General features: G+C 74.7%; 48 protein-coding genes (1 of these 48 cut by a window edge). 26 read left to right on the top strand and 22 right to left on the bottom strand.

Annotated features, from left to right (window positions below; all coding sequences use genetic code 11):
- Positions 1–1,260, top strand: partial view of an acyl-CoA dehydrogenase family protein gene (locus BJP25_RS22560; RefSeq protein ID WP_075977003.1) — the 3' portion only. The gene continues 36 nt to the left of window position 1, outside the view; the window shows 1,260 of its 1,296 coding nt (coding positions 37–1,296); its start codon lies off the left edge, out of view; it ends in the stop codon at positions 1,258–1,260.
- 35 nt (positions 1,261–1,295) lie between these two features.
- Positions 1,296–2,507, top strand: coding sequence for an acyl-CoA dehydrogenase family protein (locus BJP25_RS22555; RefSeq protein ID WP_075977002.1), 1,212 nt, complete (start codon positions 1,296–1,298; stop codon positions 2,505–2,507).
- Positions 2,508–3,065: 558 nt separating this feature from the next.
- Here BJP25_RS22555 and BJP25_RS22550 read toward each other — a convergent pair.
- The 3 genes from BJP25_RS22550 to BJP25_RS33615 form a co-directional block, all read right to left on the bottom strand.
- Positions 3,066–3,881 carry an FAS1-like dehydratase domain-containing protein gene (locus tag BJP25_RS22550; RefSeq protein WP_075977029.1) on the bottom strand — a complete coding sequence of 272 codons (816 nt, stop codon included), beginning with the start codon at positions 3,879–3,881 and terminating at the stop codon, positions 3,066–3,068.
- A gap of 93 nt (positions 3,882–3,974) precedes the next feature.
- Positions 3,975–4,631 (bottom strand): histidine phosphatase family protein, encoded by a 657-nt coding sequence (locus tag BJP25_RS22545; RefSeq protein WP_075977001.1) that lies wholly within the window; start codon positions 4,629–4,631, stop codon positions 3,975–3,977.
- A 114-nt stretch (positions 4,632–4,745) separates the two neighbouring features.
- Entirely contained in the window at positions 4,746–6,419 is a 1,674-nt protein-coding gene (locus BJP25_RS33615) for an alpha/beta hydrolase family protein (protein ID WP_198943583.1), read from the bottom strand.
- A gap of 140 nt (positions 6,420–6,559) precedes the next feature.
- Here BJP25_RS33615 and BJP25_RS22535 point away from each other — a divergent pair, with 140 nt between their 5' ends.
- Positions 6,560–7,510, top strand: coding sequence for a LysR family transcriptional regulator (locus BJP25_RS22535; protein WP_075976999.1), 951 nt, complete (start codon positions 6,560–6,562; stop codon positions 7,508–7,510).
- 897 nt (positions 7,511–8,407) lie between these two features.
- Here the strand turns inward: BJP25_RS22535 and BJP25_RS22530 are convergent.
- The 4 genes from BJP25_RS22530 to BJP25_RS22515 all read right to left on the bottom strand — a co-directional run bounded on the left by BJP25_RS22530 (position 8,408) and on the right by BJP25_RS22515 (position 12,514).
- Positions 8,408–9,871 (bottom strand): cryptochrome/photolyase family protein, encoded by a 1,464-nt coding sequence (locus BJP25_RS22530; protein ID WP_075976998.1) that lies wholly within the window; start codon positions 9,869–9,871, stop codon positions 8,408–8,410.
- Positions 9,872–9,918: 47 nt separating this feature from the next.
- Positions 9,919–10,905 (bottom strand): hypothetical protein, encoded by a 987-nt coding sequence (locus tag BJP25_RS22525; RefSeq protein ID WP_075976997.1) that lies wholly within the window; start codon positions 10,903–10,905, stop codon positions 9,919–9,921.
- A 201-nt stretch (positions 10,906–11,106) separates the two neighbouring features.
- Positions 11,107–11,883: an SMP-30/gluconolactonase/LRE family protein gene (locus tag BJP25_RS22520; protein WP_075976996.1), complete on the bottom strand. Its 777-nt coding sequence runs from the start codon at positions 11,881–11,883 to the stop codon at positions 11,107–11,109.
- Between the two features lie 211 nt (positions 11,884–12,094).
- Positions 12,095–12,514, bottom strand: coding sequence for an HIT family protein (locus BJP25_RS22515; RefSeq protein ID WP_075976995.1), 420 nt, complete (start codon positions 12,512–12,514; stop codon positions 12,095–12,097).
- 52 nt (positions 12,515–12,566) lie between these two features.
- Here BJP25_RS22515 and BJP25_RS22510 point away from each other — a divergent pair, with 52 nt between their 5' ends.
- A complete protein-coding gene (locus tag BJP25_RS22510) occupies positions 12,567–13,190 on the top strand; it encodes a TetR/AcrR family transcriptional regulator (protein WP_075976994.1) in 624 nt (207 codons plus the stop codon).
- Between the two features lie 443 nt (positions 13,191–13,633).
- Entirely contained in the window at positions 13,634–14,098 is a 465-nt protein-coding gene (locus tag BJP25_RS22505) for an Lrp/AsnC family transcriptional regulator (RefSeq protein WP_075976993.1), read from the top strand.
- Between the two features lie 158 nt (positions 14,099–14,256).
- Here BJP25_RS22505 and BJP25_RS34310 read toward each other — a convergent pair whose 3' ends face one another.
- Positions 14,257–14,901 carry an LPXTG cell wall anchor domain-containing protein gene (locus BJP25_RS34310; protein WP_075976992.1) on the bottom strand — a complete coding sequence of 215 codons (645 nt, stop codon included), beginning with the start codon at positions 14,899–14,901 and terminating at the stop codon, positions 14,257–14,259.
- Between the two features lie 578 nt (positions 14,902–15,479).
- Here BJP25_RS34310 and BJP25_RS22495 point away from each other — a divergent pair.
- Entirely contained in the window at positions 15,480–16,580 is a 1,101-nt protein-coding gene (locus BJP25_RS22495) for an MBL fold metallo-hydrolase (RefSeq protein WP_075976991.1), read from the top strand.
- 19 nt (positions 16,581–16,599) lie between these two features.
- Here BJP25_RS22495 and BJP25_RS36310 read toward each other — a convergent pair whose 3' ends face one another.
- Positions 16,600–17,583, bottom strand: coding sequence for a hypothetical protein (locus BJP25_RS36310; protein ID WP_143219259.1), 984 nt, complete (start codon positions 17,581–17,583; stop codon positions 16,600–16,602).
- A 40-nt stretch (positions 17,584–17,623) separates the two neighbouring features.
- Between BJP25_RS36310 and BJP25_RS22485 the strand changes: the two genes are divergently transcribed.
- Complete coding sequence (locus BJP25_RS22485; RefSeq protein ID WP_233158212.1) at positions 17,624–18,151, top strand: GNAT family N-acetyltransferase; 528 nt, start codon at positions 17,624–17,626, stop codon at positions 18,149–18,151.
- A 307-nt stretch (positions 18,152–18,458) separates the two neighbouring features.
- Complete coding sequence (locus BJP25_RS22480; RefSeq protein ID WP_143219258.1) at positions 18,459–19,856, top strand: hypothetical protein; 1,398 nt, start codon at positions 18,459–18,461, stop codon at positions 19,854–19,856.
- Here BJP25_RS22480 and BJP25_RS22475 read toward each other — a convergent pair.
- Positions 19,846–21,006, bottom strand: coding sequence for an FAD-dependent monooxygenase (locus tag BJP25_RS22475; protein WP_075976988.1), 1,161 nt, complete (start codon positions 21,004–21,006; stop codon positions 19,846–19,848). The two genes, BJP25_RS22480 and BJP25_RS22475, sit on opposite strands and share 11 nt — an antisense overlap.
- Positions 21,007–21,081: 75 nt before the next feature.
- On the opposite strand from BJP25_RS22475, the gene BJP25_RS22470 reads away from it, so the two are divergent.
- Complete coding sequence (locus BJP25_RS22470) at positions 21,082–21,765, top strand: TetR/AcrR family transcriptional regulator (RefSeq protein ID WP_084794364.1); 684 nt, start codon at positions 21,082–21,084, stop codon at positions 21,763–21,765.
- Between the two features lie 127 nt (positions 21,766–21,892).
- Here BJP25_RS22470 and BJP25_RS22465 read toward each other — a convergent pair whose 3' ends face one another.
- Both BJP25_RS22465 and BJP25_RS22460 read right to left on the bottom strand, forming a co-directional pair.
- Positions 21,893–24,271 carry a helix-turn-helix domain-containing protein gene (locus BJP25_RS22465; protein ID WP_075976987.1) on the bottom strand — a complete coding sequence of 793 codons (2,379 nt, stop codon included), beginning with the start codon at positions 24,269–24,271 and terminating at the stop codon, positions 21,893–21,895.
- 418 nt (positions 24,272–24,689) lie between these two features.
- Complete coding sequence (locus BJP25_RS22460; protein ID WP_075976986.1) at positions 24,690–26,198, bottom strand: Hsp70 family protein; 1,509 nt, start codon at positions 26,196–26,198, stop codon at positions 24,690–24,692.
- Between the two features lie 296 nt (positions 26,199–26,494).
- On the opposite strand from BJP25_RS22460, the gene BJP25_RS34305 reads away from it, so the two are divergent.
- The 3 genes from BJP25_RS34305 (at position 26,495) to BJP25_RS22445 (ending at position 31,427) form a co-directional block, all read left to right on the top strand.
- A complete protein-coding gene (locus tag BJP25_RS34305) occupies positions 26,495–28,297 on the top strand; it encodes an IniB N-terminal domain-containing protein (RefSeq protein ID WP_075976985.1) in 1,803 nt (600 codons plus the stop codon).
- Positions 28,298–28,455: 158 nt separating this feature from the next.
- Positions 28,456–30,261, top strand: a complete 1,806-nt coding sequence (locus BJP25_RS22450) for a dynamin family protein (RefSeq protein WP_143219257.1) — start codon at positions 28,456–28,458, stop codon at positions 30,259–30,261.
- A complete protein-coding gene (locus BJP25_RS22445; protein ID WP_075976983.1) occupies positions 30,258–31,427 on the top strand; it encodes a hypothetical protein in 1,170 nt (389 codons plus the stop codon). Before BJP25_RS22450 ends, BJP25_RS22445 begins: the two co-directional genes overlap by 4 nt.
- 18 nt (positions 31,428–31,445) lie before the next feature.
- On the opposite strand, the gene BJP25_RS22440 is transcribed toward BJP25_RS22445, so the two are convergent.
- Both BJP25_RS22440 and BJP25_RS22435 read right to left on the bottom strand, forming a co-directional pair.
- Positions 31,446–32,849, bottom strand: coding sequence for a DUF2867 domain-containing protein (locus BJP25_RS22440; RefSeq protein ID WP_075976982.1), 1,404 nt, complete (start codon positions 32,847–32,849; stop codon positions 31,446–31,448).
- Entirely contained in the window at positions 32,846–33,232 is a 387-nt protein-coding gene (locus BJP25_RS22435) for a hypothetical protein (RefSeq protein ID WP_143219256.1), read from the bottom strand. Before BJP25_RS22435 ends, BJP25_RS22440 begins: the two co-directional genes overlap by 4 nt.
- Positions 33,233–33,366: 134 nt before the next feature.
- Here BJP25_RS22435 and cutA point away from each other — a divergent pair, with 134 nt between their 5' ends.
- Positions 33,367–33,678: a divalent-cation tolerance protein CutA gene (cutA, locus tag BJP25_RS22430; protein ID WP_075976980.1), complete on the top strand. Its 312-nt coding sequence runs from the start codon at positions 33,367–33,369 to the stop codon at positions 33,676–33,678.
- Positions 33,679–33,682: 4 nt separating this feature from the next.
- On the opposite strand, the gene BJP25_RS22425 is transcribed toward cutA, so the two are convergent.
- From BJP25_RS22425 to BJP25_RS22415, 3 genes are read right to left on the bottom strand one after another with little or no spacing between them, the layout of a single operon-like run.
- A complete protein-coding gene (locus BJP25_RS22425) occupies positions 33,683–34,540 on the bottom strand; it encodes a sucrase ferredoxin (protein WP_075976979.1) in 858 nt (285 codons plus the stop codon).
- Positions 34,537–35,766, bottom strand: a complete 1,230-nt coding sequence (locus BJP25_RS22420; protein WP_075976978.1) for a cupin domain-containing protein — start codon at positions 35,764–35,766, stop codon at positions 34,537–34,539. The genes BJP25_RS22425 and BJP25_RS22420 overlap by 4 nt, the downstream gene beginning before the upstream one ends.
- Positions 35,763–36,308, bottom strand: a complete 546-nt coding sequence (locus BJP25_RS22415; RefSeq protein WP_075976977.1) for a hypothetical protein — start codon at positions 36,306–36,308, stop codon at positions 35,763–35,765. Before BJP25_RS22415 ends, BJP25_RS22420 begins: the two co-directional genes overlap by 4 nt.
- Positions 36,309–36,483: 175 nt before the next feature.
- Here BJP25_RS22415 and BJP25_RS22410 point away from each other — a divergent pair, with 175 nt between their 5' ends.
- The 5 genes from BJP25_RS22410 (at position 36,484) to BJP25_RS22390 (ending at position 44,958) form a co-directional block, all read left to right on the top strand.
- On the top strand, positions 36,484–37,422 hold the full coding sequence (locus BJP25_RS22410; protein WP_075976976.1) for a serine/threonine-protein kinase: 939 nt from the start codon (positions 36,484–36,486) through the stop codon (positions 37,420–37,422).
- A gap of 175 nt (positions 37,423–37,597) precedes the next feature.
- Positions 37,598–39,718 carry a glycogen debranching protein GlgX gene (gene glgX, locus BJP25_RS22405; RefSeq protein WP_075976975.1) on the top strand — a complete coding sequence of 707 codons (2,121 nt, stop codon included), beginning with the start codon at positions 37,598–37,600 and terminating at the stop codon, positions 39,716–39,718.
- Positions 39,718–41,973 (top strand): malto-oligosyltrehalose synthase, encoded by a 2,256-nt coding sequence (gene treY / locus BJP25_RS22400; RefSeq protein WP_075976974.1) that lies wholly within the window; start codon positions 39,718–39,720, stop codon positions 41,971–41,973. The genes glgX and treY overlap by 1 nt, the downstream gene beginning before the upstream one ends.
- Positions 41,970–43,697: a malto-oligosyltrehalose trehalohydrolase gene (gene treZ, locus BJP25_RS22395; RefSeq protein ID WP_075976973.1), complete on the top strand. Its 1,728-nt coding sequence runs from the start codon at positions 41,970–41,972 to the stop codon at positions 43,695–43,697. Before treY ends, treZ begins: the two co-directional genes overlap by 4 nt.
- A 10-nt stretch (positions 43,698–43,707) precedes the next feature.
- Entirely contained in the window at positions 43,708–44,958 is a 1,251-nt protein-coding gene (locus tag BJP25_RS22390; protein WP_075976972.1) for an erythromycin esterase family protein, read from the top strand.
- Between the two features lie 145 nt (positions 44,959–45,103).
- Here the strand turns inward: BJP25_RS22390 and BJP25_RS22385 are convergent, their stop codons facing one another.
- Positions 45,104–45,580 carry a hypothetical protein gene (locus tag BJP25_RS22385; protein ID WP_143219255.1) on the bottom strand — a complete coding sequence of 159 codons (477 nt, stop codon included), beginning with the start codon at positions 45,578–45,580 and terminating at the stop codon, positions 45,104–45,106.
- A gap of 127 nt (positions 45,581–45,707) precedes the next feature.
- On the opposite strand from BJP25_RS22385, the gene BJP25_RS22380 reads away from it, so the two are divergent.
- From BJP25_RS22380 to BJP25_RS22370, 3 genes are all read left to right on the top strand, one after another.
- A complete protein-coding gene (locus tag BJP25_RS22380; protein WP_075976970.1) occupies positions 45,708–46,538 on the top strand; it encodes a helix-turn-helix domain-containing protein in 831 nt (276 codons plus the stop codon).
- Between the two features lie 2 nt (positions 46,539–46,540).
- A complete protein-coding gene (locus tag BJP25_RS22375) occupies positions 46,541–46,708 on the top strand; it encodes a DUF397 domain-containing protein (RefSeq protein WP_075977026.1) in 168 nt (55 codons plus the stop codon).
- 128 nt (positions 46,709–46,836) lie between these two features.
- Entirely contained in the window at positions 46,837–47,049 is a 213-nt protein-coding gene (locus tag BJP25_RS22370) for a DUF397 domain-containing protein (protein WP_075976969.1), read from the top strand.
- Here the strand turns inward: BJP25_RS22370 and BJP25_RS22365 are convergent.
- Together BJP25_RS22365 and BJP25_RS35095 are read right to left on the bottom strand one after the other, a co-directional pair.
- Positions 47,046–47,489, bottom strand: a complete 444-nt coding sequence (locus BJP25_RS22365; protein ID WP_075976968.1) for an SRPBCC family protein — start codon at positions 47,487–47,489, stop codon at positions 47,046–47,048. The two genes, BJP25_RS22370 and BJP25_RS22365, sit on opposite strands and share 4 nt — an antisense overlap.
- 53 nt (positions 47,490–47,542) lie before the next feature.
- Positions 47,543–47,965, bottom strand: a complete 423-nt coding sequence (locus BJP25_RS35095) for a DUF1707 SHOCT-like domain-containing protein (RefSeq protein WP_075976967.1) — start codon at positions 47,963–47,965, stop codon at positions 47,543–47,545.
- A 70-nt stretch (positions 47,966–48,035) separates the two neighbouring features.
- Between BJP25_RS35095 and BJP25_RS22355 the strand changes: the two genes are divergently transcribed.
- Positions 48,036–49,238: a cysteine desulfurase-like protein gene (locus BJP25_RS22355; protein WP_408607188.1), complete on the top strand. Its 1,203-nt coding sequence runs from the start codon at positions 48,036–48,038 to the stop codon at positions 49,236–49,238.
- Positions 49,239–49,291: 53 nt separating this feature from the next.
- Here the strand turns inward: BJP25_RS22355 and BJP25_RS22350 are convergent, their stop codons facing one another.
- On the bottom strand, positions 49,292–50,392 hold the full coding sequence (locus BJP25_RS22350; protein ID WP_075976966.1) for a S1 family peptidase: 1,101 nt from the start codon (positions 50,390–50,392) through the stop codon (positions 49,292–49,294).
- Between the two features lie 343 nt (positions 50,393–50,735).
- On the opposite strand from BJP25_RS22350, the gene BJP25_RS22345 reads away from it, so the two are divergent.
- The 3 genes from BJP25_RS22345 to BJP25_RS22335 all read left to right on the top strand — a co-directional run bounded on the left by BJP25_RS22345 (position 50,736) and on the right by BJP25_RS22335 (position 54,920).
- Complete coding sequence (locus BJP25_RS22345; RefSeq protein WP_075976965.1) at positions 50,736–51,641, top strand: alpha/beta hydrolase; 906 nt, start codon at positions 50,736–50,738, stop codon at positions 51,639–51,641.
- Positions 51,638–53,278: an ABC-F family ATP-binding cassette domain-containing protein gene (locus BJP25_RS22340; RefSeq protein ID WP_075976964.1), complete on the top strand. Its 1,641-nt coding sequence runs from the start codon at positions 51,638–51,640 to the stop codon at positions 53,276–53,278. The genes BJP25_RS22345 and BJP25_RS22340 overlap by 4 nt, the downstream gene beginning before the upstream one ends.
- Before the next feature lie 178 nt (positions 53,279–53,456).
- On the top strand, positions 53,457–54,920 hold the full coding sequence (locus tag BJP25_RS22335; protein ID WP_075976963.1) for an AlkA N-terminal domain-containing protein: 1,464 nt from the start codon (positions 53,457–53,459) through the stop codon (positions 54,918–54,920).
- Positions 54,921–55,013: 93 nt separating this feature from the next.
- Here BJP25_RS22335 and BJP25_RS22330 read toward each other — a convergent pair whose 3' ends face one another.
- Positions 55,014–56,186: a nucleotide sugar dehydrogenase gene (locus BJP25_RS22330; protein ID WP_075976962.1), complete on the bottom strand. Its 1,173-nt coding sequence runs from the start codon at positions 56,184–56,186 to the stop codon at positions 55,014–55,016.
- A gap of 355 nt (positions 56,187–56,541) precedes the next feature.
- Between BJP25_RS22330 and BJP25_RS22325 the strand changes: the two genes are divergently transcribed.
- Positions 56,542–57,078 (top strand): EF-hand domain-containing protein, encoded by a 537-nt coding sequence (locus tag BJP25_RS22325; protein WP_075976961.1) that lies wholly within the window; start codon positions 56,542–56,544, stop codon positions 57,076–57,078.
- The last annotated feature ends 202 nt before the right edge of the window (positions 57,079–57,280 follow it).

Genomic DNA, 57,280 nt, shown 5'->3' with positions numbered 1-57,280 from the left:
AGCGCCGAGGTGCTGGACCGCTTCGGGCTGCGCAAGCCGGTCGAGCGCGGGCTCTACGAGACCACCCGGGCGGGCTTCGTGGCCGCGGGCGCCGCGAGCCGCACGTTCGCCTCGGCCACCAAGCAGTCCAAGCCCCAGCGGCTGCCCGCCGCCCCCGAGCGCGGCCTGTTCGACATCACCCCCGACGACGAGCAGCAGATGATCCGCGAGACCGTCGCGGAGTTCGCCGCCGAGCAGATCCGCCCGGTGGCCGCCGACGCCGACGCCAAGTGCGAGGCGCCGCAGGGCCTGCTGTCGCAGATCCAGGAGCTCGGGGTCACCCAGGTGGGCATCCCCGAGGAGCTGGGCGGCCTGGGCACCGAGCGCGCCGCGGTCACCAACGTGCTGGTCGCCGAGGCCCTCGCGCACGGCGACATGGGCCTGGCCGTGGCTTGCCTGGCGCCCGCCGCGGTGTCCAACGCCCTCGCGCTGTGGGGCGACGAGACCCAGCAGTCGACCTACCTGCCCGCGTTCGTCGGCGAGAACGTGCCCGCCGCCGCGCTGGCCGTGCAGGAGCCGACCCCGCTGTTCGACCCGTTCACGCTCAAGACCAAGGCCTACCGCACCGCCGGTGGCTTCGTGATCGAGGGCGTCAAGTCGCTGGTGCCGCGCGCCAACGCCGCGGAGCTGTTCGTCGTGGCCGCCGAGCTCGACGGCCGCGGCCCGGCGCTGTTCCTGGTCGAGTCCGGCTCCCAGGGCGTGTCGATCGAGTCCGACCCGGCCATGGGCCTGCGCGCCGCGGGCATGGGCCGCCTGCGCCTGGACAAGGTGAAGCTGCCCGCGCACGCCCTGCTGGGCGGCGGCAAGGCCGACACCTACACCGAGGCGATCCGGCTGTCGCGCATCGGCTGGTGCGCGCTGGCGGTGGGCACCGGCCAGGCCGTGCTCGACTACGTCATCCCCTACGTCAACGAGCGCGTCGCGTTCGGCGAGCCGATCTCCAACCGGCAGGCCGTGGCGTTCATGGTCGCCAACATCGGCATCGAGCTGGAGGGCATGCGGCTGCTGACCTACAAGGCCGCCGCGCGCGCCGAGCAGGGCAAGCCGTTCGCCCGCGAGGCCGCCCTGGCCCGCAGGCTGTGCGCGGAGAAGGGCATGCAGATCGGCAACGACGGCGTGCAGCTGCTCGGCGGGCACGGGTTCGTCAAGGAGCACCCGGTGGAGCGCTGGTACCGCGACCTGCGCGCGATCGGTCTGACCGAAGGCATCGTCCTCGTCTGAGGGCCCGGTACGAGGCGAAGAGGGAAAGCACTGAGATGACCATCAACCTTGAGGTCCCGAAGAAGTTCGAGCAGCTGGTGGAGCAGGCCCACGCCGCCGCCGCCGAGTTCTTCCGGCCCAACTCCCGCAAGTACGACCAGGCCGAGCACACCTACCCCAAGGAGCTCGACATGCTGGCCGCCCTGCTGGACGGCCTGTCGGCCTCCGGCGGCGGCACCGGCGCGGGCGGGGTGCGCCGCGGCGGCAAGAAGGAGGAGAAGCCGGGCAACCGCAACGGCTCGAACCTCCAGCTGCTGCTGGGCACCATGGAGATGTGCTGGGGCGACGTGGGCCTGCTGCTGTCGATGCCGCGGCAGGGCCTGGGCAACGCGGCCATCGCGTCGGTGGCCAACGACGAGCAGCTGGAGCGCTACAAGGGCAAGTGGGCCGCGATGGCCATCACCGAGCCCGACACCGGCTCGGACTCCGGCGCCATCCGCACCACCGCGGTCAAGGACGGCGACTACTACGTCCTCAACGGCGAGAAGATCTACGTCACCTCCGGCGAGCGCGCCGACTGCGTCGTGGTCTGGGCGACCCTGGACCGCACCCTGGGCAAGGCCGCGATCAAGTCCTTCGTGGTCGACCGCGGCACCCCCGGCTTCGAGCTGATCCGCCTGGAGCACAAGCTCGGCATCCGCGCCTCGGACACCGCCCACTTCCGCCTGGAGAACGTCCGGGTCCACAAGGACAACCTGCTGGGCTCCCCGGACATCAACACCGAGCAGGGCTTCGCGGGCGTCATGCAGACGTTCGACAACACCCGCCCCCTGGTCGCCGCCATGGCCATCGGCGTCGCCCGCGCCTCCCTGGAGGAGACCCGCCGCATCCTGGAGGAGGCGGGCGTGGTCATCGACTACGACCGCCCCGCCCAGACCCAGTCCGCGGCCGCCGCCACCTTCCTGCAGCTCGAAGCCGACTGGGAGGCCGCCTACCTCCTCGCCCTCGAAGCCGCGTGGATGGCCGACAACCGCAAGCCCAACTCCCTGCAGGCCTCCATGGCCAAGGCCAAGGCGGGCCGCTCCGGCTCCGACATCACCCTCCGCTGCGTCGAGCTGACCGGCTCCCTGGGCTACAGCGAGAACTCCCTCCTGGAGAAGTGGGCCCGCGACTCGAAGATCCTCGACATCTTCGAGGGCACCCAGCAGATCCAGCAGCTCATCGTCGCCCGCCGCCTCCTCGGCAAGTCGTCGTCCGAGCTGAAGTGACGCACTGACACCAGATCTGGCACAGCAGCGCCCGAGCCCCCCGCGGACTCGGGCGCTGCTGTGTCCGCGCTCGGACCTGCCCCTCCCTCCACACCCCCGCCAGTTGTCCACAGCCCTCCCGCTGGGGTCGAGTTCTGTCGGTCCCCGCCGGTAGCGTTGAAAACAGGGGTCCCCTTGCCCGGGCTACCCCCGCGCCAGCCTGGGTCAAAGTGGCACGAGAAGGCGCCAAGGGGCCCCACCCCCACAAGCCGAGCCCGGACAGCAGGTCCTGCCCGGTTGGGTGGATTCGCTTGGTCGGGGGTGACGATCATGTGCTACCCAACGGGACGGGCGGGCGTCTTTTCAGCCCGCCTTTCCCCGCCCGCAGCACATGATCGTCATAGGGGCCCCGACCAAGCGGATCCACCCAACCGGGCCCACCACCCAAGCCCCCCGCTTGTCCAGAGCCCCGCGCAGCGGAGAACCGGCGCAGCCGGCCAAGAGCCCCGCGCAGCGGCAGGCCCGCGCAGCGGAGGGCCGAGCGCAGCGGGAAGGCGAGAGCAGCGGGGGGACAAGAAGTCAGTCGAAACGGGCCTCGGCCTCGGCGTGGATGCCTGCCCCGACGACGGACAGGGCGCCGTCGGGGCCGCCGGCGACGAGGACCTCATCGTTGAGGAAGACGGGCTTCTTGAGGCGGTAGCGCAGGGACGACAGGGTCTCCCCGGCGCGCCTGGGCAGCTCGGCCATGAGCAGGGCCAGCAGCGGTCCGTGCACCACCAGGCCCGGGTAGCGCTCGACCCTGCGGGCGTAGCGCTCGTCGTAGTGGATGCGGTGGGAGTTGGCGGTGAGGGCGCTGACGCGGAAGAGCAGGGCCGGGTCGGCTCGGAAGCGCAGTTGCCAGGGGGAGTTGGAGTGGACGGGGCGTTCCGGGCGTTCGAAGTCGCGGGGTTTGTCGCCGCTGCGGTAGACGGTGTCCTGCTCCTCGACGAGGCAGAGGTTGTCGTCCTGGGAGATCTCGTGGCGGACGGTGACGAAGACCATGTCGCCGGTGCGGCCGGTCTTGACCTCGACGCCCTGGAGGGTGCTGGTGCGGGTGGCGGTGCGGCCGACGCGCAGGGGGGAGCGCCAGCTGACGCGGCCGCCCGCGATCATGCGGCGGCGGTCGGGCAGGGGTGGCAGGAAGTGGCCGGTGAGGGGGTGGCCGTCGGGGCCGAGGGCGCGGGTGGGGGGCCAGTCGAGGAAGTGGAACCAGTGCCACAGCGGCGGGATGGTGCCGGTGGGCGGCGCGGGTTGGTCCAGGGCAGCGGAGAAGGCGAGGCCGGGGGCGGCGGTGAGCCGGTCCTCGGCGCGGACCGGTGCGGGGGACCACCCGTCGACGTGCTGCGCGAGACCCATGGTCAAACCCAACCACCCCGGGCCGGGCCCCTCAACCGGCGGCGTGGACCTCGTCGCCGGGCGGCGCCGCGGCGGGCGGAAGTCGACGCTGCCTCAGCCGGTGAGGTGGGCGGTGTCGTTGAAGGCCCGCAGCTTCCAGGAATTCCCGTGCACGACCAGCCGCGAGATCGAGGCGTTGTCGACGGGCAGGAACGCGAAGGGCTCGGAGCCGGTGGCCAGGTGCAGCAGGTGCGCGATCACGCCACCGTGGGTGAACACGGCCACGCGGCCGCCCGGGTGGGCCAGCGCGACCCGGCGCACGGCCGCGCGGAGCCTGCTGGTCAGGGAGTCCGCGGACTCGGCGCCTGGGATGACGTCCCACCGCTGCTCGGCGAACATCCGCTGCGCCACCGGGTCGCCCTCGGCCACCTTCGCCCGGAACGCGCCGCCCTCCCACTCGCCCAGGTGCACCTCGCGGAAGTCCCGTTCCACGACCGGGGCCGCCCCGGCCAGCAGCGGTGCGGCCGTCTGCGCGGTGCGGCGCAGGGTCGTCACGTAGACCGCGGCGAGGTCGGTGCCCCGCAGCCGCGCGCCCACGCGCTCGGCCTGGGCGCGCCCCTCGGGGGCGAGGTCCGGGTCGCCCTGGCCCTCCACCAGGTCGAACACCTCGCCCGCCACCGCCGGGGCCGACTCGCCGTGGCGGACGAGGACCAGTTCGGTGGCGCCAGTGGGCGCTGCGTAGCGGGCTTGGCGGTGCACGGTGCTCGACACGGGTCACAGCAGACCCGCCCGGGGTTCGTTCGTCAACAGGTCCACTTGCGACCGTCCCGCCCCACAGCCGGTGGGGTGGCGGTGGGACGGGACGGGGCAGGCCGGTGCTGGCGGTCAGTAGACGAGCAGCCACCGGGCGGGGGTCGCCGCGGAGCGGTTGCCCGCCGCGTCCACGGCGGTGGCGCTCACCGACACCAGCCCGCGCACCCCGGGCGCCGTCCAGCTCGCGCAGCCGGGGGCGCAGGTCGCGGTGACGGTGGTCTTCTTGCCGAGCAGTTCGGTGACGGTCAGCTGCACCGACGCCACGCCCGAGGTCGCGTCGCCCGCTGAACCGGTGACCGACCGGACGAACCCGTTCGAGGCCAGTGCCGCGGTGGGGGCGGTGCCGTCGTACCGGAAGGCGAACGGCGCCTTGGCGGTGCGGCCGCCGCCCGGGTTCGGGCAGTCGCCTTCGAGGGAGCCGGTCGCGGTGTCGGGGCCGCCGTAGGTGGTGGCGGTGCACTGCGGGTCGGCCGCGTCGACGTACCAGGTCGCGGTGAAGGGCTTGGTGTACCAGCCGTTCGCGTCGGGCTGCCGGTCCGCGCGCACCTTCGCCGTGACCACCTGCGGGGGCGTGGTGGTCGGCGGCGTCGTCGTGGGCGGGGTCGTGGGCGGGGTCGTGGTGGGCGGGGCGGCGGCGAACAGGCCGTCGGCGAAGGCCAGCGCGTCGGTCAGGGCCGCGCCGGGGGTGCCACCGTGGTCGCTCGGGTAGGTCTTGTAGGTCAGCGGCTGGCCGTTGGCCTTCAGCGCGTCCACGAGCTGCTGGGTCAGCGAGGCGGGCACGGTGCCGTCGTTGGTGCCCTGGGCGATGAACAGCGGCTTGTCGTACCCGGTGACCGGCACGTCGAACACCGAACCCCACGCCTGCTGGAACTCGGTGCCGAGGTTCTTGGTGAACAGGGTGGCGAGGTCGGTCTGCGCCATCAGCGCGCCCAGTTCGCCGCCGCAGAGCACGGCCGCCTTGCTGACGACGTCCTTGCCCTGCTGGGTGAGGTAGTCGTCGAGGGGGAAGCTCGGGACGGCCGCGCGCAGGCCCGCCAGGATGTAGGCGACCAGGGTCTTGGTGCCGGTGCCGACGAGGTTCGGCGGGAAGGTTGGGCCGATGAGCGAGACGAAGTAGCTCAGGTTCGACGGCACGCCGTGCCCGATGGTGCCGAGGAAGTCCAGTTCCGGGGCGTACCCGGCGGCCTCGTGCCCGGTGAAGACCGCGGCGTGCCCGCCCTGGGACTGCCCGGCGACGACCCAGCGCGACGACAGCTCGCCCGGCCGCAGCTCCCGGCCCGCGCGCACGGCGTCGATGACCCCGTGGGCGGCGACCTTCCCGTCGAGGTACGGGTGGTCCCCGGGGGTGCCCAGGCCCGCGTAGTCGGTGGCGACCACGGCGTACCCGGCCTTGAGCCACCCGGCGAGGTAGCCGTCGGGGCCCAGCCGCGAGGGCGCGCAGGCGTCGCCGAGGCCGGTGGTGCCGTGCGCCCAGGACAGCACCCGCCACCCGCCGGGCGGTGGTGTGCCGGTGGGCAGGTAGACGACCCCGCTGACCTCGGTGGGCGCGCCGCCCACGCCGGTGGAGGTGTAGTGGATCGAGTACCCGCTGCCCGCGCCCTGCGGCAGCGCCGACAGCGGTGCGGAGTCCACGAGGGACCCCGGGCCGCCCGCGGCGGTCGCCTGCGGCAGCAGGGCGGCGGTGCCCGCGCCGAGCACGGCCGCCACCGCGGCCAGGACCCCGAGCGCGCGTCGTCGAACACCCACGGTGTGGACCCCATTTCGCCAGGAAGAGACCTCGACGCTATTGACGCCCGTTCGCGCCGGTCAAGGCGCGAGCCCAGCTGCGCCAGAACTTGTCACCCGCGGCCGGGGGACGCGCACGGGGTGACAAATAGCATGGCCCCATGGAGTTGGAGTTCCGCCACCTGCGGATCGTCATCGCGGTGGCCGACGAGGGCAGCATCACCCGCGCCGCCGCCGCCCTCAAGCTCTCCCAGCCGTCGCTGACCTCCCAGTTGCAGCGCATCGAGCGCGAACTGGGCGCCCCCCTGTTCGACCGCCTGCGCACCGGCGTCGCCCCCACCGCCTTCGGGCGCTCCGTGCTGGCCAAGGCCCGCGCGGTCCTGCACGGCATGGCCGCCCTGCGCGGCGAGGCCCTGCCCGCCGCCGACCGCCCCATCCGCCTGCGCCTGGGCGGGTTCCCCGGCTCACTGCTCTCCGTCGTCGTCCCCCGCCTGGTGGGCCTGCCCGGCACCACGGCCGTCCACACCGACCCCTCCACCGCTGCCCTCCTGGCCGCCGTCCGCGGTGGCCGCCTCGACGCCGCGGTCGTCGCCGACGTCCACGGCTTCGAGGTCCCCCCGCTCCCCGGCGTCCACCGCGCGGTCGTCGTCCCCCGCGAACCCCGCTTCGTCGCCCTCCCCGCCCGCCACCCCCTCGCCCACCGACCCGTCATCGCCCTGGCCGACCTCGCGGGCGAGCACTGGATCGTCGACCCCCACGAGGACCACGGCGGCACCGCCCCCCTCCGCGCTGCCTGCCGCGCCGCGGGCTTCGACCCCGTCGTCGCCCACGAGATCTCCGACACCAGCTCCACCCGCGACTTCGTCCGAACCGGACAGGGCGTGTGCCTGGCCCAACCCACCGCCACCGAAGGCCCCGGCCTCGTCGTCCGCCCCCTCGTCGGCGACCCCGTCCTCCGCCGCATCGACCTGGTCTGGACGCAGCCCTGCCCCATCAGCCCCGCCCGCCTCCACAGGGCCGTCGCCGACGCCTACGTCGAGCTCACCGGCCGCAACAGCGGCTACGCCCGCTGGTGGGCAGAACACGGCGCGGTGGCGGGCACCCCCGCCTGAGCGGGGTGAGCGCCTGAAGAAGGCGACCGGTCTCGATGAGGTCGCACCCGGACAGCGCAACCCGGCCCTGTCGGCGGCCCAGCGGGAAGACGTCCACTCTTGCGGTCCCGGACGGCATCGAGCACTGCTGAGCCGAGTTGTCCACAGCTCTCTCGCTGGGGTCGGGTTTTGTCGTCCTCCGCCGGTAGCGTTGAAAACAGGGGTCCCCTTGCCCGGGCTACCCCCGCGCCAGCATGGGGCAAGGTCGTGCGAGGGCCGACCACCCCGGATCCGGCACCATCAACACCCCCGCTCAGTTGTCCACAGCCTTCTTGCTGGGGTCGAGTTTCGTCGCTCCCCGCCGGTAGCGTTGAAAACAGGGGTCCCCTTGCCCGGGTGACCCCCGCGCCAGCGTGGGTTTGTAGGGCGAGGTTCGTGGACGTCCGAGTGGCGGAGGAGTAGCGAAGGCGCCCGCCCACTCAACCGGGCCCATCACCCAGGCCCCGCTTGTGCAGAGCCCTGCGCAGCCCCCCAGCAGCCGAGCGGAGGGGGCCGAAAGGCCCCACGCGCTACCCCATTCCGGTGACTTTCTGGCGATTTTCCGCCGTCCCCTCGGCCCCGCCACCAGCCCCCACCACCCCCGCGACCTCCTCAAAACCCCCCAACCCCGCCCGTACCTGCACGGATCCGGCGCCGGGGCGCTCGCGCCGGAAGGGGGACCGGGTTTGCCGCCCCACCCCCCGGGCGTGGACGATGGACACCGGCAGGCGCCCCGACGTCGTGCAGGGTCGACTCCCGGGGCCGCCGCCACTGCCCTCATCGCCTGCGACGACCGGCCGGGACACCGCGAGTCGCGCCCTCGTGCGATGAGGGCCGCAGGGCCCCGGGGTCTCCCCGGGGCCCTGCGCTTTCCCCGCGTCAGAACTGCTCGCGGGCGGTCTCCTGCTCCCAGACGGCGTCGAGGTCGGACAGCCTGCGGGCGGAGGCCAGCGGCCGGGACATGCGGTGGTTGCCCGCGAGGGCGTCGGCGTTCTGCTTGAGGAAGGCCCAGTACCCGGCGGTGTAGGGGCAGGCGTCGTCGCCGAGGCGCTTGCGGGGGTCGAAGGCGCAGCCGGCGCAGTGGTCGCTCATGCGGTCGATGTAGGCGCCGCCGGAGGCGTAGGGCTTGGTGGCGATGAGGCCGCCGTCGGCGTGCTGGCTCATGCCGATGACGTTGACCGGCATGACCCAGGGGAAGCCGTCGACGAAGGCGGTGGCGAACCAGTCGGTCAGCTCGGCGGGGTGGTAGCCGCGTTGCAGGGCGTGGTTGCCGAGGATCATCAGCCGCTGGATGTGGTGCACCCAGCCGCGTTCGCGCACGCCCCGCAGCGCCGTGCTCAGGCAGGCGGCGGTGACGGGTTCGTGCTCCAGTTCCGCCCACCAGTCCGGCAGGTGGGTGTGGGCGCGCAGGTGGTTCTTCCTGAGGTAGGCGCGGCCGTGGTGCCAGTAGAGGTGCCAGGTGTACTCGCGCCAGCCGATGACCTGCCGGATGAACCCCTCGACGCTGTTGAGCGGGGCGTCGCCCGACCGGTAGCGCTCCTCGGCGGCCTGGACGAGTTCGAGCGGGTGCAGCAGGCCCAGGTTGAGCGGGACGGACAGCAGCGAGTGGGACATGGCCCAGTCGCCTTCGAGGATGGCGTCCTCGTACGGGCCGAAGCGGGTGAGCCGGGTGTCGAGGAAGCGCTGGAGGGCGCGCAGGGCCTCCTGCCGGGTGACGGGGAACAGCCGCGGCCCGTCCTCGCCCACGGTATCGAGGTCGTAGTTGTCGAGGTCGGCGCGCACCCGCTCGTCGACGGCGTCCTCCCGCGGCCGGTAGGGCCGCGGGACGCCCAGGTCGCCGTTCTTGGGCGGGGGTTCGCGGTTGTCGGCGTCGAGGTTCCACGTGCCGCCTGCGGGGGCGTCGCCGTCCATGAGGATGCCGAACCGCGTGCGCTGGTCGCGGTAGAAGTCCTCCATCCGGAACCGCCCGCGGTCGCCCGCCCACGCCTGGAAGTCCTCTTTGGACAGGGCGAAGGACTTCGTCGGCAGCACCTCGGCCACCAGCCCCTCGCGCTGGAACCGGCGCACCATGGCCTCGGCGGCGTGCGAGCCGGGCTCGTGCACGTCGACTGGTTCGCCGTGCTGCTCCAGCGCCTCGCGGTAGGTGTCGGTGCGCAGGTAGGTGGCGCGCTCGCCCAGGTCGTCGGCGAGGTGGCGCATGGCCGAGAGCACCAGGTGCAGCTTCTGCCGGTGGTAGCGCTTGCGCCGCAGCGCCGCGCGCGACTCCACCAGCAGCACCGGCCGCCGCGTGTCCCGCGCGAACCCGACCTGGTCCCCGAACAACCACAGCGCCCGCTCAGCCATGACCCCGAGTCTGCGGCCCGGGGCGGGATCCGGCGCGCCGAGGCCGGTCAGCGGGCCGAGGAGGTGTCCTGGCCGGGGGTGGGGCCCTCGTCGCGGCCGGGCGGCCAGGCGGGGGCGTCCTCGGGGCGGCGGGGGCGGCGCTCGTCGTCGACGTGGGCGGTGATGCGCGGCCAGCCCGGGTTGGCGACCGCGCTCAGCGTGGGCCGCTCGGCGCCGGGGGCGGCGACGCCGTCGAGGCGCTCGGCGGCGTAGCGGGGTTCGACGTCCTCGCGGCGCACGGCGGCGGTGAGCTGGGCGAAGGTCGGCAGCAGCTCGGCGGCCTCGCGCACCTGCTCGGGGTGGCGCGACAGCCACCACACCACGGCGGTGCCGGGGTCGGTGAGCACCTCGTCGGCGAGGTACTGGCGGGCGTGCTGCTCCAGCTCGCGCTCCTGGTTGCGGACCTGCTTCTCCTTGCGCAGCTCCACCAGCCGCGCCAGCCTGCGCGCGTCGTCGTCGGGCACCACCAGGCCCACCTGCTCGGCCCAGGAGACGACCTGCCCGGAGCGGTCGGGCAGCATCGCGCCCAGCTCGGCGGCCAGCCGGGCCTGCACGGCCTCGACGTCGGTGGGGGCGCCGGTGACCGTCACCGCCCTGGCGCGCTCCAGGATGGCGTGCACCGCCAGCCCGCGCAGGTTGCCGTGCTGCTGGGCGCCCGGGTCCTGCGGCACCCAGCACACGGTGCAGGACAGGGTGAACCGGTAGTACGGCTCGGCGCTGTCGACCGGGATCGAGGGCACGTGGTGCTCGGAGTGCGGCGGGGTGGGCGGCTTGGTGGCCGCGGCCCGGCGGCGGGCGGCCTCCTCGCGCAGTTCCCGCTGCTCGCGGTGGAACAGGATCTGCTTCACCACCAGCCCCGCCAGCGCCAGCGCGAGCACCAGGGTGAGCATGATCAGCCAGCGGCCCCAGCCCAGGGCCAGGCCGAGGCCCCACGGCAGGGCGAGGGCCGCGACCACGACGAGTGCGGGCGCGCGCCAGCGCGAGGTGAAGTCCACACCCAGTTGGGTACCTGCTGGGCCCCCGCAGGAGTAGGGGCCGTCACCGACATTCGCTCGAACATACGAATGCCCCCGGTGGTGCCGCCGGGACCGCTGGTCCGCTCGGGGGAGCGGCGGGCGACCGGTTCGCCGCGCCCGCCCCGGGTGATCACCCACAGGCGCCACACCCCCTTGTCGCGCGGTGACAAGGGGGTGTGCTCACATCCGCTCAACCGGGCGCGGCGCGCTGGCCCGGGGGACCGGGCGGCCCGCGTCGCGCACCCGGTGCCGGTGCAGGACCCCGTCGGCGGCGGTGATGAGCAGGTCGTGGTCGAGCAGGCAGCAGCCGGTGGCCGGGGCGGTGAGCGGGTGCACGACCGCGCGGACGCCCGCGTGCGGGTCCACGTGCAGCACGCCCGCGGCGGTCACCGCCCAGACCCGGCCCGCGTCGTCGGCGGCCAGCGCGGTGGCGCCCTGGTCGAGCACCGGGCGGGCCGGGCCGGGCAGCCCGTTCACCAGGTCGAAGTCGTGGGCGACGACGGCGTCGTCGAGGGCGCGCAGCAGCACGGCGGCGTCGGCGGTCCAGGCGAGCGCCTGGGTGCGGCCCGCCAGCACCCGGTGCACGCCGCCGCCGAGGTCGACCCGGTGCAGCGCGCCCGAGGTGTCCAGCCACAGCCTGCCCGCGGGGTCGCACCACAGGCCGTCGGCGGCGGGCAGGGCGAGCGCGGTGGCCAGGCCGTCGCGGCCGAGGTGGGTCGTCTCCGCGCCCACCACCCAGCCGGTCGCGGTGGGCGCGGCGGCGGTGAGCCTGCCGGTGGCGCTGAGCGAGGCCAGGTGGCGCAGCCGGTCGCCCTCCCAGCGGCCCCAGCGGATCTGGCCGTCGCCGGTGTCCACCCAGGACAGCCGGTCGCCGTCCCAGCAGGTGCCGCGCACCCGCCGCCCCGCCAGCCTGCCCACGGGTTCGGCGGCGAACGCGCTCGGCGTCGTCGAAGCCATCTCGCCCCTCCTCGGGTCAACACCTTGACCGGTTCAGTCGTGTGCCGCGTGGACCGGGTGGCGGAAAGGGGGTTGTTCCCGGGTGGGGCTGTCCGCGGGCGGGGCGTCGTGGCCCCGCCTACCGGTCCCGAGGTGTGTCGGTCGGCACACCCCCCACGTTACCGCGCTCGGGGCTTTCCCGTTCTGCATTTTGCAGGAATGTGGAACCGCGCTATTCGCGCAATGCCGCCCGGATCTTCTCCGCGAACTCGGCCGCGGGGTTCTCCGCATCGTAGGGGTGGCGCGGTCCGAGCCAGAAGCGCAGTCCGTCCTTGCGCCTGCGGGGGATGACGTGCAGGTGCAGGTGCGGCACGGATTGGCTCACCACGTTGTTGATCAGCACCAGCGACCCGTCGGCGCCGAGGCCGTCCTCCACCGCGCGCTCCAACCGCTGTGCCAGCAGGAAGAACGGCCCGACGTCGGCGGCGGGCAGGTCGCTCAGGACGGTCACGTGCGCGCGCGGGACGAGCAGCACGTGCCCCCGGAAGAGGGGGCGGTGGTCCAGGAAGGCCAGTGCCCGGTCGTCGGCGTGCACCACCTCGGCGGGGAGTTCACCAGCGACGATGCGGCAGAACGCGCATGTTTGCGACATCAGTTCCTCCAGCCCGCCCTTCGGCCCCTCGCCGTCTGGGCACAATGGTGGCGTGACCGTTCCAGACACGCCGTACCAGGTGCGCAGGACCCCCACGCAATACCGGGCCAGCAGGCAGATCGAGCGCATCCTGGACGCCGCGTCGCGGGTGGTCACCGAGAAGGGGTTCGCGGGCACCACGACGGCCGACATCGCCAAGGCGGCCAAGGTCTCCATCGGTTCGGTCTACCGCTACTTCCCCGACAAGACGGCCGTGATGAAGGCGGTGGTGGAGCGCAACTCCGCGCGGTACCTGCGCCAGGTGGACACCGAGACCGCCGACGAGCCCGCGCACCGCTGGCGCGCGGCCATCGAGCAGGCCTACGACATCTACGTGCAGATGTGCCGCGGCGACGACGGGTTCCGCGCGCTGAGCGGCACCGGCATCGCCTCGGGGGAGCTGGAGACGGCCGCCACCGCTGACGACGCGCTCTCGCCCGCGTTCACCGAACTGCTGGTGACCCGGTTCGGCTTCCCGCGCGCGCCGGAGCTGCGCACCTCGGTGCTGCAAGCGGTGACGATCGGCGACGTGCTGACCCGGCTGGCCTTCCGGCTGGTGCCCGGCGGGCACGCCGACACCCTCGCCCAGACCAAGCGCATCATCATCGACCTCCTCGCCCCCCACGCGCCCCGCTGACCCGTTCCACACCCGCCACCACGGCTGCCTGTCCCGCCCGGGGCGACCGGGCCCGACGGCGAACGAGCCGACACCGCGGTCGAGACCCGGTGCGGGCGGCGGGGGCTGGGACTGGCCCCCGCCGCGCCGCGGTCCGGGTCCCCGGGGCTGGTCCCGGGATGTGCGCCGGTCATTTGTTCTGGCCGGCAACAAAGTGGGTCCAGCGTGGCCCGGCGCGCCGCCGCCGCACACCGCCGATCGGGCGAATGTGGTCTGGGACACGTCCGACCGGGCCCCTCGGTGAACCCGGTTCGACCCAGCGGCGCCCCGACCAAACCGGGCGCGCGTCGACTCCGAACCCCTGGTGGGCGACGACGCGGGAACGCCGCGGGAGCCGTCGCCCACCGCCGGCGGTCCCACCCGGCGGCACCAGCGCCGGAAGGGGTGCGACGCCGATGGCAGGCATGACCGATCTCGACCCGGTCGACGTGGCGATCCTGCGGGAGTTGCAGCGCGACGCCCGGCTCCAGAACAAGGAGCTCGCCGCGATCGTCGGGGTGGCCCCGTCCACCGCGCTGGAGCGGGTGCGCTCGCTGCGCAGGCGCGGCGTGCTGACCGGCTTCCACGCCTCGGTGGACCTCTCCGCGCTGGGCAGGCCGATCAGCGCCCTGCTCTCGATCCGGGTGCGCCCGCACCGGCCGCAGGTGGCCGAGGCGTTCCAGGAGTTCGTGCTCGCCCAGCCGGAGACGCTGTCGCTGCTGCACGTCGCGGGCCCGGACGACTACCTGGTCCGGGTCGCGGTCCCCGACACCGAGCACCTGCGCCGCTTCCTGGCCGAGCGCCTGGAGGCCCGGCCCGAGGTGGTGTCGGTGAGCACCGTGCTCGTCTTCGAGTCCGTCGACCGCTCCGTGCAGGCCCCCCTGCTCTGAGCCCCTGACCGCGAACACCCCCGGGACTTCCCGGGGGTGTTTTCGTGCGCCCAGAGGTCCCGCCACCGCGCGGTGCGCCACCGCGACGCCGGACCCCGGAGACGGGTGTGGCCCCGGTCCGACGGGACCGGGGCCACACCTGGGCAGTTCGGGGCTGGTCAGCCCTTGGCGGAGCGGCGGCGGACGGCGACCAGCGCGCCCGCGCCACCCAGCACCAGGACGCCGCCGAGGGCCAGCGGCAGCGCGATGCTGGCGCCGGTGTCGGCCAGGTCGTCCTCACCGGGGGCGGGGGCGGCCGGGGTGGTGCTCGGCGCCGGGGCCTCGGTGGTGGTCGTGGTCTCCGCGGGCGGGGTGGTGGTCTCCGACGGCGGGACGGTCACCGTGGTGGTGATGGTGGTAGTGGTGGTGGTCGTCGTCGGCGGGGCGGTCTTGCACGCCTCGGCGGACGCCTTCTTGGTGAAGCTCCAGTCGGGGTTCTTCGGGCCGTCGCCCGCCACGACCTTGAGCTCGTAGGAGTGCGCGGTGGTGGCGTCGCGGTCGGTCCAGCTCTTCTGGGCGCCCTCGGCGAAGGTGCCGCGGGCGACCTCCGAGCCGTTGTCGGTCAGCACCCAGGTGTTCTCGGCGCGGCCGTTGTAGGAGGTCAGCTGGAAGCTGACGCTGGAGACCTGGGACTCGCCGTCGCAGCTCGCGCGCAGCACGCCGGTGTGGGCGGAGGCGACACCGGTCATGCCGATGGTGGCGGCGGTGGCGACGAGGGCCACGGCGCCCGCGCGGGCCAGGAAGCGGGAACGGGACGTGCTCACGGAAACTCTCCTCGGGTCGAGCTGAAGAAGTCGCCCGCAGCCCCGACTCCCCAAAGCCGCGCGACGTTATGCCCCGGGAGAGTAGTCACCTACACGAGTGACTCCACCGGGGGGTGGGTACTGAGGGTGTATTCGTTACCGAGTGGTGTCCCGACGCCTATCGCCTTAGCGGGTTACTTGAACTAGCGGCCGGAGAATAGTGACACTCCGGGTAGCAATCGGGTGATGATCGGGACGCGCTGTGACCACCAGCCGTGGTCAGGACCGCGCACGACGTGGCGCGGGTGCGCCGAACGGGTGGCGCGGCTGCGCCGGTCCGGTGAAGCGGACGGGGGTCCGCCGGGGCGCGAATGTGAAAGCGCGATTGGTCGTAGAGGCTTCAACCTTCTATCCGTGACGAAATTGCTCACCCCTGGTGAACAACGCGGATAGCGCTCCCCGCATTCGCCCGCGCTGGCTGCGGTTTTGCGGGTGGACGCACGAGGGGCGCCGAGGTTGCCCCGCATTTCGAGCGAGGTCCCCGGCCCGCCGCGCGTCGCTGAGACCGGCCTCAGCGGCACCGGTGGCACCATCGGGGGATGAGACGCTCCCTCGTCGCCCTCGGCCTGCTCGGCGCGGCCGCGTGGGCCGTGCGCGACATCCCCCGGGCCGTCGGCGGACGGGCCCGGGGCGACCGCATCACCGGCTCCCCCCAGCACCGCGACGGCCGCTTCCACAACCTGCCCAACCCCGGCACCAGCACCGCGCTGCGCGACGTCGGCGGCACCCTGCGCGAGCTGCTGACCGGCGGCCAGCAGCGCACCCCGCTCGCCCCCGTGCCGCTGGTGCGGCCCACCTTCCCCGCCCAGCGCGCCGAGGGCCTGCACGCCACCTGGTTCGGCCACGCCTCGGTGCTGCTGGAGGTCGACGGCGCCCGGGTGCTGCTCGACCCGGTGTGGAGCGACCGGGCCTCGCCGTCGCGGCTGGCGGGCCCGCGCAGGCTGCACGAGCCGCCGGTGCCGCTGGCCGCGCTGCCCGAGGTCGACGCCGTGCTCATCTCCCACGACCACTACGACCACCTCGACGAGGCCGCCGTCGAGACCCTCGTGCGCACCCAGGGCGCGCCGTTCGTGGTGCCGCTGGGCATCGGGGCGCACCTGCGCCGGTGGGGCGTGCCCGCCGGGCGGGTCGTCGAGCTGGACTGGTCGGAGTCGGTCGAGGTCGCGGGCCTGCGGCTGACCTCCACCCCCGCCCAGCACTTCTCCGGGCGGCTGTTCGCCCGCGACCGCACGCTGTGGACGTCGTGGGTCGTCGCGGGCCCGCGCAGCCGCGTCTTCTACACCGGCGACTCCGGCTTCTTCCCCGGCTACGAGCGCATCGGCGCCGAGCATGGTCCGTTCGACCTCACCCTGGTGCAGATCGGCGCGTACAACGCCAGCTGGCCGGACGTGCACATGACCCCGGAGGAGGGCGTGGCCACCCACCTCGCCGTCCGCGGCGGGCTGCTCATGCCCGTGCACTGGGCCACCTTCAACCTCGCCATGCACGCCTGGAACGAGCCGCCGAACCGGCTGTGGGCCGAGGCCAAGGCCCACGACGTCCAGTTGGCCGTCCCCCGCCCCGGCGAGCGCGTGTCCGTGGCCACCCCGCCCCCGGTGGAGCCGTGGTGGGACGCGCTGGTCGAGCAGCCCGGGCGGTGACGGGGCCCCAGGGCGGGTCCTAGGACAGGCCGACCCGCACCAGGGCACGGGCGTAGGCGTGGTCGCCGCCGTAGTCCCAGGGCACCGCCGACGGCCGGTTGCCCACCTCGACGAGGTGGCGCCGGGCGCGGCGGTGCTCGCCCGCTTCGAGCAGGGCCCAGCCGAAGAGGTTGTGGGCCACCTTGTCGTAGGGGCGGCGCCGGGGGCGCGCGGACCACTTGTCGTCGGCGGCCACCAGTTCGGCGCGCAGGTGGTGGCGGAAGTAGCCGGTGTGGAAGCGGATGTAGGCCAGGGTGCCGCCGCGTTCGAGGAACCGGTCGCCCTCGCGCAGCAGGAACTCCGCGTGCGCCAAGGGCAGCAGCGACGTCAGCGGGCTGCCCAGGGGCGCGGTGCGCACCGCCTCCCGGGCGAAGGTGAACATCTCCGCGTGCGACCCGCCCCACTCCTCGGTGAGGTCCTGCAAGCGCGCCCAGTGCGCGGGGTAGGAGGTGGGGCAGCGCTTGGTGGCCTCCAGCCACGCCCGGTCGCGCTGGACGGCGTCGAGGCGCGTGGACCGGGCGTAGCGCTGCAACTCCACCCACGGGGTCGCGTCGGCGGGGGCCAGCTTCGCGGCGGCGATCAGGGGGTCGCGCGCCTCCCGCAGCGTCGCCGCCGACCGCGCGGGGTCCTCGCCCTGCGACCGCGCCGCCTCGGCCATCAGCGCCGCGCCCAACCACAGCAGCGCGTCCGCCGCGTCGGGCTGCGGCAACCCGCGCGCGATCATCCCCCGCAGCTCCGCGGTCTGCCCCACCGCCGCGGCCCCCAGCGCCCGCACCCGCTGCGTGCGCGTCTCGTGGTAGTCCCGGCACTCCCGCAGCACCGCCAGCCCCGCCTTGCGGTACCCCTCCTGCACCGCGTCCACCGCCGCGTCGAGCACCTGGTCGTCCCAGCACCGGTCGGGCACGAGCGTCCCGGCGACGGCCGCCACCGCCTCCCGCCCCTTCCTGCGGCCGAACAGTCCCATGGCCACCAAGGGTATCCACCGCCGCGGGTTAAGCTCCGGTGTGCTCACGTTCCGCCCCGCCACCCCCGCCGACGTCCCGTTCCTGGTCCCCCTCGTCGAATCCGCCTACCGCGGCACCGGGGCCGACGCGGGCTGGACCACCGAGTCCCACCTCATCGGCGGCCAGCGCACCGACGAGGCCGCCGTCCTGGAGGCCATCACCACCAGCACGGTCCTCATCGGCCTGCGCGACGCCGAACCCGTCGCGTGCTGCCAGGTCGCGGTCGAGGACGGGGCGGGCTACTTCGGGCTGTTCGCCGTGTCCCCCAAGCTCCAGGGCGAGGGCCTCGGGTCGGTCGTCCTGGCCGAGGCGGAGCGCTACGCCGCGCAGGAGCTGGGGATGCCCGAAATGCGCATGAAGGTCGTCTCCGCCCGGGAAGACCTCATCGCCTGGTACGTCCGGCGCGGTTACGCGCGCACCGGCCGCACCAGCCCGTTCCCGTACGGGGATGAGCGCTTCGGCATCCCCCGCGTCCCCGACCTGGTCTTCGAGACCTTGGTCAAGCCCTTGCCTTCCGGCGCTTCCTGACGGTCTGTTCCGCCGCTGCGCGGCTCTGGACAAGCGGATCCACCCAACCGGCCAGGGCCTGCTGTCCGGGCTCGGCTTGTGCGGGTGGGCGCGTTCTCGTGCGACCACGGCTCATGCTGGCGCGGGGGTAGCCCGGGCAAGGGGACCCCTGTTTTCAACGCTACCGGCGAAGGGCGACGAAACTCGACCCCAGCGAGAGAGCTGTGGACAACTCGGCTGAGCAGTGGTCGATGCGGCCCGGGTTCGGTCCTGGGTGGGGTGTGGGGCTGGTGCGGCTGCGCGGGTATGCGCACGCGACAATGGGGTGGTGCCCGGTCCCACGATCCACGACCACATCCGCGACCACCTGGACCCGAGTGGTCACGGGCTGCTGCCCGGGGGTGCGCAGCTCCCCGACACCCCCGCCACCGGTATCCGGTGGGCGTCCGGCGAGCGGGAGTCGCGTCCGGTGCTGGGGAGTTTCGGGGCGGGGCCGGACGCCGAGCAGTTGACGGGGTTGGTGGCGGGGGCGTTGGTGGACGATGCCGGGTATGCGGCGCTCTACGACGCCTTGACTGAGGGGTCGGCTGATCCCGGTTTGGTGGGGGACCTGCCCCGGGAGCCGGTGCACGAGCTCGGGCGCCGGTTGGTGACCGGGGCTCGGCACCGGGGGCCGGTGCGGTTCGGGCTGGGGTTGTTGGACCGGAGCGACACCGACCTGCTGTTGATGATCGGCAGGCACGAGGAGTTCACGGCCGCCGCGGCGGGGACGATCGCCGCCACGCACGACGACGCCGAGGCTGCGCTGGTGCGGTTGGCGGACGCGGTGGACGGGTGGGGGCGGATCGCGGTCGTGGAGCGGTTCGAGCGGGGTGCGGGGCCCGCGGTGCGCGAGTGGTTGTTGCGCGGGGGGTACCGGAATTCCGTGGTCGACAGCTACCTGGCGCACCGGGCCGCCGTGGTGGGGGACCTCGCGGCGGTGCTGTCCGGCCGGGTGGACCCGGCGATGCTCGCGGCCGCGTGCGAGATCGTGCGGGCGATGGTGGACGCGGCCCCGGCGGCGGGGTTGGACGAGTACGACGACGCGCCCCGGGCGCTGTCGAGGTTGCTCGACCGGTTGGAGGACGTGCCGGGGACGTTGGAGCACCTGGCGACCCTCGCGCGGCTCGACGAGTACCTGTCGGACGGCGGGTGGCGGGCCAGGTACGCCGAGCAGTGGACGATCGCGCTGCACGAGGCCGTGGTGCGGCGGGTGCGCGACCTGCTGGCCCGGCCCGACTGGCGGGACTTGGTGCGCGCGGGCCTGGCCGATCCCGCGACCTTCCACCAGGCCTACCAGTCGGCCCGCGCGGTGGACGTCGACACGTTCCCCGCGCTGCTCGCCCACGTCCGCGCGGGGGGCGACGACTGGCCGCTGCTGATGGCGGCGGCCACCCCCGAGCGGTTGCCGCGCATCCTGGCCCTCGCCCAGGCCGTCGACCTCCCCGAGCGCGACCTGGACACCGTGGTCACGGCGCTGCGCGGGTTCCCGGGGCAGGGCACACCGCTCGTGCTGTCCTCTTTGGACTCCCCGGTGGCGAGGAACCGGACCATGGCCGTGCGCACCCTCACCGGCTGGGGCCCGGCGGCGTGGGCGGCGGAGATCCAGGCCGCGCTGCGCCGCGCGATCGCCGTCGAGCCCGACGCCGGGCTGCGGGAGGTCATGGAGCAGTTGCTCACCCCCTGACCGGCTCCCACGCGTAGTCGGGGAGGGCGGGGGTCTGGGCGAGCTTCTGCGTGCTGGACACCATCCACCGCTGCACGACCGCGCTGGACATGAGCGCGTCGCGGGCCCGCAGGCCCCAAGCCGTGCGCGGGGCGAGGAACCTGCCGGGGTTCGCGCCGCGCTGCCAGACGGCCGCGTACCGGCGAATGCGGTCTTCGTAGGCCTTCAGCGCTTGCGGCCAGTCGCCGGTGGCGAGTTCGCCCGCGAGGACGTGCGCGCCGACCAGGGCCGTGCCGGTGCCCATGCCGCCGAGGGTGACGCCCCAGGCCGCGTCGCCCAGGAGCACCACGCGGCCGTGCGACCACCTCGGCACCCGCACGCGGGTGAGCGAGTCGGCGAACAGGTCGTCGGCGGTGGGGAGCCCGGCGAGCAGGGCCGGGGTGTGCCACCCCATGCCGGACAGTCGGTCAACGATCAGCTCGCGGGGGTCGCGCGTGGTCGGGGGACTTATGAACAGCGCCATCGCCGTCGCCCGGTCCGGGGTGCGGGGGTCGACGCTGATCGCGGCGGTGCGGCCGGGGGAGCAGTGGTAGCGGGAGGCGGGGCAGGGGCCGAAGGTGTTGGGCAGCGACCAGGTGGCGATGTGGTGGCCCAGGTGCCGCACGAAGCCGCGTTCGGGCCCGAACGCGAGCCGCCGCACCCCCGAGTGCACGCCGTCGGCGCCGATCACCAGGTCGAAGCGCTCCGGGCCCGCCCCGAGGTCGGCCACCACCCCGTCGGCGCCCTGGCGCAGCGACCGGACCGAGGTGCCGAACCGGTAGTCGGCGGGCGCCCGCTCCACCAGCAACCCCGCCAGGTCGCCCCGGCGCACCTCGACGTCCCCGCCCGCGAACTCGGCGGGCAGCCGGAACACCTCCCGGTCGTCGGCGTCGACGAAGCTCATCGCGCCCCCGTGCGTGGCCAGGTCCTGCACGGCGCCGAGCACCCCCATCCGCTCCAGCACGGCGAGGTGGGTGGGCCCGCGGAAGTCCACCGCCGCACCCCCGGCCCGCACCGCGCAGGCGGCCTCGACGACCGTCACCTCCGCCCCCGCCCGCCCCAGCCAGTGCGCCACCGCGGGCCCCGCGATCCCCGCCCCGGACACCAGCACGCGCTTGCCGCCCACAGCCATGACCGCCTCCTTCTGCGTCTTACGGATACCGTTTACGATAGACACAGATAATTGCGATGTGCAAGGCTGGTCCCCATGGACGTGGTGTCGCTGCTCTGGGAGGGCCAGCCCACCCCCCGCCGGGGCCCCCGCCCCGCGTTCACCCTCGACGACATCGCCAGGGCCGCCGTCCGGGTGGCCGACGCCGAGGGCCTGGCCGCGGTCACCATGCACCAGGTCGCCTCCGACCTCGGCGTCACCAAGATGGCCCTCTACCGCTACGTCCCCGGCAAGGCCGAACTCGTCGCCCTGATGACCGAGTCCGCCCTCGGCCCCCCGCCCAAGCTCCCCCGCGGCCCCTGGCGCGCCCGCCTCGACACCTGGGCCAGGGCCATGTTCGACCGCTTCACCCGCCACCCCTGGTCCCTCGCCGCCACCGTCGGCACCCGCGTCCCGGGCCCGCACGAACTGCTCTGGCTCGAACGGGCCGTCGCCGCGCTGTCGACGACGCCCCTGGAGGGCCACGAGATCCTCGACACCGCCGTCACCCTCATCGGCCACGTCCGGGCCATCGCCGAGCAGTACGCCGCCTCCGCCCACGAGGCCCCGGAGCAGGCCCTGACCGCGACCATGGCGACCCTGCTGCGCGGCCGCGAGGACCAGTTCCCCGCCCTGTCCAAGGCCCTCGCCGCACCGTCACCCCACCACGACGAGGCCCTGGCGTTCGGCCTCGACCGCATCCTGGACGGGGTGGAGCACCTGATCGCCTCCCGCTCCTGAGCGCGGGACCGGGCCGGGCCGGGACGCCGTCGCCTCGCTCACCCGACCGGCGGGCGACCTCGTCGACGGCGCAGCCCCGCTCGTCGAGGACCTGCGGCGGTGTCGAGCACGGCGTGGCCCCGGCGCCTCAGCCGCGGTCGAGGGCGACCCGCAGTTGGGCCAGCAGGTCCGACCGGCTCGTCGCGCCCAGTCGCGCCCGCATACGGGCCATGTGGTGCTCGACGGTCTTCGCGGAGATGAACAGCCGGTCCCCGATCTGCTTGTAGGTCAGCCCGTCCACCACCAGCGTGGCCACCTGGAGTTCGCGCTCGCTCAGCCGGGCGCCCACGCGCTCGCTGCTCTCCTCCTGCTGCGGGGTGACCGAGCCCTGGCCCTGCAACACCCTGGCGCAGTCCAAGAGGGACACCATGGCCTTGCGGTCGGAGGTGCGGATGGCCGCTTGGCCCGCCAACCTGGCGCCGTCCCAGCACAGGCCGACGGCGTGCAGGCCCCGGGCGGCGGCGTCCACGCGCTCGGCGTCGACCTCGCCGCGCAGCACCCTGCGCCAGCACTGGGCGGCCTCGGCCAGCGCCGAGGCGAACGGGCCCGGTGCCGCGGCCAGCGCGCCGACGTGCTCGTCCGCGGCGTCCGGGCGCTCGGCGATGATCTCGGCGTGCAGGCACGACCAGTGCAGCGCGGTCGACCACACCGGCGGGTCGCCCAGGTCGCGCAGCAGGTCCCAGGCCTGGGCCAGGTGCGGGGCGAAGCGCTCCCGGTCGCCGACCCGCGCCGCCGCGACGGCGAACTCGCCCAGGGGCAGCAGGCTGAACAGGTCGACCGGGTGGCGCACCACCGCGTCGTGGGCCTGCTCCCAGGTCCGCCGCAGGGTGGACAGGTCGGTGCCGCGCCGGGCGGCGCCGACCGCCAGGCCGACGGCGAAGAGCCAGTCGCGGGGGGCCAGGTCGCCGGGCGGCAGCACCGGTTCCTCCCCGCGCAGCAGCGACGACCACGAGCGCAGCAGCCGGTGGCGGGGTTCGAGCAGCGCGCCGCCGACCCGCGCCGCCAGCGCCCGCTCCAGCAGCGAGTCCGCGATCCCGGCCGCGCCGGTGTGCAGGGCCAGCAGCGCGCCCAGGGCGGCGGGGCTGTCCGGCAGCAGGGCGTCGTGGCCGACCGGCTCCAGCATCTCGGCCGCGCGCACGACGGTGGCCAGGGCGGCCGGGTCGGCGGTGCGGACCGAGGCCAGCACGCCCCGGGCGGCGGAGTGCACCGCGCCCGCGAGCAGGGTCGGGGGCGCGGTGGTGTCGTTGGCGCTCAACGCCTTCTCGGCGTCGTCGGCGCGGCCCACGGCCAGCAGGCCCACGGCGGCGAGCGCGCCGGAGCCCGCCCACTGGTACAGCTCCGCGCTGCGCGCCAGCTGCCCGCGGTGCGCGAGCGCGGCGGCGGCGACGTTGGCCGCGGCGGCCCGGCGCTCGCCGGTGGCGGTGGCCATCACGGCGTCGGCGCGGCGCAGCGCGGGGTCGAGCGCGCCGGAGAGGGCCTCGGCCTCGGCGCGGCGGACCTCGTCGACCGGGTGGCCCGCCTCGGCGGCGGCCTCGTGCAGGCGGACGGCCAGGGCGGGGTCGGCCTGCTCGGCGGCGGCGGCGTACACCGCGCCCGCCCGGTCGCCGGAGGTGCCCGCGGCCAGCAGCGCCCCCGCCAGGTCGACCATCGCCCCGCCGCGCTGGAGGCGCTGGTCGGCCAGGGCGCCGAGCACGGCGGCGCGCTGCTCGGCGGGGACGAGCTCGCGCAGGGCGGCGGCGGCCAGCGGCGGCAGCGACCCGTCGGCGGTGAGGAAGCCGCTGGCCCTGGCCTCCGCGACGGCCTCGCCCGCCGGGCCGGTGAGCAGGCCCGCGAGCAGGTCGGCGGGGACGCCCGCGGCCAGCGCCACCAGGACCCGGGTGGCGTCGGGGGTGAGGCGGTCGACGTCGAAGCGGAACTCCTCCAGCGCGCCGGGGGGCACGGTGGTGGTGTCGGGGCGCAGGTGCGGGGCCAGCCGGTGCACCAGGCCGGGGATGCCCGCCGTGGTCGCCAGGGCGAAGTCGACGACCTCGTCCGGGAAGGCGCGCCCGGCGGCGGCGGTCAGGCACTCGCGCAGGCGGGCGCGGTCGAACGGGCGCAGCACCACCTGCCCGCGCAGCCTGCCCAGCACCGCGGCCAGCCCGGCGGGCCGGGGCCGCGGGCGGGCGGCGACCACCAGGCCCACCCGGTCGTCGAGGGCCAGGTCGGCCACCTCGGCCAGCGCGGCGTCGCCGAGCAGGTGCGCGTCGTCGACCAGCAGCAGTCCCCCGTCGGGGCGGATGCCGCGCCGGAACCGGGCGGCCTCCGGGCCCGCGGCCAGCAGGTCGAGCAGGGCGCTCTTGCCGTACCCGCCGGGGGCGACCACCGCCAGCCGCACGGGGGCGGCCTCCCCGCTCGCCACCGCCGCGCACAGCCGCCGGGTGGGCTCGTCGAGCACCAGCTCGTCGGGCTGCGGGTGTCCAGGGATCAACGCCAGTCCTCACCGGTCGGCGCCGCGGCCGCGGCGGGGCACTGCTCGGAGATCATCCCGGGTCCCGGTCCGCGGCCTGCCACCGGTCGCCGTCCTCGGCCAGCGAGCGCGGCGGCGTGGACCGGGCGGGCGGGGCCGGTCCCCTCGGCGGCCGCGGTGGTGGCGGGTGCGCGGTGGGTGGCCGGGCGTCGTCCAGGGGCTCGGCGCGCGGGTGTCGCAGGGCGGATCGGCGGGTGGGCACGATCGGTCCCGCTGGTGAGTCCGGTGTGGACGATGTGGCGGTTCGCCGGTCGTCCTGGGTCCCGGCCCGCGTGTGCGGCGGGGTGGTCCTGCGGACTCGTGAGGGTGGTTCCGCCCGTTGTCGCGGTGTCGGGTCCGGTGTGGACGGTGCGGCGGGCTGGGGCGGGGGCGCCGCGGGTCATCGGTCGTCGTCCTCGGCCTTGGACCGCGAGCGCGGCAGGGCGAACCGGCGGGCGGGTGGGACGAGCGGGGTCAGCTCGACCGGCGGCCGTGGTGGCGGCGGGTCGGAGTCGAGCGTGCTGTCGATCACCGGGTCCGGTGTGGACGGTGGCGGCGGGGGCAGCGGGGGGCGTGCGGCGGCCCGGGGCACCGACACCGGGCGCGGGGCCAGCAGGGGGTCGGCGGCCAGGTGCGCGGCGACGCTGCGGGCGGGCAGCACGAGGCCGTCGGTGCGCGGGGGTGGTGCGACGGGGGACATCCTGGGCTGGCTGAGCGGGTCGACCGGGGCGAAGCCCGGGTTGCTGGGGGTGGCCGGGCGGGTGGGGGCGAAGCCGGGGCTGCTGGCCGCCGGGTGCAGCCGCGGGTGGCTGGCCGCGGGGTTGAGCCGCGGGTGGCTGTCGGCGCGGGCGTGGCGGGGGCGCACGGCGAGCGCGGCGCCGCGGGCGGGGCTGGTGGCCGGGTCGTCCTCGGCCGGGCAGCCCGCGAGGTCGGCCAGCAGCGGGACGGCGGCGGTGCCGCCCGCCAGCACCGCCCCGGCCAGCTGCTCCGGCGGGACGGTGGCCAGCAGTGCCTTGACCTGGTCGGCCACAGCCGCCAGCACCGGGTGGGCCAGGGTGTGGAACTGCGCCCTGGTGACCACCACCTGCCCGCCGCCGGGCAGCGGGACGCGCACCTGCGCGGCGCTCGACAGCCGTTCCTTGGCGGCCGTGCAGGCGTCGCGGAAGGCGGCCACCGCCGCCAGGGGCAGCGTGGCCGGGTCGACCGGGGTGGCGCGCAGGTCCGGGATGGTTTCGTCCGGGGACGGGGTCGCGGTCATGGCGTGCTCGGCGAGCAGGTCGTCCAGGTCGTCGCCCGCGGGGGAGCCGGGGTGCGGGGTGTGCGCGGTCAGCTCGAACGCCGTGCCGGTGCGGGTGAGCACGGCCTGCTCGCTGGTGGTGGCCCCGACCAGGGCGACCAGCAGGGCCGAGCCGGGCGGCACCGGGTCGCGGTCGTGCCGGGTCTCGGCGGCGGCCACCAGGTCGGGCAGCAGCACCACCCCGGGCAGCCCGGACTGGTGCAGTGCCTCGTGCAGCAAGCGCTTGCGGTGCGGGCCCCAGCCCGCGGGGTGGGTGACCGCGATCCGCTCGGCCTCGGCGCCCTCGGCGGCGGCGACCTCGTCGGCCACCCACGCCACCAGCGCGGCGACCAGCGTCTCCGCCGGGTACAGCTCGCCGCCGAGCACCACGGCGGTGTCGTCGCCGACCCGGTCGAGGGCGTGCCGGGCGAGCCGGTCGGGCTCGGCGGCGCCCAGGCGCAGGGCCGCGCGGCCGAGCACCACCCCGCCGTCGGCGCCGACGTAGAGCGCCGGGGGGAACCACCGCGCGCCGTCGACCGCCACCACCTCGGCGGGCCCACCGCGCCTGCAGACCGCCGCCGCGCCGCGCGAGCGGCCCAGGTCGATCCCGAGCACGTACGACCTGCCGGACATGCGCCTCCTCCTGCCGGGTTCCGCCGGGGTCCCCGTTCGTACCAGGGCCCGGTCCCCGGGGGTGAACCCCGAGTGCGGTCTCTCCCACCCCCTAATCCCCTAATAGGTGAACGGTTATCACCTGATTTAGGTACGGGGGTGGACGGGGTGTGTTCCCCGATGGCTGGGGATCCCCCGGTCAATACCGTTCTCCTGGCCAGCCCGGGGTCGATGCCCCCGGCCTCGGGCCCACCAAGCACCACGCACCACGGGGGACCGCCCAGCGCGGTGCCCCGCCGAACGAGGAGACCTATCCCTTGTCTGCCCAGCCCGCCCAGGACCAGACCCTGCACGACTTCGTGCTGAACCTGCTGACCGACGACGCCGCGCGCACGGTCTTCGCCGCCGACCCGGCCGCCGCCCTGGGTGCCGCGGGCCTGGGCGACATCACCCCCGCCGACGTCCAGGACGTCGTGCCGCTGGTCGTCGACTACGCCCCCGCGGGCGTGGACCTGGCCGTCCCGGCCTCCGGTGGCGACGCCGTGGCGCAGCTCAAGGCCGTGTTCGACGCCGCCGAGGGCTTCGCGGGCGGGGCCGCCGTCGACACCGACCAGGTCTCCGCGTCGGCCACCGCCGCCGCCTCCACCGAGGGCGTCTCCGGCCGGGTGGACGTCGACTCCGAGCACGGCGGCGCCACCGCCTGGGTCGACGCCTCCAAGGAGGGCGTGGCCGTGGACTCCGTCTTCGAGACCGAGTACGCCGCCGGTGAGGCGGGCCTCGCCGCGGGCACCGACGGCTCGGCCGCGGGCTACGCCCGCGTCGCCACCGACGCCGCCACCGTGGACACCGGCTTCGCCGCCGCGACCGACGGCGGCCGCGGCCACCTGGCGCTCGACACCGAGCACCTCACCACCGGCACCGCCGTGGCGGCCTCCGCCGACGGCGCGCAGCTGGGCACCCACGGCGAGACCGACCTGGCCGCCTACGAGGTCAAGGCGAGCGCGACCGAGGACGGCCTGGCCTCCTCCGCCAAGCTCGACACCGACTACGGCCGCGCGGGCTACGCCGCCGTCATCGACGAGGACGGCGTCACCGCCGCCGGTGGCGTGCAGACCGACGACCTCTACGCCGGTGTGGCCACCGAGGGCGGCGACACCAATGTGGGCCTGGAGACCGAGGCCGCCGCCGCCACCGCGCGCCTGGTCGCCGACGAGAACGGCGCGGGCGCCGACGCCCGCCTGGACACCGAGCTGGCCTCCGCCGGTGCCGCGGTGCACGGCGGCCACGAGGGCCTGGCCGCCGAGGCGGGCCTGGACACCGAGCTGGCGTGGGCGGGCGCCCAGGTCTCCGACGGCACCGTCGCCGCGGGCCTGGACCTCGACGCCGACGTCGTCGCCGTGGACGGCGACCTCGCGCTGGGCGTCGACGGCCTGGCCGCCGACCTGGCCGTGGACAGCCCGCTGGGCACCCTGGCCCTGTCCGGCCTGGCCGTGCCCGCGCTCGACGGCGGCGACCTGTCGCTGCCCGAGCTGCAGGCCCCCTCGCTGGGCGACCCGGCGACCCTGCTCGACGGCGAGCTGCTGCGCGGCGGCGACCTGACCGCGGGCACCGTGGCCGACTTCGTCTCCTCCGGCGGGCACCTGCTGGGCGACACCCTCGACACCGCGGTCGGCGCGGTGGCCGACAAGGTCCCCGGCGACTTCGGCGGCTACCTGACCGGTGCCGCGGCCCCGGTCACCGACGCCGTGCACACCGGCACCGACGCCCTGGTCGACGGCCTGGACGCGGTCGACGTCCCGGCGCTGCCCGAGCTGCCTGCCCTGCCGGAGCTGCCCGCGCTGCCCGAGGTGCCCGGCGACCTGCCGGTGGACCTGCCCACCCCGGACCTGGGCCACCTGCCGGTGGACCTGCCGCACCTGCCGGTCGACGTCCCCGGCGGCCTGCCGATCGACGTGCCGGAGCTGCCGGTGGCCAACCCGCTGCCGGACCTGGCGCAGCTGCCCTCGGCCCTGGGCGACGCCGTGCACAGCAGCCCGGTCGGCGGCCTGACCGACGGCCTCACCGACGGCCTGCAGGACCTGGGCCACGGCCTGACCGACGGTCTGCACCTGGGCCACTGAGCCCGGTGGTCGCGCGGGGTGAGGAGCACCCCGCGCGACCCGCGCACCCGCGCGACCGTGCGAACCGGACACCCGGTCACCTGCTCCCGGTGGGGCCTGTCGAACTCGACAGGCCCCACTGCTTTATGTCACGGATGGGTTACGGCACACTCTTCCGTGTGACCGTCCCGCCGTGGCTCGACCTCTTCGACGACACTGTCCGCGCCTGCGCCGCGGGGAAGCGCCCGGACCTGGTGAACCGCCTGCTGGACCGCCGCGCGCACCTGGTGGACCCGGGGCGCCGCGTGGCGGTCGTCGGGTGCGCGGGCAAGGGCAAGAGCCAACTGGTGAACGCGCTGCTGGGCACGGCGGTGTGCGCGGTGGGCGACGACCGCACGACCGCGGTGCCCGCCGTGGTCCGCCACGCCGCCACCCCGTTCGCCACCGTCGTCACCGACGAGCGGCCCGCCCTCGGCGCCGCCGAGGAGCCGCTGACCCCGGAGGCGGCCACGGCCAGGGCCAACCACCTCGCCGTCGTGGGCGCGGACGTGCGCCGCGCCGAGGTGGGCCTGCCCCGGGCGCTGCTGGAGTCCGGGCTGGTGCTGGTGGACTCGCCCGCCCTCGGCGCCCCCGGCTGCCCCGGCACCGCCCGCGCGGTGGCGGTGCTGGCCGAGGCCGACGCGGTGCTGCTGGTGACCGACGCGACCGCCGAGCTGTCCGCGCCGGAGGTGGAGCTGCTGGTGCAGGTCAGCAAGCTGTGCCCGGTGGTGCTGGTGGCCCTGACGAAGATCGACATCGTGCCGGGGTGGCGCCGGGTGGCCGAGGCCGACCGCAGGCTGCTGGCCGAGGCCGGGGTGCGCGCCCCGCTGCTGCCGGTGTCCTCGCTGCTGCGGCTGGCCGCGGCCGAGACCGGGGACAAGCGGCTCAACGCCGAGTCCGGGTTCGCCGAGCTGGTCGACGCGCTGCGCCGGGAGGTGCTGGCCGACCCCACCCGGGCCGCCGCGCTGTCCGCCGCGGCCACCGCCGGCCTGGCCCTGGACCAGCTGATCGCCCCGCTGCGAGCGGAGTTCGACGCGGGCCAGCCCGCCGCCGACCCGGCCGCCCTGGCCGCCTGGCACGCCGCGGGCAGGCGGGTGGAGGAGTTGGCCCGCGACGCCCAGCGCTGGCAGACCCTGCTCGCCGACGACGTGGCCGACCTGCTCGCCGACGTCGACTTCGACCTGCGCGACCGCACCCGGCGGATCCTGCGCGAGGTGGACGACTACTTCGAGGTGGCGGACCCGGTGAAGGTGTGGCCGGAGTTCGAGGGGTGGATGACCGAGAACCTCACCGCGACCGCCGAGGTGCACTCCGGGTGGCTGCTGGAGCGGTTCGAGTGGACCGCCGCCCGCATCGCCAAGCAGGCGGTGCCCGAGGGCGTGGCGATCCCCTCGGACCTGCTGCGCGAGGTCTCCGCCGAGCACGTCGACGGCCTGCGCAGCCCGCACATCGAGAAGTTCTCCACCCCGCAGAAGCTGTTCGTGGGCCTGCGCGGGTCCTACAGCGGCCTGCTCATGTCCGGCCTGGCGACCTCGCTGGCCGGGCTGCCGCTGATCAACCCGTTCTCCGTGGGCGCCGGTGTCGCCTTCGGCGCGCGCAGCGTGTTCGAGGAGCGCGGCGCCCGGCTCAAGCGCCGCCAGGCCATCGCCAAGACCACCGCGCAGCGGCACGTGGACGACTTCTTCCTCTCCTACGGCAAGGAGACCAAGGACGCCGCCCGGGTGATCCACCGCGCCCTGCGCGACCGCTTCGCCGCCGTGGCCCAGCAGCGCCGCGCGGAGGCCACCGAGTCGGCCAGGGCCATCAAGCGCGACCTCGACGCCGCCGCCGCCCGCACCGGTGCCCGGGCCGCCGAGGTGCGCCGGGGCCTGGAGCAGCTGATGGCGCTGCGCAGGCGGGCCGAGGTGATCCGCGCCGGGAACCCCGCCCGCGCGCTGTCCGCGTGAGCCCGGTCGAAGCGGCCCGGTCGCTGCTGGACCGCGCCCTGCCCCTCTACCGCGACAGCCCCGCCGTCGACCGCCTGCGCGCGCTGCGCTCCCGGGTGGACGGGCCGCTGCGGGTGGCCGTCACCGGCGCCCCGGGGTCCGGCCGCACCACCCTGCTCAACGCCGTCGTCGGGGAGCCGGTGGCCGCGGGCAGCGCCCGGCTCACCGTGGACTGGCCGGGCGATGTGGAGCTGGTGGACGCCGGTGCCGACGGCGGGCCCGCCGACGCGGGCGACGTGCGGCTGCACCTGCTGCCGCACCCGGGTGCCGACGCCAGGGTGCTGCGCGCCCACGACCCGGTGACGACCCTGGTGGTGCTCTCCCGCGCCGACGAGCTGGCGGGCGGCCGGGTCGACGCCCTGCTCTCGGCGCGCCGCGTCGCCAAGCGGCAGGCGCAGGGGGAGCTGGGCCTGCTCTGCCAGGACGTCCTGGCCGTCTCCGGCCTGCTGGCCCTGGGCGCGGCCACCCTCACCGCCCCGGAGGTGCAGGCGCTGGAGGCCTTCGCCAGGGTGGCGAAGGCGGAGCTGGACGCGGCCCTGCTCTCCGCCGACCGCTTCACCACCGCCTCCCCGCGCCAGGCCCCGGCCCTGCTGGCCCGCCTGGGCCTGTTCGGCGTCCGCTGGAGCACCGCCGAGGCCCGCCGCGGGTCCACCGGCGCGGCCCTGGTGGCCGAGGTGGCCAGGGCGAGCGGCATCGTGGAGCTGCGCGAGGCCATCGGCACCCGCTTCGCCCACCGGGCCGCGGCCTTCCGCGCCCGCTCGGCCCTCACCGCCCTCGACGCCGTCCTGCGCCGCGATCCCCGCCCCGCGACCCTGCCGCTCGTCGAGGACCTCGAACGGGCGCTGACCAACCTGCACGACCTGTCCGAGCTGCGGGCCCTGGCCGACCTCGACACCGGTCGCTGCGCCCTGGGGGAGGCCGAGCCGGAGGCCCGCTACCTGCTCGGCGCCCACGGCACCACCCCCGCCGCGCGCCTGTCCGCCTCGGACGACGCCCACGGGGCCCTGCTGCGCTGGCGCTCCCACGCCGAGGACCCGCGCCTCACCACCCGCGACCGCCGCACGGCCGCCGTGGTCGCCCGGACCTGCGAACGCCTGCTGACCCAGAGCCCCCTGACCGCGCGCTGAGGGCGCGGCCGGGCCGGGTCAGGCGGCTTCGGCGGAGCGGGCGGCCTTGCGGGCGAGGGCGTGGGCCCGGCGCGTCTGCTTGCGGGCCATCACCCGGAACACGACCAGGTGCACCGGGTACACCGCGCGCCAGTAGGCCCAGCCCAGCAACCCCTTCGCCCGCAGGGCGCCGACCTGCCGCAGCCGGGGTTGACCACCCACGTCGATGCGGTAGCCCAGCCACGCCTCGCCGCAGAACCACTTGTTGGTGTAGAGCACGATGTGGTGGTCGCTCATGTCCGCCACGGTCCACCAGTCGACCACGGCGCCCTTCTCCACCTTCGGCGGGCGGTGCAGCTCCAGCTTCTCCCCGAACAGCTTGCCCAGCCAGATGCGCAGCACCCAGGCCCACGCCCACCCGTACCAGTGCAGGTCGTTGCCGCACTGCGACAGGTCCAGCCGCGCGCCCTTGGCCTCGTGCGGCTGCATGGGCACCGAGGTGCTGAGGGTGAAGATGCCGTCCACCACCCCGTTGTCGGCCTCGAAGACGGCGGTGGCGGTGCGGTCGCGCTGGTCGTCCAGCGTGCGGGCGATGGCCTCGGCCATCGGCACGCACTCGAGGTCGAACGGGTTGTCCTCCTGCGTCACCACGACGTCGTTGCGCAGGCTGTCGACCAGCGAGCTGCTGACCGCCCGGTCGACCGGGGTCACCACGTGCACCCAGTACGACGAGAGCTGGGGCGTCAGCAGCGGCACGCGCACGATGCGGCGGCGCGGCAGGTCGCGGACGCGGGCGTAGAGGTGCATCAGGTCCTCGTAGGTGAGGACGTCCGGGCCGCCGATCTCGTACACGCCCGCGGGCACCCGGTCCGGGTCGGCGGACTGGCGCAGGCAGGCGATGAGGTCGGACTCCGCGATGGGCTGCACCTTCGTCTGCACCCAGCGCGGGCAGACCATGAACGGCAGGCGCTCGGTCAGGTACCGCATCATCTCGAAGGAGATGCTGCCCGAGCCGATGATGACGGCCGCGCGCAGCTCCACCACCGGGACGCCGGTCTCGGCGAGCAGGCGGCCGACCTCCTGGCGCGACTCCAGGTGCTCGGACAGCCCCTCAGCGCCGAGCCCGCCCAGGTAGACGATCCGCTGCACGCCCGCGGCGACGGCCGCGTCGGCGAACGAGCGGGCCAGCTGCCGGTCCTTCTCCGCGAACCCCTCGCCGCCCGCCATGGCGTGCACGAGGTAGTAGGCGGTGGTGACGCCGTCGAGCACCTCGGTGAGGGCCTGGGTGTCGCCCACGTCGACCGCGCAGTGGCGGACGTGGTCGCCGTCGGGCAGGGAGTCGGGGTGGCGGCCGAGGGCGATCACTTCCTCGCCGTCGGCGTCGAGGGACGCCACGAGCCGGTGGCCGACGTACCCGCTCGCGCCCGCGACCGCGGTGCTCATGAGACCTGCAGGTGGCGGGTGAAGGCGGTGACCGCGCCGAGGGCGGTGTGCCAGCCCGCGGCGCCCGCGCGGCGGGGGGCGCTGAGGCGGTCTTGCCAGGCGGCGTGGCCGATGGCGCGCTGGATGGCCTCGCGGCTGGTGCGCTCGCGCAGGGCGGCGGCGATGCTGACGACGACCTCGGCGCGGGTGGTCTCGTCGTCGAGGTCGGGCCGGTCGACGAGGTGGTGCAGCCTGCCGAACAGGTCGACCGTGAGCGCGCTGGCCTGCGCGGCGTCGCGGACGCAGGTGTCGAACACCCGGTAGACGAAGGTCAGCAGCCGGTCGTGCTGATCACCCCAGGCCACCCCCGAGACGGGTGGGACACCCGAGGCGGTCGCTGTCATGCACGTTCCCCCATCCGGTCGGAGCGCTTGCTCCGACCCTATGCCGCGCCCCGGGCTCCCACCACTCGACGAGGATCACCCACGTCACGTTTCACCCCGCTGCGACCTGGGGATCGGGGGCTAGGGTCGGCGCCATGGCGCACGCACTGGTGATCACCACGACCGACTCGGCGGACGTCGCGGGACAGCTGGCCGAGGCCGCGGTGCGCGAGCGCCTGGCCGCCTGCGCGCAGGTGCTCGGGCCCGTGACCAGCACCTACCGCTGGCAGGGCCGGGTGGAGACGGCCCAGGAGTTCCAGGTGCACTTCAAGACCGCCCGCCCGGACGAGCTGATCGCCCACCTCGGCGCGGCGCACCCCTACGACGAGCCGGAGCTGATCAGCGTGCCGATCACCGGCGGCAGCCCCGGCTACCTGGCCTGGCTCACCGCCGAGAGCGGCGCCTGAGCGCTCACTCCGCCACGAACACCCTGAACCGCCCGGGGGCCGTGGCGCTGCACGTCAGCGGCGAGTCCGAGGTGACGAACTCCGCGCGCAGCCGCACCGGTTCGGCCAGCCCGTCGAGGTGGACCACCCACCGCCCCTGCTCCACCTGCTCGACCCGGGTCGGCGCGAACGCCTCCACCCCCGCCTCGCCGGTGCGCTCCCTGGCGACCTGCTGGGCGGCCTGCACCGGGCCGGTGAGGGTGGTGCGCCCGCGCACCAGCGGGATCGTCAACCGGCCCGCCTCGAAGTCCTCGGCCAGCCGCTCGACCCCCTCGGGGGTGACCTGGCCGAAGTAGAAGCCGTGCGGCAGCGCCACCAGGTTCGCCGCGAACCGGTCGCCGCCGACGTGCGAGCACTCCCACGTGCGCTCCGGCCGCGACCGGGCCAGCGCGGCGGCGACCGGGCGCCCGCGCAGCGCGCAGCAGGTGTCGTGGCGGCCGTGCGCGCACACCAGGTACACCGGGTCGACCGAGCGGGTGCCGCTGGGCCACGGGGAGGTGACCAGCTCGTGCGGGTCGTCGAAGGTCGACCACCACGACTCCCCGCGCAGCGAGTCCACGTAGGCCCACCGCAGCGGGCCCTCCTCGCGCCTGCCGGGCCGTCGGATGAGCATGACCCGGGCACCCACCTGAGCTGCCCGCCGGGCCAGGCCCGCGATGACGTCCGCGGGCAGGGCGCAGTCGCGCCACGGGTCCGGCCCCCAGGCCTTGGGCTGCTCGACGAGCAGCCAGCGGGGCACCGGGGGCGCGGTCCCGGTCAGCGGGTCGCCGCGGCGGCCGCAGGCGTCGGCGCACCGCTCGGGGGAGGGGAGGCGTGCTGTCACTCCGGGACCAGTACCCCCTCGCGCAGGAGCCTGCGCACCAGGGTCACCTGGTCGGCCGCGTCCAGGCCGGGCAGCTCGCCCACCGCGGCGGGGGCGCCGGTCAGCAGGGCGGCGAGCGCCGGCGCGGTGTAGGCGGGCAGGTCGAGCCGGTCGCCGGGCAGGTCGAGCAGGGCGCGGTCGCCGCGGGTGGTGAGCCGGTGGCGCAGGCCCCGGCGCAGCACCACGCGGGTGCCCTCGGCCACCGACTGCGCGGCCGCGGCCTGGGCGAGCGGGGCCAGGGGGGCGGGCTTGGTGCCCGACCAGACGCGGTTGCGCACCAACCGCGAGACCTCCGCCGGGTCGGCGGCCTTGAGCGTGCGCACCAGGGCGTCGAGGGTGGCGTCGAGGTGCTGGGTGAGCTCGTCGGGGGAGGCGGCGTCGATGCCCAGCGGCAGCGTCGTGCGCAGCTCCTCCTCCGCGCCCGCGAGCTTGAGCAGGGCCTCCACCAGCGCGTACCGGGTGAGCACGTGGATGCCGACGGTGATGTGCGCCGACACCCCGCCCAGGGCGCGCGCCGAATGCAGGTAGCCGCGCGGCAGGTAGAGGGCGTCGCCGGGGCGCAGCACGGTGTCGATCAGCGGCTCGCCCTGCGCGCGCTCGCGCACGGCGGCGGCGTGCTGGTCCCAGGGCTGGTCGCGCAGCGGGTCGCGGTGCACCGGCTCGTGGATGAGCCAGCGCTTCTCCCCGGCGACCTGGAGCACGAACACGTCGTGCACGTCGTAGTGGGCGGAGAAGCCCTGCGACGACGGCGGGGTGATGTAGGCGTTGACCTGGACCGGGTGCCCGAGGTCGACGCCGAGCTGGGAGGCGAACTCGACCAGCGGCGGCCACAGCCGGTGCAGCCCCTGGAGCACCAGGGTGGAGCCCTGGTCGAACAGCCGGGCCACCTTGCCGTCGTTGACCTGGTCGGCGACCTCGGCGCCGACCCCGCCGCCGCTGGTGAACTGGGCCGAGGACAGCACGGCGCCGTCCTTGGCCACCCGCAGGAACGGCGTGCGCAGCCCGCGCCGCGACAGCAGCTCGTCGACGTCGTCGAGGGTGAGCAGGTCGGCGAAGGACCCGGGGTGCCCGAGCACCGGGGTGCGGCCCCAGTGCTCGGCGGCGAAGGTGTCCGGGTCGAGCTCCAGGCACCGGCGCAGGGCCGGGCGGTCCCCCTGGGAGGACCGCCCGGTGGGAGACGTGCTCACAGGCCCGCGCTGCCGTCGGCACCGCCGTCCGCGCCACCGTCGGCACCGCCGTCAGCACCGCCGTCAGCACCGCCATCGGCGCCACCGTCCGCACCGCCATCGGCACCGCCGTCAGCGCCACCGTCGTGGCCGCCCGGCACGCCGGACGCGCCGTGGTCGGCCGTGCCCGCCGCGCTGTCGGCCGCACCGTGGTCGGCGCCCGCGCCGCCGTCGGCACCGCCGTCAGCGCCGCCGTCGTGGCCGCCGGGCACGCCGGACGCGCCGTGGTCGGCCGTGCCGGACGCACCGCCGTCAGCACCGCCGTCAGCGCCGCCGTCCGCACCGCCGTCGTGGCCGCCGGGCACGCCCGCGGCCCCGTGGTCCGCGGTGCCCGCGCCGCCGTCCGCTCCGCCGTCGGCACCCGCGTCCGCGCCGCCGTCCGCGCCGCCGTCGTGACCGCCGGGCTGGCCCGCGGCACCGTGGTCCGCGGTGCCCGCGCTCGAGTCGGCCGGGCCGTGCTCGCCGATGTGGCCACTGCGGATGTCGTCGTCTTCGAGCGACATTGCGCCTCCAGGTGTGTGGTGGGGGAACTGCGTCCCCGGCGTTGGTACCCCCGAACGGTCGCACCAACACCTGCCCCGCGCTCGGTGAGCCCGGGTGGCGCCACGCCCGGCCGGGCTTGCGTTTCCGCGCCGGTGGGCACGGGTATGTTCGGCACTGGGCGCGAGGGGAGGGGCGATGGGCACCACGGCTGCCACCGGCACGCTGCTCGACGGCCGCTACCGCCTCGGTGAGCTGCTGGGGTCGGGCGGGATGGCCGACGTGCACCGGGCCGTCGACGTGCGCCTGGGCCGCGCGGTCGCGGTGAAGCTGTTCCACCCCAAGGCCGACGGCGCCACCATCGCCCGCCTCGACACCGAGGCCAGGCTGCTCGCGGGCCTGTCGCACCCCGGCCTGGTCCGCCTCTACGACATCGGCGCCGACGACTCCCGCCCCTACCTGGTGATGCAGCTGGTGTCCGGGCTCACCCTGCGCGCCCACCTCGACCGGGGCGTGCTGCCCGCCGACACCGTGGCCCGGGTCGGGATGCGGCTGGCCGACGCGCTGGCCTACGTGCACTCGCGCGGCATCGTGCACCGCGACCTCAAGCCGTCGAACATCCTGCTCGACGACGACGGCACCTGCTTCCTGGCCGACTTCGGCATCGCCCGCGCGATCGGCACCGAGCGGCTGACCTCGGTGGGCCACTGCGTCGGCACCGCGGCCTACCTCGCCCCCGAGCAGGTGCGCGGCGCCGAGACCGGCCCCGGCGGCGACGTGTACTCCCTGGGCCTGGTGCTGCTGGAGTGCCTGACCGGGGAGCCGGAGTTCACCGGCACCGACATCGAGGCCGCGGTGGCCCGCCTCACCCGCGACCCGCGCATCCCCCGCTGGCTGCCGAAGGTGTGGTCGGACACGCTGGCGAAGATGACCGCCCGCGACCCCGCCGACCGCCCGGACATGGCCGAGGTGGCCCGCAGGCTCGCCCACTGCGCCCTGCGCGGCCCGCTCACCCGCAGGCCCGCGGTGGTGCCCACGAACGAGCTGCCCACCCCGCGCGCCACCACCGTCCGCATCCCCCTGCCGGTGGCCGACCGGCACCGCACCGCCGTGCTGGACCTGGGCCCGCTGCCCTGACCTGCGGTGCCCCCCCGGGGCCGCCGAACCGGCCGCCCGGGTTGGCGCTTCGCCGGATCGGGGGACGGTTTGAAACCACCCGGGGCACGGGAACACCGTGATCGGCGCGGAGGCGGTCCGAGCCCATAAGGTTGTGCCCGAGTGCCCGTGACGGGCGAGTGACCGAGGAGACTGCGTGCGGCCCTGGCCTGGAACCCCCTACCCGCTCGGTGCCACCTACGACGGCGCCGGGACCAACTTCGCCCTCTTCTCCGAGGTGGCCACCAGGGTCGACCTCTGCCTGTTCGACCCCGACGGCACCGAGCACCGGGTGCGCCTGCCCGAGGTGGATGGCTTCGTCTGGCACGCCTACCTGCCCGGGGTGCTGCCGGGCCAGCTCTACGGCTACCGGGTGACCGGCCCGCACGAGCCGGAGCACGGGCTGCGCTGCAACCCGAACAAGCTGCTGCTCGACCCGTACGCCAAGGCCGTGCACGGGGAGGTGGACTGGGACCAGGCGGTGTTCGGCTACCAGTTCGGCAACCCCGAGCAGCGCAACGACGAGGACTCGGCCGCGCACACCGCCAAGGGCGTGGTGGTCAACCCGTACTTCGACTGGGCCAACGACCGGCCGCCGAAGACGCCGTACAACGAGACGGTCATCTACGAGGCGCACGTGCGCGGGCTCACCATGCGCCACCCCGAGGTGCCCGAGGAGATGCGCGGCACCTACGCGGGCTTGGCCCACCCGGCGGTGATCGACCACCTCAAGAAGCTGGGCGTCACGGCCATCGAGCTGATGCCGGTGCACCAGTTCCTGCACGACCACGGCCTGCAGGAGCGGGGGCTGCGCAACTACTGGGGCTACAACACGATCGCGTTCTTCGCCCCGCACGCCGACTACGCGATGACCACCGCCCAGGGCGCGCACGTCGCGGAGTTCAAGTCGATGGTGCGCACCATGCACGAGGCGGGCATCGAGGTCATCCTCGACGTGGTCTACAACCACACCGCCGAGGGCAACCACCTGGGCCCGACGCTGTCCATGCGCGGGATCGACAACACCGCCTACTACCGCCTGGTCGACGACGACCAGCGCTACTACATGGACTACACCGGCACCGGCAACTCGCTCAACGTGCGCAACCCGCACACCCTGCAGCTGATCATGGACTCGCTGCGCTACTGGGTGACCGAGATGCGCGTGGACGGGTTCCGCTTCGACCTCGCCGCCACCCTGGCCCGGGAGTTCTACGACGTCGACCGGCTCTCGGCGTTCTTCGACATCGTCCAGCAGGACCCGGTGATCTCCCAGGTGAAGCTGATCGCCGAGCCGTGGGACGTCGGCCCCGGCGGCTACCAGGTCGGCAACTTCCCGCCGCTGTGGACCGAGTGGAACGGCAAGTACCGCGACAACGCCCGCGACTTCTGGCGCGGCGAGCACGCGACCCTGGGCGAGTTCGCGTCCCGGTTGACCGGGTCGTCCGACCTCTACCAGGACGACGGCCGCAAGCCGTTCGCCTCGATCAACTTCATCACCGCGCACGACGGGTTCACCCTCAACGACCTGGTCTCCTACAACGACAAGCACAACGAGGCCAACGGCGAGGACGGCCGCGACGGCGCCGACGACAACCGGTCGTGGAACTGCGGGGTGGAGGGCCCCACCGACGACCCGGAGGTCAACGCGCTGCGCGCCCGCCAGCGGCGCAACATGCTGGCCACGCTGTTCCTGTCCCAGGGCGTGCCGATGCTGCTGCACGGCGACGAGATGGCGCGCACGCAGCAGGGCAACAACAACGGCTACTGCCAGGACTCCGAGCTGTCCTGGGTGGACTGGTCGCTGGCCGAGCAGAACGCCGACCTGGTGGAGTTCACCGCCGGGGTGGCGCGGCTGCGCGCCGAGCACCCGGTGTTCCGCCGCCGCCGGTTCTTCGCCGGGCGCCCGATCCGCCGGGGCAGCGAGCTGCGCGACATTGCTTGGTTCACCCCGTCCGGGCAGGAGATGTCGGACGAGGACTGGGAGGCCGGGTTCGGCCGCTGCATCGTGATCTTCCTCAACGGCGACGGCATCCCCGACCTCGACCAGCGCGGTGAGCGGGTCACCGACGACTCGTTCCTGCTGTGCTTCAACGCCCACCACGAGGACATCGAGGTCAGCGTGCCCGCCGAGGGCTACGGTGCGGAGTGGGAGGTCGTGCTGGACACCGAGACCGGTGAGGCGCTGCCCGCCGAGCCGCGCACGGTGCACCGCGACGCCTCGTTCAAGCTGGCTTCGCGGTCGCTGGTCGTGCTGCGCCGCACCGGGATGGAGTGATGGTGGCCCCGAGCTCGACCTACCGGTTGCAGCTGCGGCCGGGCTTCGGCTTCCCCGAGGCCGCCGCGATCGCGGACTACCTCGACGCGCTGGGGGTGGGGGCGGCCTACTCGTCGCCGATCCTGACCCCGGTCGAGGGGTCCACGCACGGCTACGACGTGGCCGACACGTCCCAGGCGAACCCGGAGCTGGGCGGTGAGCAGGGCCGCAAGGCGCTCGTGGCCACGCTGCGCGAGCACGGCCTGGACTTCGTCGTCGACATCGTGCCGAACCACATGTCCGTCGAGGTGCCCGCGCAGAACCGCTGGTGGTGGGACGTCCTGGAGAAGGGGCCCGCCTCGGAGTTCGCCGGCTACTTCGACATCGAGGCGTTCCCGGTGCTCATCCCCGTGCTGGGCTCCGACGACGACATCGACGAGCTGGCCGTCAAGGACGACCGGCTCACCTACTACGAGCACGAGTTCCCCATCGCCGAGGGCACCGGCGAGGGCAGTGCCCGCGAGGTGCACGAGCGCCAGCACTACCGCCTGGTCAACTGGCGGCGGGCGGGCGCGGAGCTGAACTACCGCCGGTTCTTCGACGTGACGACCCTGGCGGGCGTGCGGGTGGAGAAGCCCGAGGTGTTCGAGGCCACCCACCGCGAGGTGCTGCGCTGGGTGGCCGAGGGCGACGTGCAGGGCCTGCGCGTGGACCACCCGGACGGCCTGGCCGACCCCGGCGGCTACGCCCGGCGGCTGGTGGAGCGCTCGGGCACCTGGGTCGTGGTGGAGAAGATCCTGGAGCCGGGCGAGCAGCTGCCCGAGTCCTGGGGCGTGGCGGGCACGACCGGCTACGACGCCCTGCGCGAGGTGTGCGGGGTGTTCGTCGACCAGCGCGCCGAGGCCGCCTACAGCGAGCTGGCCCGCTCCCTGGACGTGCCGGTGGACTACCCGGCGCTGGTCGAGGAGTGCCGCCAGCTGATCACCACCACGTCGCTGGCCAGCGAGGTGCGCCGGATCGCGAACCTGGTGGTCGGGGTCGACCCGATGGACGCCCGGCGCGCGGTGGCCGAGCTGATGGTGGCCTTCGAGGTCTACCGCTCCTACCTGCCCGAGCACGAGCAGTACTGGGCCGCGGCGGTCGACCGGGTGCGCACCGCGTGGCCGGAGCTGACCGAGGCCGTCACCGCCCTCGACACCCAGGTGCGCGCCGACCCGACCGGTGAGCTGGCCACCCGGGTGCAGCAGACCTCGGGCATGGTCGTGGCCAAGGGCACCGAGGACACCGCCTTCTACCGCTACTCCCGGTTCATCGCCCTCAACGAGGTGGGCGGCTCGCCGGACCACTTCGGCGTGCCGGTGGCGGAGTTCCACGCCGCGCAGGCGGTGCGGGAGGCGCGCTGGCCGGAGGCCATGACGACGCTGTCGACGCACGACACCAAGCGCTCGGAGGACGTGCGGGCGCGGTTGGCGGTGCTCTCGGAGCTGCCCGGCGAGTTCGCCGACGCGGTGCGCCGGTGGAGCGCGCGGGTGGGCATCGACGAGCCGACGCTGAACCTGCTGGCCTGGCAGACCCTGCTGGGCGCCCACCCGATCAGCACCGAGCGGATGACCGCCTACCTGGACAAGGCCGCCAAGGAGGCCAAGGTCCGCACCACCTGGGTCGACCACGACGAGGAGTTCGAGCGGGCCGTCGCGGACTGGCACGCCGCGGTGGTGGCCGACGAGCAGGTGCGCGACGAGGTGGCGGGGTTCGCCGAGCGGATCACCGCCCCGGGCTGGTCGAACGCCCTGGGCCAGAAGCTGCTCCAGCTGGCCGGTCCGGGTGTGCCGGACGTCTACCAGGGCACCGAGCTGTGGGACTTCTCCCTGGTCGACCCGGACAACCGCCGCCCGGTGGACTTCGAGGAGCGCCGCGGCATCCTCGCCCGGCTCGACGAGGGCTGGGTGCCCCCGGTCGACGCCACCGGCGCGGCCAAGCTCCACCTGGTGCGCACGGTGCTGCGGCTGCGCCGCGACCGCCCGGAGCTGTTCACCGGCTACACCCCGGTGCACGCGCAGGGCCCGGCCGCCGACCACGTGGTCGCCTTCGAGCGCAACGGGCTCGTCGCGGTGGCCACCCGGCTGCCCGTGTCGCTGCCCGGGTGGGAGGGGACCACGCTGGAGGTGCCGGAGGGCACCTGGACCGACGCGCTGACCGGCCGCCCGTTCAGCGGGCAGGTGGGCGCGCTGCTGGCCGACTACCCGGTCGCGGTGCTGGTGAGGGGAGAGGTGTGACCGCCGAGCAGTTCTCCGTCTGGGCCCCCGGGCGCGACCGGGTCCGGCTGGTGACCGGTGACCAGCGGCACGAGATGACCCGGGACGAGCGCGGCTGGTGGCACGTGGAGGTGCCCGGGGTCAGCCCGGCCGTCGACTACGCCTTCCTGCTCGACGACGACGGGACCGAGTACCCCGACCCGCGCTCGCGCTGGCAGCCCGCCGGGGTGCACGGCCCGTCCCGCCGCTACGACCACGCGGGGTTCGAGTGGACCGACCAGGCGTGGACCGGCCGCGCCCTGGCCGGGTCGGTGCTCTACGAGCTGCACATCGGCACCTACACCGAGCAGGGCACCTTCGACGCCGCCGTCGAGCGCCTGGACCACCTCGTCGAGCTGGGCGTCGACCTGGTGGAGGTGCTGCCGGTCAACGCCTTCGACGGTGTCGAGGGCTGGGGCTACGACGGCGTGCTGTGGGGCGCGGTGCACGACCCCTACGGCGGCCCGGACGGGTTCAAGCGCTTCGTCGACGCCTGTCACGCCCGCGGGCTGGGCGTGGTGCTCGACGTCGTCTACAACCACCTGGGCCCCTCGGGGGCGTACCTGGACAAGTTCGGCCCGTACTTCGCGGGCGAGACGATCTGGGGCCCCACGCTCAACCTCGACGGCCCGGACTCCGACGAGGTGCGCCGCTACGTCGTGGACAACGCGCTGTCGTGGTTCCGCGACTTCCACGTCGACGGCCTGCGCCTCGACGCCGTGCACGCCCTGCGCGACACCCGGGCCACGCACCTGCTGGAGCAGCTGTCCGCGGAGGTCGACGCGCTGTCGGCCGCCCTGGGCAGGCCGCTGTCGCTGGTGGCCGAGTCCGACCTCAACGACCCCAAGCACACCACCCCGCGCGAGTCCGGCGGCTACGGCCTGACCGCGCAGTGGACCGACGACCTGCACCACGCGCTGCACGTGGCCGTCACCGGCGAGGTCACCGGGTACTACACCGACTTCGGGCAGCCGGGGGCGCTGGAGAAGGTGCTGCGCAACGCCTTCTTCCACACCGGCACCTGGTCGTCGTTCCGCAAGCGCACCCACGGCAGGCCGCTGGACACGCGCACGGCCTCGGGCCACCGGTACCTCATCTACTTGCAGAACCACGACCAGATCGGCAATCGCGCCACCGGCGACCGGCTCACCGCCACGGTGTCGCCGGACCGGGTGCTGGCGGCGGCGGCGCTGGTGTTCACCTCCCCCTACACGCCGATGGTGTTCATGGGGGAGGAGTGGGCGGCGAGCACGCCGTGGCAGTTCTTCGCCTCCTTCCCGGACGAGCAGCTGGCCGAGGCGGTGCGCACCGGGCGCCGCAAGGAGTTCGCCGAGCACGGCTGGGGCGAGTCCGAGGTGCCCGACCCGATGTCGCCGGACACCGTCGCGGCCTCCCGGCTGCGGTGGAGCGAGCTGGCGGAACCGGTGCACCGCAAGGTGTTCGAGACGTACAAGGCGCTCATCGCGCTGCGCAGGGCCGAGCCGCAGCTGTCCGACCCGAGGCTGTCGGAGCTGGTGGTCGAGTCCGGCGAGGGCTGGGTGGTGCTGCACCGCGGCACCCTGCGCGTGGCGGTGAACCTGTCGGCGTCGGAGATCGCGCTGCCGATCGCGGCCACGCGCACGCTCCTGGCGGCCGAGGGCGCCCAGGTGGGCACGGACACGGTCGTCCTGCCCGCGGACACCTTCGCCGTCGTCGCCGTCGCGTAGGGGCCGCGCCGTGCTGATCACCTCGGCCGCGGTGCACCCGCTGGCCACGGTCGACCCGGACGCGCCGCTCGACGACCTCACCTGGCTGGACGAGGTCGTCGAGGGCGCGCGGGTCGTCGGCATCGGGGAGGGCGCGCACTACACCCGGGAGTTCCTGCTGCTGCGCCACCGGGTGCTGCGCTACCTGGTGTCCCGGCACGGGTTCACCGCGTTCGCGATGGAGTCCGGGTTCACCGAGGGCTGGCGGGTCAACCAGTGGGTGCACGGCGGCCCCGGCGACCTCGACGACCTGCTGGCCACCGCGATCACCTCGCTGATGGGCATCTGGGCGCCGGTGCGCGCGCAGCTGGAGTGGATGCGCTCGGCGGGCGTGCCGTTCTACGGCATCGACCTGTCCGGGTCGAACGGCTCGGTGGTGTCCTGCCTGGACGCGCTGGCCGCGGTGGGCGTGGAGGTGGACCCGGCGCTGCGCGCGACGGCCGTGTCGATCTCCGCCACGTCGTCGTTCACGGCCCTGGAGTCCTTCCAGGCCTACACCTCCCTCCCGCAGTCCGAAAGGGACGCGTTCACCGCCGCGCTGGCCGACCTGGTGCGCGCGGTGCGGGAGTGCCGGGAGAGCATCGTCGAGCGGTTCGACGAGCACCTGTACGAGCGCACGACCCGCACGGCGGAGTTGGCCGTGCGCATCGACTCGGTGGTGCGCCGCTCGGCGGAGCAGGACCTCGCGGCGAGCCTGCGCGAGCGCGACGCGGGCATGGCGGAGAACGTGGCCTGGGTGCTCGACCGCGAGCCGCGCGTGGTGCTCGCGGGCCACAACGTCCACCTCCAGCACTGGCCCGCCGCGCTGATGGGCGCCGACCCCGCCCCGCCGCTCGGCCAGGACCTGGCGAACCGCTTCGGGGACGAGTACCGGGTCATCGGGACCACCTCGGGCACCGGGCGCACGCTGAGCACCGGCGAGGACTTCTACGCGGGCCCCCTGTTCAGCGACCTGCCCCCGCCCCCGCCCGGCACGGTGGACGCGGTGCTGGACGACCTGTCCGAGGGGCCCATCGCCGTCGTCACCAGCCGCCTCACCGAGGACGAGAAGGCCACCATCCGCGCCGCCGGTGAGCAGCGCCTGGGCCCGGACACCCTCCCCATCGACGCCGTGGCCGCCTTCGACGCCCTCGTGCACGTGCCCACGGTGTCCGCCGCACCCGCCGACCCCGGCGCGCTCACCCGCTCCCCCTCGGAAGTCCGCGCCGCCTTCGCCCGCTGAGCTGGAGACCCCTGCGCTGGTGACCCCGGCGCTGGTGAGCTCCTGCGCCCCTGGGCCTGCTGGGCCGACCCGCGGCAGGCGAAGTGCACCCGGGTGGGTGAGGGCGGCGCGCCCTCACCCACCCGGGTCTGCTGCCGTCGCCCGGTCAGGTGATCCGGCGGCGGTACTTGACCTCGCGGTTCACCCCGGGGGTGAAGAACCGGCGGATCAGGAAGTTCACGGCGGCGCCGATCAGCAGCCAGACGATGATCGCCATGCCGTAGTCGAGCAGGACCGCCAGCTTCTGCGAGCCGGGGCTGAACAGGCCCTCGAAGCCCAGCGACACCGCCCCGGAGAAGTCGCGCACGAAGGAGGCGAACCCGTTGCCCGCGTTCGCCTCCGCGAGGGTGAGCACGATGTGCAGGGCGAGCACGACCGCGAACAACCCCACCACGAAGCTGACGACCGAGCAGGCCACCCCGACCCCGCGCAAGCGCTTGGCCCGGCTGTCCTCGACCCGCTCGCTCACCACTTCCTCATCCGGCACCGCGACGTACTGGTCCTCGTGCTGCCGAGGGGCGACGTACTGCTCCTGCGGCGGGAGGGCCCGGGTGCGCTCTGGATCCCGCTCCGGATAGCTCATGCGGAAAATGGTGACACCCGATCGGCGTATGCGCAGGACAGCGGCCGAGTGGCCTAACCCGAGGCGGGTTCGCTACGGTGACTTTCCAGGAAGGTGCAGGTCCTTCCAAGGGTGGGAAGGCACGGACGTGGCGAACAAGCGACAACCCCCCAGGCCCCGCGACCGGATCATCGGCGCCCGGCTGCGCGCGATCCGCCGGGAGCGCACCAAGCACAGCCTGGAGGCCGCGGCGGCGCTCCTGGGCTGGGGGCTGGCCACCATGTCGCGCATCGAGAACGGCAAGCGCAACATCTCCACCGAGGACGTGGCCGCGATCCTCACCGCCTACGGCATCCCCGCCGCCGAGCGCAACGAGGTCATCGCCGAGGCCCGCGCCGAGAACGCCTCCGGCTGGTGGGACCGCCCCCTGCCCGGTGTGCCCGCCGAGATGGGCACCCTGGCCAGCTACGCCGTCGACGCCACCAGCATGACGAACTGGGCGGTGACCCTGATCCCCGGCCTGCTCCAGACCGAGGATTACGCCATGGCGCTGATGCTCTCTCAGGGCTGGCCGAAGGAGTCCGTGGAACTGAGGTGGGTGGCCCGGCGGAGGCGCCAGGAAATCCTCGGCACGATCGACTACCGCGCCTACATCAGCGAGACCGCCCTGCGGACGCCGTTCGGCGGGGCGGAAACGCACCGCAACCAACTCCAGCACCTGCTGGAGGCGCGCGACCGCGGCATCTCGGTGCGGGTCGTGCCGCAATACCTGCCGGTGGGGCTCATCAGCCACTCCTGGCTCTACATGACCTTCCCCACCACCAATCCCGTGGTGAACGTCGAGGTCGCCGAAGGCGGCGTCTACCTCCACGACGATCAGGCCGAGCCCTACGCCAGGCTGCTGACGATGCTCGATCACAAAGCCCTTCCCACCGCCGAAAGCCAGACTAAAATTCGGTCGATCCAGAAGGAGGCGTGATCATGGAGTGGCGCAAGTCCAGCTTCAGTGAAGGTGGCGATTGCGTGGAGGTGCGGCAGGACCTGGCGGCGGTGCGGGACAGCAAGAACCCCGCTGGTCCGGCCCTGTCCATCGATCTCACGCAGCTGACGGCCGCCATTCGATCGGGCGAATTGCACCGAGAGGTCTGACCGCACCCTGGCGCGAGCCGTGCCTGAGCCCCAACACTGGACGAGGCGCAGGCGCGGCTCGCCGCCACGGTGCGACAGCCACCCCGCCTGCCGCAGGCTGTCCGTCCCGGCACCCCCAGGAGGCAGGCATGACGTGGCGCAAGTCGAGCTTCAGCGGCTCCGGCGGCAACTGCGTGGAAGTGCGGTGGCGGAAGTCGAGCGCGAGCAACGACGTCAACTGCGTGGAAGTGCGGCACGACCTTGCCGCGGTGCGGGACAGCAAGAACCCCACCGGCCCCACCCTCTCCGTCGACCTCGCCCGGTTGGCGGCGGTGCTCCGCGCAGGCGGGCCGGGCCGCTAGGCCTTCGCGGAGAAGCGGGCCTCCAGGCGGTCCAGGGTCGCCCGGATCCCCTGGAGGTTCTTCTTCGGGAACCCGACCAGCTGGATGCCCAGCGGCCACCGGGCCGTCGACCAGTCGAAGGTCTCGGTGACCCTGGTGCGCCCGTCGCCCAGGTCCTCCAGCTGCCAGCGCCACCGGTGGCCGAAGAAGTGCCGCCAGGCGATGAGCCGGTCCTGCTCGAACTCCACCACGGTGTTCTCGATCTTGTACGCCGCGCCCAGCTTCATGTCCATGCCGAACTTCGAGCCCAGCTCCAGCCGCCGCGCGCCGCCGGGGCGCACGGCCGTCACGGTGCCGGAGCCGTCCAGCTCGGGGTGCTTGGCGGGGTCGGTGAGCAGGGCGAACAGCTCGGCCGCTGGCGCGGCCACGACTCGGGTGTCGGACACCTGGCGGTTGGGCATGGACCAACCCTAGGCCGCCCGGCGCGCGCGGGCAGACCGCGCGGGCTCACCCCTCAGCTGACCATGACCACGAAGATGCCGACGAGCAGGATCGGCGCCAGCGCCCACCACGTGCCCGTCACCGCCACCACGGTCACCACCGCGGCCAGCGCCACCGACAGGCCGGTGATCACCACCACCCGGGTGCGGTGCGGGTTCGTCTCGTGGATCAGCGGGTCGCGGCGCGGCGCCTGGGCCACCGCGCCGCCCGGCACCGGGCCCGGCAGCGGCGCGCCGAAGGTCGGGTGCGGGGCGGGCAGGTCCTCGAAGGCCGCCAGCAGCTCCGCGCGGGTGCGGGCGGCGTTCGCGGCGGTGCACCGGGCGGCGTACTCGTCGACGTCGAGGCGGCCCGCGGCCAGGTGCGCGCCCAGCGCGTCGACCGCCCGCTCGCGGTCCTCCGTGCCGATGCGCAGCCGTGCCTCACGCCCAGTCGCCATGGTGCCACTCTACGCAAGCCGACCCCCCGGCGACACACGTCCGCGGCCCGCCCCGGGGACTTAGGCTCCGGTGGTGGACACCCCATACGACCTCGACCGCACCCGGTCGCGCTTCCCCGCCCTGGCCTCCGGCACCGCCCACTTCGACGGCCCCGGCGGCTCCCAGGTCCCCGTCGACGTGGCCGACGCCGTGCACCGCACGCTGACCACCTCCCTGGCCAACCGCGGGCAGGTCACCGCCGCCGAGCGGGCCGCGGACGCCGTGGTCGTCGACGCCCGCCGGGCCGTGGCCGACCTGCTCGGCGCCGACCCCGGCGGCGTCGTCTTCGGCCGCAGCATGACCCAGCTCACCTACGACCTCGCCCGCGCCCTGGCCAAGCGCTGGCGGCCCGGCGACGAGGTGGTCGTCACCCGCCTCGACCACGACGCCAACATCCGCCCCTGGGTGCAGGCCGCCGAGGCCGTCGGCGCCGTCGTCCGCTGGGCCGACCCGGTGGGCGTCGAGCTGCCGGTGTCCGCGGTCGAGGCCGTCCTGTCCCCGCGCACCCGGCTCGTGGCGGTGACGGCCGCCTCCAACCTGGTCGGCACCAAGCCCGACGTCCCCGCCATCGCCGCCGCCACCCACGCCGCGGGCGCCCTGCTGCACGTCGACGGCGTCCACTACACCCCGCACGCCTTCGTCGACGTCCACGCCCTCGGCGCCGACTTCTACGCCTGCTCCCCCTACAAGTTCCTCGGCCCCCACCTCGGCGTGCTCGCCGCCGACCCCGCCCTGCTCGACGAGGTCCACCCGGACAAGCTCCTGCCGTCCTCCAACGCCGTCCCCGAGCGCTTCGAGCTGGGCACCCTGCCCTACGAGCTGCTGGCGGGCACCACCGCCGCCGTCGACTTCCTGGCCGACCTCGTCCCCGGCACCGGCCCCCGCCGCGACCGCCTCCGCACCTCGCTGGCGGCCCTCGACGAGCACGAGAACGCCCAGCGCGACCGCCTGGAGCAGGGCCTGCGCGCCGTCCCCGGCGTCACCATCTGGTCCACCGCCGCCTCCCGCACCCCCACCACCCTGTTCACCGTGGACGGCCACGAGCCCGCTGCGGTGTACCGGCACCTGGCGGGCGCGGGCGTGAACGCGCCCGCGAGCCACTTCTACGCCGTGGAGTGCGCCCGCTTCCTGGGCCTGGGCGACGCGGGCGCGGTCCGCGCGGGCATCGCCCCCTACACCTCGCCGTCCGATGTGGACCGCCTGGTGGCGGGGGTGGCGGCCCTGGTGGGCTGACGACGAGGGGCCCGGTCCGCGCGGACCGGGCCCCTCGTGGCGCGCGCCGTGCGTCAGCCGGTGGTCAGCGACAGCCCGTAGGCGTTCAGGATCTCGTTGACCGGCTGGAAGTAGGTCGTGCCACCGGAGGTGCAGTCACCCGACCCGCCGGAGGTCACGCCCTGCGCCTGCGACCCGCTCACCCACGACCCGCCGGAGTCGCCGGGCTCGGCGCAGACGTTGGTCTCGGTCAGCCCCGACACCGACCCCTCCGCGTAGTTCACCGTCTGGTTGAGGGCCTGGACCTCCCCGCAGTGCCACCCGGTCGTCGACCCGGACCGGCAGATGCTCGCCCCCTCGGCGGCCGCGGTGGACCCCGTCACCGTCACGTCCCCGTTGCCGTACCCGTCCACCACGGGCGACTCGGACCAGCTGGAGTTGGTCGCCACGTAGGAGTAGTCGTTCCCCGGGAACGAGGAACCCTCGAAGGTCCCCATCGCGCTGTCGTCCGCGGCGGTCACGCTGTCCCCGGTCGACCCGCAGTGCCCGGCGGAGACGAACCCGCCCGACACCGAGAACCCGATCGAACACCGCGCCGACCCGTTGATGTAGTACGCCACACCGCCGGTCACCGACCCGGCGAACAGCCGCGGCGCCTGCGTGACCTCCTGCACCGTCACCGGCCCGGCCGCCTTCGCCGCGTCCAGGAACGAGGACACCTCGGGCGAGGAAGAGCCCTTCAGCACCTTCACGACCACCGAGTTCGCCTTGGTGTCGACGTACCACCCGGTCACGGCCTTCGGCGCCGCCTTCGCGTCGATGGCGGCCTTGGTGTCCTCCAACGCCTTCTCGGTGTGCGCCACCAGCGTGGTCCGAGCCCCGGTGGCCGCAACGCCCTCAGCCGCGGCCCCGTCGGTCACCGCCACGACGAGCGCACCACTGTCCAACCAGGACCCGGCGTAAGCGCCACCCGCAGCGGCCTTGGCCTCCGGCAACAGCCGCATCGAAGCGGACTCCGCCGCCAACCGCTCCCGCACCTGCTGCCCGCTCAACCCCAGATCCCGCTGGAGCGCCGGGACAAGCGCCTCCGGGGCCGCACTGGCGGGCTGCCCGACCAGCACGGCCGCACCGGCGAAACCGACCAAACCCACAGCCGCCACAACACTTCTGCGCATGGGGACTTCCTCATTCCTTGCTCGCAGGGACGCGGACGACGGTCCCCCGACCAACTCGCCGGACCGCCACCCGATCCCCGAACGCTAGAACGCCCTCACCCGCCCAGGGCACCTACGAAAGTCGGTTCCGCCAATTCCCCACTCATCGCACTCTCATCCCGTTGCCAACTCCCCGCCGCTGTGCCCGCTCCGAACGGCCCACCCCCCTCCGCCCCCCGGCCCAACCCCCACCCCGCCCGTCCCCACCCCAACCCCCGCCACCCGCACCCCCGCCCGTCCAGCATCATGGACCCACGGCCACCCGCCACCCCGGCGGGCGGCGACCCCGAGCGGAGGTGGCGCGGTGCCCCTGCACCCCCAGGTCGAGGCGGCTCTGGCGGCTGCGCCCCCGCGGGAGGCCGCCACCCCCGAGTCGCTCCCCCGGCTGCGCGCGCTGCTGCGCGCGGGTGCCTCGACCTGGTCCGGGCCGGGCACCGAGGTCGCCACCGTGTCCGATGTGGACGCCGATGGGGTCCGGGTCCGCCTCTACCAGCCGCAGGAGTCCGGGCCGCTCGTCGTCTTCCTGCACGGTGGCGGGTGGGTCAACGGGGACCTCGACACCTACGACCCCCTCTGCCGCTACCTCGCCGCCCTCTCCGGTGCGACGGTCGCGGCCATCGACTACCGGCTGGCGCCCGAGCACCCCTACCCCGCCGCCTTCGAGGACATCGACACGGCCGTCCTCTGGCTGCGGGGCAAGGGCGCCAAGGCCCACGGCATCGACCCCAACCGCGTGGCCGTCGTGGGCGACTCGGCGGGCGGGCACCTCGCGGCGGTCACCGCCCGGCGCTGGCGCGACGTCGGTGCCGGGTTCACCAGCCAGGTGCTCATCTACCCCGTCATCGACCCCGACGCCCGCAAGGAGTGCCCGGGGCTGCCGGAGGACATGCGCCAGCTGCAAATCGCGGATGGGCGGTTCTGCTGGGACAGCTTCGTCCCCCCGGGCTACGACCGCGCCCACCCCGACCTCTCGCCCCTCAACGCCGACCTGGCCGGGTTGCCGCCCGCGCTGGTCGTCACCGCCGAGTTCGACGCGCTGCGGGCCGAGGGGGAGGCCTACGCCGACGCGCTCGCGCGGGCCGGGGTGCCGACCGTGGCCGTGTGCTACCAGGGCCAAGCGCACGACTTCTTCCGGGGGTTGGTGCTGTTCGACGCCGCTCGGGCGGCCATCGCGCAGGTGGCGGCGACGCTGCGGGCGGAGCTGGCGTGAGCGCCACCCTCGTCGCCAAGGGGCTGGCCGCCGGGCACGGTGACCGGGTGCTGTTCAGCGGGCTCGACCTGGTGGTGGCGCCCGGGGACGTCGTGGGGCTCGTGGGCGTCAACGGCGCGGGCAAGTCGACGCTGCTGCGGACCCTCGCCGGGGTGCTGCCCGCCGAGGCCGGGTCGGTGCGGCTCTCGCCGTCGACGGCCACCGTGGGGTACCTGCCGCAGGAGCCCGACCGCAGGCCGGGGGAGACCGTGCGCGGGTTCCTCGCCCGGCGCACCGGGGTCGCCGAGGCGCAGGCGCGGATGGACGCCGCCGCGGAGGCGCTGGGCTCGGGGGCGCCGGGGGCGGACGAGGAGTACGGCACCGCCCTGGAGCGCTGGTTGGCCCTCGGCGGCGCCGACCTCGACGAGCGGGCCGAGGAGGCGGCGGCCGAGCTGGGGCTGGGGGTGTCGCTGGAGTCGGAGATGGCGTCGCTGTCCGGTGGGCAGGCGGCCCGCGCGGGCATGGCCTCGCTGCTGCTCAGCCGCTACGACGTGTTCCTGCTCGACGAGCCCACCAACGACCTCGACCTCGACGGCCTCGCCCGGCTGGAGGCGTTCGTCTCCGGGCTGCGCGCGGGCACCGTCGTGGTCAGCCACGACCGCGAGTTCCTGGCCAGGACGGTCACCTCGGTGCTGGAGCTGGACCTGGCCCAGCAGCAGGTCAACGAGTACGGCGGCGGCTACGAGTCCTACCTGGAGGAGCGCGAGCTGGCCCGCAGGCACGCCCGCGAGCGCTACGACGAGTACGCCGACACCCGCTCGGCGTTGCAGGACCGCGCGCAGATGCAGCGCAACTGGATGGAGCACGGCGTCCGCAACGCCCGCCGCAAGGCCAAGGACAACGACAAGTCCTCCCGCCGCACCCGCCTGGAGTCCACCGAGAAGCAGGCCGCCAAGGCCCGCCAGACCCAGCGGATGATCGAACGGCTGGAGGTCGTGGAGGAACCGCGCAAGGAGTGGGAGCTGCGCATGGAGATCGCCGCCGCCCCGCGCACCGGCGCGGTGGTGGCGGCGCTGCGCGGGGCCGTGGTGCGCCGCGGCGGGTTCACCCTCGGACCGGTGTCGGTGGAGCTCGGCTGGGCCGAGCGGGTCGCCATCACCGGGGCCAACGGCGCGGGCAAGTCCACCCTGCTCGCGGCCCTGCTCGGCCGCGTGCCGCTGGACGCCGGGGAGTCCTACCTGGGCCCCGGGGTGCAGGTCGGGGAGGTCGACCAGGCCCGCGGCCTGTTCCTCGGCGACGACCGGCTGGTCGACGCGTTCGAGCGGCAGGTGCCCGACTGGGAGACCGCCGACGTGCGCACCCTGCTGGCCAAGTTCGGCCTGCGCGCCGAGCACGTCCTGCGCCCCGCCGCCACCCTCTCGCCCGGCGAGCGCACCCGCGCCGCGCTGGCCCTGCTGCAAGCCCGCGGGGTCAACCTGCTCGTGCTCGACGAGCCCACCAACCACCTCGACCTGCCCGCCATCGAGCAGCTGGAGGGCGCGCTGGCCGACTACCCGGGCACCCTGCTGCTGGTGACCCACGACCGCCGGATGCTCGACGCGGTGCGCGTGGACCACCGCTGGGAGGTCGACGCGGGCGCGGTGCGCGAGCGGGGCTGACCCCGGGCGCAGAGCGGAGGGATCCTCGCTACTGCCCGGGAACCTGCGCGATCATCCCCTCGGGACGGTTCGCGGGCCGCCGCGCGCCGCCGGCGGGAATCCGACCAGACCCGGCGATGCCGCCCCGCGTCGTTTTACCGCTAGCACACTGCTGCCCGTGACCCCCATCCTTGACCGGGTGCATGAGGACTTCGATCGCTGCGTGCGCGCGGTTCGCTCCAAGGACGCGCGCTTCGACGGCTGGTTCTTCACCGCGGTCAGGACGACCCGGATCTACTGCCGACCCAGTTGCCCGAGCATGCCGCCCAAGGCGGAGAACATGACGTTCTTCCCCAGCGCGGCCGCGGCCCAGTCGGCGGGCTTCCGCGCCTGCAAGCGGTGCAGGCCCGACGCCAGCCCCGGCTCCCCGGAGTGGAACGAGCGCGCCGACCTCGCCGCCAGGGCCATGCGGCTCATCGCCGACGGGGTGGTGGACCGGGCGGGCGTGCCCGGCCTGGCCGCCCGGCTGGGCTACAGCGTCCGCCAGGTGGAGCGCCAGCTGCTCGCGGAGTTCGGCGCCGGGCCGCTGGCGCTGGCCAGGGCGCAGCGGGCGCAGACCGCCCGGCTGCTCATCGAGACCACGACGCTGCCGATGAGCGAGGTGGCCGCCGCGGCCGGGTTCGGCAGCATCCGGACCTTCAACGACACCGTGCGCGAGGTGTTCGCGCTGCCGCCCACCGAGCTGCGGCTGCGCGCGGGCAGGCAGGTCGCCAGCCCCGGCGCGATCACCCTGCGGCTGCCCTTCCGCGAACCGCTGTCCCCGGACAACCTGTTCGCCCACCTGGCCGCCACCGCCGTGCCCGGCCTGGAGGAGTTCCGCGACGGCGCCTACCGGCGCACCCTGCGGCTGCCGCACGGCAGCGGCACCGCCACCCTGCGCCCCGCCGCCGACCACGTCTCCTGCCAGCTCACCCTCACCGACCTGCGCGACCTGTCCCGGGCCATCAGCCGCTGCCGCAGGCTGCTCGACCTCGACGCCGACCCGGTGGCCGTCGACGACCTGCTCGCCGCCGACCCGGCGCTGGCCGGGCAGGTGCGCCGCGAACCGGGCAGGCGGGTGCCGCGCACCGTCGACGGCGCCGAACTGGCCATCCGCACCGTGGTCGGCCAGCAGATGTCCGCGGGCGCCGCGCGCACCCACCTGGGCAGGCTGGTGGCCGAGCTGGGCGACCCGGTCGACGACCCGGTGGGCGGGCTGACCCACCTGTTCCCCACCCCCGCCGCGCTGGCCGAGGTGGACCCGGAGCGCTTCGGCCTGCCCCGGGGCCGCCGCGAGTCGCTGGTGTCGCTGGTCGCCGCCCTCGCGGGCGGCACGATCGACCTGGGCGTGGGCGCCGACCGGGAGCGCACCAGGGCCCGGCTGGCGGTGCTGCCCGGGTTCGGCCGGTGGACGGTGGAGATGATCGCCATGCGCGCGCTCGGCGACCCCGACGCGTTCCTGGCCTGCGACATCGGCGTGCGGGCGGCGGCGCGGGCCCTGGGCCTGCCGTTCACCCCCGCCGCGCTCGACGCGCACGCCGCCGCGTGGCGGCCCTGGCGCGCCTACGCCGTGCAGTACCTGTGGGCCGTCACCGAACTCCAGGCGAGCAACCAACCCGCCTGAGCGCGGGCGCGGGGCGGGCGGGTTCCCGGCGGACCCGCCTGCCCCGCGAATCGGATTAATCCCCGCTTAACGCTGATGCGGGTGAACCGCAGGTCAAAGGCGGTGCACGTCCTCGCCGTCGAGCACGCCGCGGGTGTCGAGCACCGGTCCGGGCGACCCGAGCCGCACCCCCCGGTGGTCCTGGAGCAGCACCACCAGGTCCCACCCGCTGCCCACCTCCGGCACCCGCGGCACCTCGGCACCGTCCACGGCGAACGCGGGCACCAGCGGGTCGCAGTACGACACCCGCGCCCCCGCCGCCCGCAGCGCCCGCACGACGCCCTCCGCCGGGGTCTCCCGGATGTCCGCGACATCGGCCTTGTAGGTGACGCCGACGACCAGCACCCGCGCGCCCGCCACCCGCCCGCCCCCGCGCAGCAGGTCCAGCGCGCGCCGGGCCACGTAAGCGGGCATCCCGGAGTTCACCGCCCGCGCCGCGTCCACCACCGCGCACGGCGCGCCCACCGCCCGCGCCCGGGTCGACAAGTAGACCGGGTCGACCGGGATGCAGTGCCCGCCCGCGCCCGGCCCCGGCCGGAACGCCTGGAACCCGAACGGCTTGGTGCCCGCGCAGCGCAGCACGTCCCACACGTCCACGCCCAGCCGCTCGCACAGCACCGCGACCTCGTTGACCAGCGCGATGTTCACCAGCCGGTAGCTGTTCTCCAGCAGCTTGGCCATCTCCGCCTCGCGCAGCCCCGCCGCGGGCACCACCTCGTCCACCAGCTGCTCGTAGAAGGCCGCGCACCGCTTCGCGCACAGCGGCGTCAGCCCGCTGACCACCTTCGGCGTGTTCGCCAGCCCGAAGGCCGCGTTGCCCGGGTCCACCCGCTCCGGCGAGCACGCCAGGTTGAAGTCCACCCCGGCCACCAACCCGCGCGCCTCCAGCAGCGGCAGCAGCACCTCCTCGGTCGTCCCCGGGTAGCTGGTGGACTCCAGCACCACCAGCGCCCCCGGTCGCAGGTGGTCACCGACGGCCCGCCCGGCGGCCACCACCGCGCGCAGGTCCGGCTCGCCGCCCACCAGCCCCGTCGGCACGCAGATCACCACCGTGTCCGCTGTGGACACCGCGGCCGGGTCGGTGGTGACGGGGAACGGGCCGCCGTCGAGGGCGGCGACGACGGCGGGGTCGCTGTCCACGCCCACCACCGACAGGCCCGCGGCGTGCGCGCGGTCGGCCAGCGGCCGCCCCACGTAGCCCAGGCCGAGCACGACCAGGTCGCCCATCGCGGTCAGGCCCGGACGCGGCCCGCGGCCGCTGGCGGGGCTGGTGGTGTCGCGCGCATGGCTGTTCCTCTCGTTCGCGGATCGGACGGGGACAATTCTGTTCCGCGCCCACCGGCTGCGGAAGTCGCCGGTAAGGGGTGCGCGCGTCACCCGCCAGTTGCTCATTCCGACTACCCTCCGCGCATGCAGGAACCCACCATTCCTGCAACTGTCGTCGCAGCTCAGGCTGGGTGCGAAGACCACCCGAAAAGGGGGTGAACGAGTCCGGGTGACCCGTGTCGACCATTGCTAGTGTCGATTTCCGGGGTCGACGATCGGCCCCCGGGAAATGCCCCTACTGCGAAGGAGCACGGTCGTGACCGCAAGCGTTCAGGACAGCAGGCTGCAACGGCGCTTCGACCTGTGGGACGCCAACGGCGACGGCGTCATCGACCGGTCCGACTACGAGACCGAGGCCCGCCGCATCCTGTCGGCCTTCGACGAGCACGAGACCTCGCCCAAGGGCCGCGCCCTCGTCCACGCCTACCTCGCCATGTGGGACAAGCTCGGCCACATGACCGGTGTCGGCCCCTACGGCGCGGTCTCCCGCGAGCAGTTCCTCGCCGCCGCGGAGCGGGAGGTCGTCGAAGGCGGCGACGCGGGCTTCGACCGCAGCCTGCGCCCCACCATCGAGGCCATGGTCGACCTCTGCGACACCGACGGCGACGGCGAGGTCAGCCCCGAGGAGTTCACCCGCTGGCTGCGCGCCATGGGCGTCCAGGGCCGCCAGGCGGGCACCGCCTTCGAGCAGATCGACCGCGACGGCAGCGGCAGGCTCTCGGTGGAGGAGCTCGTCGCCGCCGTCCGCGACTACCACCAGGGCAAGCACGACATCCCGCTGCTGGGTCGCTGACGCTTTCGAGCGTTCGGGGGCTTGGGCGTTTGAGGGGTTGCGTTGTGGGCCCGGTTGGGTGGATCCGCTTGGTCGGGGCCCCTACGGCGATCATGTGCTGCGGGCGGGGAAAAGGCGGGCTGAAAAGACGCCCGCCCGTCCCGTTGGGTAGCACATGATCGCCTCCCCCGACCAAGCGAATCCACCCAACCGGGCAGAGCCA

This window comes from Actinokineospora bangkokensis (assembly GCF_001940455.1).
In the GTDB taxonomy this organism is placed as follows: domain Bacteria; phylum Actinomycetota; class Actinomycetes; order Mycobacteriales; family Pseudonocardiaceae; genus Actinokineospora; species Actinokineospora bangkokensis.
Note: the sequence above shows the minus strand (reverse complement) of the source record. Positions and strands in the feature narration are given on the sequence as shown.

What these genes read in the sequence shown, in the direction of transcription:
- BJP25_RS22370 (WP_075976969.1), top strand. Translation starts at nt 46,837, where the DNA reads ATGACGTGGCGCAAGTCGAGCTTCAGCGGCTCCGGCGGCAACTGCGTG.
- BJP25_RS36310 (WP_143219259.1), bottom strand. Translation starts at nt 17,583, where the DNA reads ATGGGACTGTTCGGCCGCAGGAAGGGGCGGGAGGCGGTGGCGGCCGTC.
- cutA (WP_075976980.1), top strand. Translation starts at nt 33,367, where the DNA reads ATGGCGCACGCACTGGTGATCACCACGACCGACTCGGCGGACGTCGCG.
- BJP25_RS22330 (WP_075976962.1), bottom strand. Translation starts at nt 56,186, where the DNA reads ATGGGCGACCTGGTCGTGCTCGGCCTGGGCTACGTGGGGCGGCCGCTG.
- BJP25_RS22415 (WP_075976977.1), bottom strand. Translation starts at nt 36,308, where the DNA reads ATGTCGCTCGAAGACGACGACATCCGCAGTGGCCACATCGGCGAGCAC.
- BJP25_RS22385 (WP_143219255.1), bottom strand. Translation starts at nt 45,580, where the DNA reads ATGAGCTATCCGGAGCGGGATCCAGAGCGCACCCGGGCCCTCCCGCCG.
- BJP25_RS22460 (WP_075976986.1), bottom strand. Translation starts at nt 26,198, where the DNA reads ATGTCCGGCAGGTCGTACGTGCTCGGGATCGACCTGGGCCGCTCGCGC.
- BJP25_RS22365 (WP_075976968.1), bottom strand. Translation starts at nt 47,489, where the DNA reads ATGCCCAACCGCCAGGTGTCCGACACCCGAGTCGTGGCCGCGCCAGCG.
- BJP25_RS22350 (WP_075976966.1), bottom strand. Translation starts at nt 50,392, where the DNA reads ATGCGCAGAAGTGTTGTGGCGGCTGTGGGTTTGGTCGGTTTCGCCGGT.
- BJP25_RS22555 (WP_075977002.1), top strand. Translation starts at nt 1,296, where the DNA reads ATGACCATCAACCTTGAGGTCCCGAAGAAGTTCGAGCAGCTGGTGGAG.
- BJP25_RS22475 (WP_075976988.1), bottom strand. Translation starts at nt 21,006, where the DNA reads ATGGCTGTGGGCGGCAAGCGCGTGCTGGTGTCCGGGGCGGGGATCGCG.
- BJP25_RS22535 (WP_075976999.1), top strand. Translation starts at nt 6,560, where the DNA reads ATGGAGTTGGAGTTCCGCCACCTGCGGATCGTCATCGCGGTGGCCGAC.
- BJP25_RS22520 (WP_075976996.1), bottom strand. Translation starts at nt 11,883, where the DNA reads ATGGCTTCGACGACGCCGAGCGCGTTCGCCGCCGAACCCGTGGGCAGG.
- BJP25_RS22435 (WP_143219256.1), bottom strand. Translation starts at nt 33,232, where the DNA reads ATGACAGCGACCGCCTCGGGTGTCCCACCCGTCTCGGGGGTGGCCTGG.
- BJP25_RS22440 (WP_075976982.1), bottom strand. Translation starts at nt 32,849, where the DNA reads ATGAGCACCGCGGTCGCGGGCGCGAGCGGGTACGTCGGCCACCGGCTC.
- BJP25_RS22410 (WP_075976976.1), top strand. Translation starts at nt 36,484, where the DNA reads ATGGGCACCACGGCTGCCACCGGCACGCTGCTCGACGGCCGCTACCGC.
- BJP25_RS22470 (WP_084794364.1), top strand. Translation starts at nt 21,082, where the DNA reads ATGGACGTGGTGTCGCTGCTCTGGGAGGGCCAGCCCACCCCCCGCCGG.
- BJP25_RS22550 (WP_075977029.1), bottom strand. Translation starts at nt 3,881, where the DNA reads ATGGGTCTCGCGCAGCACGTCGACGGGTGGTCCCCCGCACCGGTCCGC.
- BJP25_RS22505 (WP_075976993.1), top strand. Translation starts at nt 13,634, where the DNA reads ATGACCGATCTCGACCCGGTCGACGTGGCGATCCTGCGGGAGTTGCAG.
- BJP25_RS22375 (WP_075977026.1), top strand. Translation starts at nt 46,541, where the DNA reads ATGGAGTGGCGCAAGTCCAGCTTCAGTGAAGGTGGCGATTGCGTGGAG.
- treY (WP_075976974.1), top strand. Translation starts at nt 39,718, where the DNA reads ATGGTGGCCCCGAGCTCGACCTACCGGTTGCAGCTGCGGCCGGGCTTC.
- BJP25_RS35095 (WP_075976967.1), bottom strand. Translation starts at nt 47,965, where the DNA reads ATGGCGACTGGGCGTGAGGCACGGCTGCGCATCGGCACGGAGGACCGC.
- BJP25_RS22530 (WP_075976998.1), bottom strand. Translation starts at nt 9,871, where the DNA reads ATGGCTGAGCGGGCGCTGTGGTTGTTCGGGGACCAGGTCGGGTTCGCG.
- BJP25_RS22495 (WP_075976991.1), top strand. Translation starts at nt 15,480, where the DNA reads ATGAGACGCTCCCTCGTCGCCCTCGGCCTGCTCGGCGCGGCCGCGTGG.
- BJP25_RS22515 (WP_075976995.1), bottom strand. Translation starts at nt 12,514, where the DNA reads ATGTCGCAAACATGCGCGTTCTGCCGCATCGTCGCTGGTGAACTCCCC.